Below are 55,955 nucleotides of genomic sequence, written 5' to 3'. Positions count from 1 at the left end.
ACAACCTGCGCCACCGCCGCGACATCCCCGAGGCCTACCTGGAGGCCATCGCCGCGGCGCGCAGCGAGGTGGTCATCGCCAACGCCTACTTCCTGCCCGGCCGGCGCCTGCGCCACGCCCTGGTGGAGGCGGCGCAGCGCGGGGTGAGCGTGATCGTGCTGCTCCAGGGGCGGGTCGAATACCGCCTCCAGCACTACGCCACCCAGGCCCTCTACGGCGCCCTGCTCGACGCCGGGGTGCGCATCTTCGAATACCGGGCGAGCTTCCTCCACGCCAAAGTGGGGGTGGTGGACAGCCAGTGGGCCACGGTGGGCTCGGCCAACATGGACCCCTTCAGCCTGCTGCTGGCCCGGGAGGCCAACGTGGCGGTGCTGGACCGGGGCTTTGCCCGGGAGCTGCGCGGCCACCTGGCCCAGGCCCTGGACGGGGATTCCCGGGAGGTGCGGGCCGGCGACTGGCGCCGCCTCGGCTGGGTCGGGCGCAGCCTGCGCTGGACCGCCTACTACCTGGTGCGGGTGGGGCTGTCCCTGGTCGGCCTGGGCGACCGCTACTGAGGCGTCGGTGCTTGCGTTCTCCCGCGGCCGTGGGCCGGGGATGCAGCGCCAAGCTTAAGCATCGGCCCGGTTTCACCCGGCTCTGTTGTGCCTTCGCCTGCTCTTGGTTGCTGGGCGCACTGCCTTGCCGGCACCGGGAAGGCTGGCTTATCCCCTATTTGAAACCCCGCGTCCCTATTGGCTTTCCGGGCAGTACCCCTGGAGATCGGCCAGGGGCGCGGACTTTCGCCGAGGGCTCAATCGTCGGCCAGCACGATGCTGCGCCGGGCCGGCACCCGGGCCAGGGACCAGTGTTCGTGGGCCCAGGCCCACAGCGCGTCCAGGGGGGCGGCGGCCAGTTCCGCCGGCGGCTGTTGGCCGAGAAAGGCCAGGGCCCGGGCCAACTCCTGGGCTAGTTCGCGTGACTGCGGCAGGGCCGGGGCCAGGGTCTGCTTGGAGAGCTTTTCCCCGGCGGCGTTGGCCGCCACCGGCAGGTGCAGGTAGGACGGCGTGGGCAGGCGCAGGGCCCGTTGCAGGGCCACCTGGCGCGGGGTCGAGTCGATCAGGTCGGCGCCGCGCACCACGTGGGTGACGCCCTGGTCGGCATCGTCCACCACCACCGCCAGCTGGTAGGTGTAGACCCCGTCGGCGCGCTTGAGCACGAAGTCGCCCACATCCTCGGCCAGGTGCTGGGCGATGGCGCCTTGCAGGCGGTCGGCCACCGAGATGGCATCGTCCGGGCTGCCCGCCGCGGGCAGGCGCAGCCGCCAGGCGAAGGGGCCGGGCCCCGCCGGCGGATGGTCGCGGCAGGTACCCGGATAGACCGGGGCGCCATCCACCGAGGCGTGGGGGGATGCGGCGGCGATGGCGCGGCGCGTGCAGGCGCAGGGGTAGGCCAGGCCGGCGGCGGTCAGCCGGTCCAGGGCGGCCTGGTAGGCGGAACGCCGCTCCGGATCGCTCTGGTTGCGCACCAGGCCGTCCCAGGCGAAACCGAAGGATTCCAGGGTGCGCAGGATGCCGTCCCTGGCGCCGGGCACCACCCGGGGCGTATCCACGTCCTCGATGCGCAGCAGCCATTGCCCGCCGTGGGCGCGGGCGTCCAGGTAGCTGCCCACGGCTGCCACCAGAGAGCCAAAGTGCAGCGGCCCGGTGGGGGAGGGGGCGAAGCGGCCGACGTAGTGAGCGGCGGAGCTGGGCGAGGTGGGGGGCATCGAGACGGGCATGGGGCGGATTTTACCGTGGGCCTTTACTGGCGCCCTGCTTGCCAGGCGGCGCCGGGGGCGGCAGTCTGGCACTTCCGCCCGTTATCTGAGATCGCCCGCGATGCGCCTTCCCCATTTTCGGCCGGCTTCTGCCGCCGCCATTGCCGCCATCCTGACCCTGGCGGGCTGCGCCGCCGAGCCCGGCGACGAGGATATCCGCCAGGCCTACGAAAAGAGCGTGCAGAGCAGCACGGGACGTTTCATCGGCGGCGACCTGGCCCAGACCGTCAAGGTGCTGTCCGCCAAGAAAGTGGCCTGCCAGAAGAGTCCCGAGGCGCCGGGCTACGTGTGCGACTTCAGCTATCGCACCGAGCTGCCGGTGGTGGGGGTGCAGGAGGGTCTGGGCAAGGGCCGCTTCGTCAAGGGCGACCAGGGCTGGGTGCTGGCCGAGTAGCGGGCATGAAAAAGCCGCCTGGCGGACCAGGCGGCTTCGGGATGGTAGGCCGTGCAGGGCTCGAACCTGCGACCAAGGGATTATGAGTTGTGCGGACAGCGATTTTACCATGCTTTACCCGCTTTTATGTACGCCTGCATTCCTATATAAATCAAGGACTTGGCGTTTTATTTAGTACCATGCGCTATTGCGTGCTTCTACCTGCGTCGCGTACATTGTGCGTACATGGCTCTTCCGAGAGCTTGTAACGAGTGCGCCCGGCGAGTGCTGCGAACACTCCCGGGCGCGTGACCGACGTTCCACTAGCAGGAGCACGCCGATATGAGCATTCTACAAACCAGATTCAAATTTACGAACCTCAAAGTGAAGGCGCTACCAGCGCCCACCGACAAGGATCAAGCCTTCTATTGGGATACCGAGACTCAAGGGCTGGGGCTGCGCATCACTGCCGCAGGTGCCAAGAGCTACATCGTTCGCGGGCGCGTGAATGGGTCAGGAAAGGACAGGCGCTTCACCCTCGGTTCCGCTGAGCTGCTGAGCTGTGACGAGGCGCGTAAGCGTGCCCAAGTGAAGCGGCTGGAAATGCTGGACGGGCTTGACCCGCAGGTTGAGAAAAAGAAGGTCGCCGCGCAGTCCGAAACGCTCCGCGAAGTGATGGAGGACTACATCGAGCACAAGCGCACGAAAAACGGCCCGCTACGACCCAGCAGCAAGGCCGACATTCGGCGCTGTGTGGAAGGCACCTTCTCCGACTGGGCAGATGAACCCGTGGCAAGTATCAGCCGAGATGCTTGCATCAAGCGCTTCCGCGAACTGTCCAAGACCGCACCCGTGCAGACCAATCAGGCATTCCGCAACCTTCGCGCCCTGCTCAATTGGGCACGCGAGAAGAACGCCACCGCTGACGGCTCTTATCCGATCCTGCCGATCAACCCTGTGTCGCAGATGTTCAAGCAAGGGGGCATGGCGCAGTGGAACAAGGAGAAGCCCCGCGCCACCCGCGTTCCGCGAGACAAGATAGGCGCGGTGTGGGTGCTGCTGGAGCAGCACAGCGACCCCGAGCGGAATATCACCACAACCTGTGTCAGCGCTGACCTTATCGCGTTCATGTTGCTGACCGGCACCCGTGTATCGGAAGCGCGCGAACTGACATGGGACAGGGTGAAGCTAGATGGCAAGGTGCCCACATTTCACCTCGCGGTGACCAAGAACCACAACCCTGTGACCCTGCCGCTCAGCGACGCACTGCACACGCTGCTGACCCGTCGCTATGAGAATCGCCTCAAGGGTAACAACTTCGTCTTCCCTGCCATGCGAGGCAAGAAGGGGTACATCTTCGACCCGCGAGCGATGTTTGAGACAGTGTCAGAGACGGCGGGAACGCACCTGCACCCGCACGCTATGCGTCGCACGTTCGAGGACATTGCGCAGATCGTCGGCGTTGATAGTGACCAGCGGCGGCAGTTGCTCAACCACCTTGCTAGCGACGTGCATGGCACCTCCTACGCGAACAACCCCGACCCCGCCGTGCTGCTGCCCGCTATGCAGAAGATCAGCGCGTGGATAGTGCAGCAGGGGCAGATAGCCAAGGACGCTGCCAAGGGTGAAAATGTGATCCCAATGCGGGCCTGAAAATCGGGCTAGCCCGATAAAAAAGTGTTTGCTATCAAGCACTAAGCGCCATAGCATATAAAAAAGCCTAGGGGGTGCAACGCCCCCTGGCTAGGCACTTCAGAAGCGCCTAGCACGCCCGAATTTCGTCAGTGGGCAGCGCGAACCAGACGACAAGCCATGCCTTGCCGTTGCGCCAACTAACTCCCCGCATGCGGTAAGGCAAGTCGATGAGGACTTGTCATGACTACTGCTACCTCCACAGCGATCAAGCTGCTCAACACCGCGCAGGCTGCCGAACTGCTCGGCGTGAAGAAGAACACCCTAGAGATTTGGCGCTACGAGAAGAAGGGGCCGAAGTTCCGCAAGGTGGGCGCACTGGTGCGCTATGCCGAGTCGGACTTGCTTGCCTACTTGGACGAGCGCACCCGCACTGGCACCAGCCACCAAGGCTTGCAATCGTACTGAACATGCAACGCCAGCAACCATGTTCAGCAGCGAATTTTTAGAAGCGTGCCAACCCTTTAGCGCCAGTCCCGGCGCGTCGAGTAACTGCACAGTACGCCACCAAAGAAAAAGCGGCAGGGTCTGCACACCGCTGCCGCTCAGGAGGTACTGCATATGAATCAACACGAAAAAAGCGTAGGGCAGCCGTCATGCGAAATGCAAGATGGAATGCAGCCCGCGCAAAACGGCGTACAGGCCGCACCGCCAGCGTGCCAGTACCCTAGCGGCGACCAGCATGCAAACGTGGCCCCAGCCGCCCCGCAGCCCGAGCGCTGGGGACACATACCGGCGGCGCTACGCGACCGCCCGCAATGGGTGCTGGCTGGTACTGACAAGCGCCCGCTGACCGCTGACGGTCGCGCCGCGAGCAGCACCGACCCCAGCACATGGACGGACTTTGACACGGCATGCCGAGCAGCCGCCGCCAAGGGTCTGTATGTCGGATACATGCTGCATGAGTCCGACCCGTTCGCTTGCATTGACCTTGACGTGAAGGACGGCACCGCGCCGCAGGTCGTCGAGGGATACCACAACGGCATCCGCGTCTTCGACAGCTACACCGAGCGCTCGCAGTCGGGCAGGGGCTTCCATATCTGGATCGAAGGGAACATAGGCAAGGGCAGGCGCAAAGACGGCGTAGAGGTTTATTCGCAGGAGCGTTTCATCATCTGTACCGGCGATGTCGTGCTTGACCGTCCCATTGCAGCCCGCCCGCAGCAGCTCGCCGCGCTCCTGGACTCCATCGGGCACGAGCAGCCCGCAGTGTCGGGAATGGTAGAGCTACCGGAAGACGCCGACGACTGGCATGTCTTGCTCCGCGCGGTCAGCGCCAGCAACGCGGAGAAGTTCTGCAAGCTGTGGCAGGGGCAGTGGCAAGAGGACTACACATCGCAGAGCGAAGCCGATTTGGCGCTGTTGAGCATCATTGCCTTCTACAGCGAGAGCAATGAGCAGGTGAGGCGGTGCTTCCGGGACTCAGCGCTGGGCAAGCGCGAAAAGGCAGTCAAGGATGATCGTTACATCAACCGCACGTTGAGCGTGATACGCGGAAGGCAGGCCATTGAGCAGCAGCGGGCCGACGCTATCAAGGCGCAGATGCCAGCGCTCAACGCTGCCATTGACGCGGCACTTGCGGAGAGCAGAGAGAAGCAGCGTTTTCGCTTCAAGCAGATTGGCGAAGGCGAAATTGACCTGAGCGCCACGCGCGCGCCGTCAATGAAGCTGGACATGATGCTTCAGTCGCTGGTGTTCGTGGCTGCGGAGAAGCCCCTTGTCACCTTCCGCGACATGCCCGCCATACGAGTGCCGCCGAATGTCATGGGCACCCTGCTAGCGCACAACAGGACGGAGATTGAGGACAAGAAGACGGGCGAAATGAAGTGGGTGCCGACGTTCAATATCTGGCAGCAGGATGAACGGCGCATCGTTGTCTATACGCTGACGTTCGACCCTCGCGCGGGTGAGTTTTGCGCCAGCCCTGACGGTCGGCCAGCCATGAACCTGTGGAAGCCGAAACCCCACAACCCGCCCGCCGACTGGCAGGCACGGGTGCAGCCGTTTGTCGATCATGTCCGCTATCTGGTGCCCGACGAGGCGGAGCGCGAGCGCTTCCTTGATTGGCTTGCACACATTGAGCAGAAGCCGGGCGAACTGCCGCACGCGCACTATCTGATGATCGCCACGTCGCAGGGCGTGGGCCGCAACTGGCTCGCGTCGCTGATGGCGTGCGTCTGGTCTGGGCATGTGGCGCTGGACTACGACCTGAAAGGCACTTTCCAGAACGGCTTCAACGGTCAGCTATCGCGCAAGCTGCTGGCGGTCGTCGATGAGATTAACGAGGGCGGCACGGGCGAGCGGTGGCAGCACTCCGAAAAGCTCAAGTCGATGGTGACGACCTCGGAGCGCTTCATCAATGCCAAGTACGGCATCCAGCATAGCGAAGTGAATTGCTGCCGCTGGCTGCTGTTCTCCAACTACGAGTCAGCGCTACCGCTGCACGCGGACGACCGCCGCTGGAACGTAATCCGCAACCCGAGCGAACCACGGGGAGCGGACTATTACTCGAAGCTCTACCGCGCGCTGGGAGATTCGGCGTTTGTCGCGTCGGTGCGCGAGCTTCTGCTGAGGCGTGACATATCGGCGTTCAACCCCGGCGAGCGCGCCGTGATGAACGAGGCCAAGCAATCGGTCGTCGCTACCAGCATGACGCACGAGGATGAGCGAGCCGCTGAACTGGTTGCGTCCTGCACCCGCGATCTTGTTCTGGCGGATCACTTATTCCAGTTCATCTACGGCGAGCCGCCTAGCTTGTCGCCCGAAGCTAGCAGGCGGTGGAAGCTGCTGGCACCTATTGCAGCGAAGGCGGGTATTGAGCGAATCGCTAAGCCGCTGACGCTGGGCGGTAGGCCAAAGCAGAAGGTCTGGGTACTGCGGAACCCACAGCGGTGGAAGCAGGCCAGCACGCTTGAGATTGAGCGCGAACTGTGCCGCACATGAACCGACGCGCTGCCCCCTTCGCACCCTTTAGCCCCCTCGCTATTTCTTATGCGAAAGCTAGTCCAGTAAGTGTATGTGGCCGTTTTGGGCAAGGGGTACGAAGGGGAGCAAGGGGGCAGCGCTGCCGCCACTTCGCTCGTGCTGACATGCCGACCCAATTACATGGAAGACCTTGTTCTCTGTTTTTTAATGAACTGTAAGACGTTGTTTTTGCGCTGCTTTTGCTTGCGGACCTGCGGCAGAGAGTCCTAGCGTGTATGCAATGCGTACCAGTTACGCGCCTTTTATCAAGGAGTTTGCACCATGACAGACAACGTGGATCACCGAATTTCGCCCTCGCTTCACCCCGAGAACGTGAAGAGCATTGACGGCTTTGACGAGCAGACCGCGCCGTATCTCGCGCCGACCATGACCGCGTTCAGCACCGCCTATGAAGGCGTGCGTGCTGTTTTGGCGGCGAAGGAGGCGGCTGCCGCGAATCCCACCTGGAACGAAGCGCAGCAGATCATCCACACGGATGACTTTGCACAGAAGCACCTCGCCCGCATCACCAAGAGCTTTGACGTGACCCGCTCGAACTTGGACAAGGCAATCGTGGCGCTGGAGCAGCAGCTCACTACGCCCATTGAATCGAAAGCAGCGGCCAGCATCGCCGGTGAGATTCGCGCCTTCGTGCGGGACATGCCGACCGAGAAGCGCCACGCTTTTATCCAGCAGGCGCTGGATGCTGCCGATCATGTCACGCTTGGCGCAGTGCTGGGGTCTCCGCCTTACCTGTCCGGCCTCGATGCGAATTTCCAAGCGGTCTATGTTCGTCACTACCACGAACGCAACTCGCCTGAACTGGCGCAGCGCCTCAAGGCTATGAAGGGCGCGAAGCAAATGATCGAAGAACGCGCGGGTCTGGTGTTTGAGTCAATGGCTCGTGCAGTTGGCGCGCCCCCGCACAAGGCCAAGGCTCTTCGTGAAGCGAAGACGGCAGCCGAGCAAGCCTTCGTCCTCAAGGACATTGGCCAGTGACCTTGTTGGCTCCTGCTATCAACAACATCAAGCGGAGGTAATCAAGGTGTCCGAAACCCAATCGCCTGAATGGCTCAAGACGTGGCAGGACTCCCCTGCTGCGCAGGAGCCGCCGCGCCGTGGCGGGTTCAAGCCCGGGGTGAGCGGCAACCCGGCTGGCCGTCCAAAAGGCGCGCGGAACAAAACCAACTTCGTGGCCCGCGCCTTCGATGAGAACAAGGCCGAGCTGCTGCAAGTCCTCGTTGATGCAGCGAAGGCGGGCGACATGACCGCGATGAACCTGTTGCTGCAACGCGCCCAGCCCCCATTGCGCTCGCGTGCGCCTACGGTGGAGTTTGAATTGTCGCAAGATCGTCCGCTATCGGAGCAGGCTGGGCAGATTCTGAAGGGTGTCAGCGAGGGTGCGATAGACCCTGACACGGGGAAACTCCTGATCGACTGCATCCAGTCGGTTGCGGGCATCCGTGCCGTTGATGAATTGGAAGCGCGCCTTATCGCGCTGGAGGAAAAGAACCAATGAGCATTTTCGACACCGACAGCATTCCGCAGCACGGTTGGCGAACGGTGCCCATGTGGGATACGCCCCAGCAGCGCAAAGCCAGCCTCAAGCTGATTGTGCAGACCTGCCTTGAGGTGATCCGCGACTGCCCTGACCCTGCGGTGCGCGTGGAAGCTGCCCAACTGCTCTCACTGGTAAGCGCGCGGGCATGCCGTAAGGGGGCGCTGCAATGAAGAACCTGCACACCGACCCGCGCGAGAACACGCCCGTGAAGCACACGGTAACGCCCAGCGACCTGCAACAGATTCAACAGCGCCGCATCGAGGCGCACGCAGACCGGCAAACCATGTCCGACTTGAACCTGCTCCGCGCTTTCAAGCTGGGCGAGGCGCTGCGCGAGTCGTGGGAGTAATCACGTGAGTATCAGCAGCGCCAAGGGCATGCTTGTCCGACTCAAGAAGCTGGAGCGCTCGCAAGGTGCCAGCGACGAGATGCGCGGCTGGGTCAGCGACACGCTCGGCGCTGCCATTGCGGACGGCCGCATGTGCCCGGTTGATGGCCCTGTGGTGTTGCACTGCCTGATGAACTGGATCGACGACGGCACCGCACGCGCCGGGACTGCTGGCTGGGGCTTGTTGCGCTGACCGAAAATCAACAGTCCGGCGCACCGGGCGCGGCTTGCTTACCCTCGCACACGGCAATGATTCGGTTCGCCAGTTCCTCGGCGGTCAGGCACCGATATGGAGTGTAGCGGTCAGCGCTACCTTCCGCCTTGCTGGGACGAATGACCCATTTCCCGGATATGTCCTTGCCCACCTCGGGCAGCAGCGCCATCGGTATGAACCATGTGGCTACAAAGTGAGTCAGCTCCTCGTTAAACAGAGCGGCGACAAGGTAGGCGCGCCGTGCCTCGTTGAACGTGGCTTGCCGGACTTGGAAATGGACGACGTTGCCGCGCTCCTCGGAGTTGCGCTTGCGGATGGACACGGTGCGGCACTTCAACTGGATGGCGACCGAGTTGCCCGTCACCTTGTCGAAGAAAAGCACGTCCAGCCCGTCATCGTCGGCAAGGGGTTGGAACGGCGACAAGCGCCCGTCGCTGGCCTTCATCACTGCATTGACCAGCAGGTTTTCGCCTATTGCTCCGATCTGGGTTGAGGACATCGGCATTTATCAGACTCGTTGTAGGGATGCCCGCCATTTTCGCGCGGAGCGCTGGCGCTGCCAATAACTGCGCCTTGCTGGCTGCCAGGTCGTGTGGCGTGTCCGACGTACTGGCTACTCGCTAATCTTGATGTCGAGTAGTCGCCAATCGTCAGTTCCTTTCTGGTTCTTCAGCTTGACGTAATACTTCGTCCTGATCTTGGCCCCAAAGCTGTTCTGCGAATCAACGTAGGCCAGAACTTCATGGGTGCAATCTCCGCGATAGCTGGTCTTTACGCCATCGTCTGTTACATAGGGGAAGTCCGCGCTAGCCGGTGCTTTCAGGCGCTGTTTGACAAACGATTGCGACATAACGAACGCCGTCGTCTGATTGCTGCACGCTTTTTCATCGTCGCGAGCCTTTTTCTCGGCTGCCTGTTTTGAGTCTTCCGCTTCTCGGGCTGCGCGTTCCTCAGCTCTGGCCGCCTTCTGTTCTGGCGTCATGTTTGAATCCACGTACGCGCCATAGGCTATGAAGGCGACGAATATCCCCGCACCCCATTTCAGAATCGACGATTTTCTTTTTGGCTTCGCGCCACAGGAGGGGCAAGCCTTCGCTTTCGAGCTTACCTCAGTCCCGCATTCATGACATTTGATCAGCGCCATAGCATCCTCTGCTGAAGCCTATAGGCACCGTGCCTATAGGCCGTGGACTATAGGCTACATGAAAACCATGCTCGTGGGCTATGACGAGCACGGAAATAACAGACATTGGCAAGATTTTTGGGGAGGTTCTACGACGATATAGATCGGATCGGAACATCTCTCAGGAAGAGCTTGCCCACCGTGCAGATGTTGATCGGACGTTCGTATCGCGCCTTGAGCGAGGCGTCAGGCAGCCTACCATCACGACATTGATCGGATTGGGGCAAGCGCTGGGGGTTTCTGCTGCGGATTTGGTGCAGGAGGCGGAAAAAGAGTACCTGCGGCAACGTGGGTAGGAATCCGTGGCGCTGTGGGGCGGCACAGGCCGCTAATGGCCCCGGCTCAATAGGGTGGCGGCGACCACATTCGCAGCGTGGCCTAAGGGCGGCATGTACGCGCCGTGTAACCGACCCTCGACTCTGGGTGGCAGGCAAAGAAAAAGCCCCGGAGCCTTGCGGCGCGGGGCTTTGGATGGTGGGCCCAGCAGGACTTGAACCTGCGACCAAGCGATTATGAGTCGCCTGCTCTGACCAACTGAGCTATAGGCCCGAAACTGTTTGCGCGGCGTACATTTTGGTTACACCGTCGATTCTCTGCGCTTTGCGTGCTCGCTGCAAGTGCTTGCTACTGCTACGTTTTTCGCAAGCTCTTGCAGTTTAGCCCGTTCTATTATGAGTCCCCTGCTCTAACCGACTGAGCTAACGGCCCGTCAAGCGGTTGGCGCCGTCAGTTGCTGTTGGAGTCGAGGAAGCTGCGCAGCTTGTCCGAACGGGACGGGTGGCGCAGCTTGCGCAGGGCCTTGGCTTCGATCTGGCGGATGCGCTCCCGGGTGACGTCGAACTGCTTGCCGACTTCTTCCAGGGTGTGGTCCGTGTTCATCTCGATGCCGAAGCGCATGCGCAGCACCTTGGCTTCCCTCGGGGTCAGGCTGTCCAGAATCTCGCCGGTGACTTCCTTGAGGCTGGCGTACATGGCCGCTTCCACCGGGGCGGTGGTGGCGGTGTCCTCGATGAAGTCGCCCAGGTGGGAGTCGTCGTCGTCGCCGATCGGCGTCTCCATGGAGATGGGCTCCTTGGCGATCTTGAGGATCTTGCGGATCTTCTCCTCGGGCATCTCCATCTTTTCCGCCAAGGTGGCCGGGTCCGGTTCCACGCCGGTTTCCTGGAGAATCTGGCGGGAGATCCGGTTCATCTTGTTGATCGTCTCGATCATGTGCACCGGGATGCGGATGGTGCGGGCCTGGTCGGCGATCGAGCGGGTGATGGCCTGGCGAATCCACCAGGTGGCATAGGTGGAGAACTTGTAGCCGCGCCGGTATTCGAACTTGTCCACCGCCTTCATCAGGCCGATGTTGCCTTCCTGGATCAGGTCGAGGAACTGCAGGCCCCGGTTGGTGTACTTCTTGGCGATGGAGATCACCAGGCGCAGGTTGGCCTCGGTCATCTCGCGCTTGGCCTTGCGCGCCTTGGCTTCGCCGGTGGACATCTGCTTGTTGATGTCCTTGAGTTCCTTGAGCGAGATGCCGATCTTGTTCTGGATGTCGATCAGCTTCTGCTGCTCTTCGTGGATTGCCGGGATGTTGCGGGCCAGCACGGCAGCGTAGGCGGCCTTGCCGGCGGCGGACACTTCAGCTTCGGCCCAGGCCAGGTTCACCTCGTTGCCCGGGAAGGACTTGATGAAGTGGCTGCGGGCCATGCCGGCGCGCTCGACGCAGATGTCGAGGATCTTGCGTTCGCGTTCGCGCACGCTTTCGACCATGGCGCGTACGCCATCGCACAGCCGCTCGATGGTGCGCGAGGTGAAGCGGATCAGCATCAGCTCGTCGGAGATCTGCTTCTGGTGCTTGAGGTAGATCTTGTCCTGGCTGCCCTTGCTGGCGAGGGCTTTGACCATCTTGGCGTTGGCGGCCTTGATGGTGGCGAAGCGCTCCAGGGCATCGGTCTTGAGTTGGAGCAGGGAGGCGGACACGGCGCCGCCTTCGCCGTCCTCGTCGTCGCCATCGTCGTCAATGTCTTCGTCATCGGCAGACGGCAGCTCGGCGGCGGGGGCGGCTTCTTCCTCGACGGCGTTGGGGTCGATCAGGCCATCGACCAGTTCGTCGATGCGCATCTCTTCCTTTTCCACCTTCTCGGCCATCTCCAGGATCTCGGTGATGGTGGAGGGGCAGGCAGAAATGGCCAGCACCATGTGCTTGAGGCCTTCCTCGATGCGTTTGGCGATCTCGATCTCGCCTTCCCGGGTGAGCAGCTCGACGGTGCCCATCTCGCGCATGTACATGCGCACCGGGTCGGTGGTGCGGCCGAATTCGGAATCGACGGTGGACAGGGCGGCTTCGGCCTGTTCTTCCACATCCTCGTCGTCGCTGGCAGCGGCGGCGGTGTCGGACATGAGCAGTTCTTCGGCGGCCGGAGCCTCGTCGAAGACCTTGATGCCCATGTCACTGAAGGTGGTGATGATGGATTCGATCTGCTCGGCGTCCACCACGTCGTCAGGCAGGTGGTCGTTGATTTCGGCGTAGGTCAGGTAGCCCCGTTCCTTGCCGAGCTTGATCAGGTTCTTGAGGCGCGTTCTGCGCGTTTCGGCATCCACGGCGGACGGAGAACCGGCTTCCGCGGGCTCGGCCGACGAAGCCTTCGCCTTGGCGGCTTTGGCCTTGAGGATTTCCTTGGCGGCGTCCTTTGCCTTTTCCTTTGCCATGACCCTTTATCCGATCGATTCGAAAAACTCTTAATTATACCACCGCTTAGCCGTCTTCCCCGCAGTCGGGGCAAGGGGCGCTAGCGGCGGCGGCTGATGCGCCCGAGGCGGTTCATTTCCACCACCAGGCGGGCGTATTCCTGCTTTTCGTCCGCATCCAGTCCGGCCTCCTGGGCCTTCTTGGTCAGACGCTGAAATTCCTGGTCGAGCTGGTCCCGGGTGAGTTGGTCCAGGTAGCCCCGCCATACTTCGTCGAGCACCGCGGTCTCGTCCGAGCCCTCGGCCGGCGCCTGTTGCAGCAGGCGCCCGGCCACCTCGCGGATCAGGGCTTCCTCGCTGCTGCCGCGCAGGCGCTCGATCAACGTAGCGTAGGGTAGCGGCGCCTCGGCGGCCAGGATGGCCTGGGCCAGGCGTAGCACCGCCCGGGCTTCCGGGTCACCGCCGGGCAGCAGGGTGAGGGGCAGGTCCCGCGCCAGCTCGGGTTTTTGCAGCAGCACCTCGATCAGCCCGCGCATCAGCGACGGCGCCTGGCGCGGCACCCGGGCCGGCGCCGGCGGGGCGATGTGGCGCAACTCGCACAGCCGCTCCACTTCCTGCTGGGAAAAGCCGGTGGTGTCGGCGAGCCGCTTGACCAGTTGCAGACGCAGCAGGGGGGCGGTGAGCTTGAGCAGCAGGGGCTTGGCCTCGGCCACCAGCTTGGCCCGTCCCTCGGCGGTGTGGGGGTCGGCCTCGGCCGACAGGTGCTGGATGAGAAAGTCCGACAACGGCGTGGCCTGGGCCACCGTGGCCTGGAAGGCGTCCTTGCCGCGCTCGCGCACGTAGCTGTCCGGATCGTGCTCCGGCGGGAGAAAGACGAAGGCCACCGTCTTCTGGTCCGAGAGCGAATCCAGGGCGTTCTCCAGGGCGCGCCACGCCGCCTTGCGGCCGGCGGCGTCGCCGTCGAAGCAGAAAACCACCCGCTCCACCTGGCGGAACAGTTTCTGGATGTGGGTGGCGGTGGTGGCGGTGCCCAGGGTGGCCACGGCGTTGCCCACGCCGTGCTGGGCCAGGGCGATCACGTCCATGTAGCCTTCGACCACGATTGCCGTGTCGGTTTCCCGCAGGCCGACCCGGGCCTGGGGCAGGCCGAACAATTCGCGCCCCTTTTCGAACACCGGGGTTTCCGGGGAGTTGAGGTACTTGGGTTCGCCGCTGCCCAACACCCGACCGCCGAAGCCGATCACCTCGTTCTTCTGGTTCACGATGGGGATCATGATCCGGTCGCGGAAGCGGTCGTAGAGGCGGCCCTGGTCGTTCTTGATGACCAGGCCGGCGGCCTGTAGCTGGGCGTCCTGGTAGTTGGGGAAAATCTCCTCCAGGTTTTGCCAGCCCTCGGGGGCGTAGCCGATGCCGAACTTGGCGGCGATTTCGCCGGACAGACCGCGCTGCTTGAGGTAGCCGATGGCCTTGTCGGAGCGCTTGAGCTGCTCGTAGTAGTAGCGCGCGGCCGAGGCCAGCAGATCGGTCAGGGCCCGGGTCTGGGCGGCGGGGCGGGGGGCGGATTCGAAGTCGCCGTGGCCGCCGCCGCGGCGCGGCTCCTGGGGCACTTGCAGGCCGACCCGGTCCGCCAGGGCCTTGATCGCATCGACGAAGGACAGCCCCTGGTATTCCATCAGGAAGCCGATGGCCGAGCCGTGGGCGCCGCAGCCGAAGCAGTGGTAGAACTGCTTCGATGGGCTGACGGTGAAGGAGGGGGATTTCTCGTTGTGGAAGGGGCAGCGTGCGGCGTAGTTGGACCCCGCCTTCTTCAGCGGTACCAGGGGATCGATGACATCGACGATGTCGATCCGCTGCAGCAAATCCTGGATGAAGGATTCGGGAATCACCGGCGCTCCGGGGCGGGCTGGGGTGGGGTCAACCGGCCAGGGCGGCCTTGACCTGCCGGGACACCTCGCCCATGTCGGCCTTGCCGGCCAGCTGGGGCTTGAGGATGGCCATCACCTTGCCCATGTCGGCCGGGCCGGCGGCGCCGCTGGCGGCCACGGCGGCAGCCACTGCCGCCTGGATCTCGGTTGCCGACAGCTGGGCCGGCAGGTAGGCGGTCAACACCTCGGCCTCGAAGCGCTCGGCGGCGGCCAGGTCCTCGCGGCCGGCGGCCTCGTACTGGGTGATGCTGTCGCGGCGCTGCTTGAGCAGCTTTTCCACCACGGCGGCCACGTCTGCGTCGGTCAGCTCGATGCGCTCGTCCACCTCCTTTTGCTTGATCGCCGCCAGGAGCAGGCGCAGGGCGCCCAGGCGGGGCGCGTCCTTGGCCTTCATGGCCGATTTCATGTCGTCGCTGATGCGGATCTTGAGGCTCATGGCGGAGACTTTCGCGGAGAGGGGCGGGGCGGCGAGCCCCAAAACGCCGAAAGCCGCCGATCGGGGATCGGCGGCTTCGCGGCGGATCGTGTCCGACGGGCCGGGGCGGGCACGGGGTGCCGGGCCCGGGGCGTCAGGAACGAGCGTCGATATCAGTAGAGCTTCGGCGGCAGCTGCTGGCTGCGGATGCGCTTGTGGTGACGCTTGACGGCGGCGGCGGCCTTGCGCTTGCGCTCGGCGGTGGGCTTTTCGTAGAACTCGCGGGCACGCAGTTCGGTCAGCAGACCGGTTTTTTCGACAGTGCGCTTGAAGCGGCGGATCGCCACCTCAAACGGCTCGTTTTCCTTGACGCGGATAGAAGGCATTGAAATCGGTCCCCGATTGGTTTTCGACAGAGAAAGTCGGCAAGTATAAAGGGAAAAGTCAATAAATTTCAAGTAGGTCAACATCTTGGCCCCATCTGGCGCTGCGCCCCGCCTGCCAGGGAACGCATGCCTGCGACGCCCGCGCCGCGCAAGGCGGCCCGTGCCTGCCCGCCCCGCTGGGGTAAAATCGCCGCCATGCTAGTGCTCGGCCTCGAATCCTCCTGCGACGAGACCGGCGTTGCCCTGGTGGAGGTCGGGTCCGGAAACGGGCCGGCGGCCTCGGGGACATCGGTCCCGGCATCGTCCCGTCTGCTCGCCCATACCCTCCATTCCCAGATCGCCCTGCACCGCGCCTATGGCGGCGTGGTGCCGGAACTGGCGTCCCGGGACCACATCCGCCGGGTGGTGCCCCTGTTGCGCGAGGCCCTGGCCCGCAGCGGCAAGGCCCTGGCCGAGGTCGACGCCGTCGCCTACACCCAGGGCCCCGGCCTGGCCGGCGCCCTGCTGGTGGGTTGCGCCTTCGCCGAAGCCCTCGCCACGGCCCTGGGCAAGCCGGTGGTGCCGGTGCACCACCTGGAGGGGCATTTGTTGTCGCCCCTGTTGTCCACCGATGCCCCCACCTTCCCCTTCGTCGCCCTGCTGGTGTCCGGGGGGCATACCCAGCTGATGCGGGTCGATGGCGTTGGCCGCTACACCCTTCTGGGGGAAACCCTGGACGACGCCGCCGGCGAGGCCTTCGACAAGACCGCCAAGCTGCTCGGCCTGCCCTACCCGGGCGGCCCGGCCCTGGCCCGGCTGGCGGAGGACGGGCGGCCGGACCAGGTGGCCCTGCCCCGGCCGATGCTCCATTCCGACGACCTGAATTTTTCCTTCGCCGGATTGAAGACCGCGGTGCTGACCCGGGTGCGCGACATGGGCGGCGAGCGCGGCGAACTGGACGACGCCCAGCGGGCCGATCTGGCCCGGGGCTTCCAAGACGCTATCGTCGAAGTGCTGGTCAAGAAATCCCTCAAGGCCCTCAAGCAGACCGGCTTGAACCGGCTGGTGGTGGCCGGCGGGGTGGGGGCCAACCGCCAGTTGCGTGCCATGCTCGACGAGGCGGCGCGGCGCCGCCGCCTGCGGGTCCATTACCCCGAGTTGGAATTCTGCACCGACAACGGGGCGATGATCGCCCTGGCCGGCGCCCTGCGCCTGGCCGCCGACGCCGGGGCGGCGCGCCCCGCCGGCACCTTCGCGGTGCGGCCGCGCTGGCCCCTGGCCGAACTGATGAGCCCGGCGGACTGAATTCCGGGGCCATCTTCCGCAACCATCGCTGTCGCGCAATCGCCATGAAAAAGGCCGCCCCCTCGGGCGGCCTTCGTTTTTTTGTTGGCGCTGGATCGGCGCCTGGGCGGAATCCGCGTCAGGCGGCCTTCTTCTTGGCGCCGATCTTCGGTTCCTGGCCAGCCATCAGGCGCTGGATGTTGGCCCAGTGCTTGGCGATCAGGCCCAGGGCCATGACGGCCACCACCAGCAGCTGGCCGCCGCCGCCACCGCTCAGGCCCACGGCCAGGGGCGCCGCCAGGGCGGCGAGCAGGGCGGCCAGGGACGAGTAGCGCGTCACTACGGCCGCGGCCAGCCAGGTGCCCAGGGCGGCCAGGCCCACCACCGGGTCCAGGGCGAGCAGCACGCCGGCGGCGGTGGCCACGCCCTTGCCGCCCTTGAACTTGAGGAAGAGGGGGAACAGGTGGCCGAGGAAGGCGGCCAGACCGGTCAGCGCCACCACCAGTTCAGGGGCGTTCAGGCTGCGCGCCAGCACCACCGCCGCCACACCCTTGAGGGCGTCGCCGAGCAGGGTGAACAGGGCCGCCTTCTTGTTGCCCGAGCGCAGCACGTTGGTCGCCCCCGGGTTGCCCGAGCCGTAGCTGCGCGGGTCGGCCAGGCCGAAGACCCGGGAGACGATCACGGCGAAGGGCAGGGAGCCGAGCAGGTAGCCGGCGGCCAGGAACAGCAGCAGGGCGGGGGCGGCAGCGGCGAGGGCGGTGGCAGGGGGCATAAAGATAGGTGGCCCGGAAGGGCGGCAGGTAAAATCCGCCGGATTCTACACTTCCCCACCGCAACATCGCGCCGCCGGCCCTGCCGGGCGGGTGGCCGACCCGGACCTTCCATGGACATCATCTTCATCGACGAGCTGCGCATCGACACCCTGATCGGCATCTATCCGCGGGAACGGGAGATGCGCCAGACCGTCGAGCTGTCGCTGAAGATCGGCCTGTCGACCGCATCGGCCGGGGCCAGCGACGACATCCACGACACCATCAACTACGCCGAGGTGGTGGGCCGCCTGCGCCAGGAGCTGGGCACCCGCCAGTTCGGCCTGATCGAAAAGCTGGCCGAATTCGTCGCCACCCTACTGCTGGAGGACTTCGGTGCCCAGTGGGTCCAGGTGTCCATCGCCAAGCTGGGCATGATGCCCGGGGTGCGGCGCGTCGGCGTGGTGATCGAGCGCTCCGCCTGATCGCACCGCAGTCCGGCCGCGTTACTTCTCCAGAGCGGCGGACACCGGCTTGGGGGTCAGCACCCGCAGCACGTCGTGGGGATGGACCCCCACCAGAAAGCCGCGCCGCCCGCCGTTGATGTAGATGAGGGCCAGGCCGAGGATGCTCTTCTCGATGTAGATCGGCATCGCCTTCTTGGTGCCGAAGGGGCTGGTGCCGCCCACCAGGTAGCCGGTGTGGCGGTTGGCCACCTCGGGCTTGCAGGGCTCCACGTGCTTGGCGCCGATCTGGCGCGCCAGTTCCTTGGCCGACACCTTGCGGTCGCCGTGCATCAGCACGATCAGGGGCTTCTTGTTCTCGTCCTCGAACACCAGGGTCTTCACCACCGCGTGCTCGTCCACGTTCAGCTCCCGGGCGGACACCTTGGTGCCGCCGTGCTCCTCGTAGGCGTACAGGTGGGCGGAATAGGGTACGTGCTGGCTCTTCAGGAAGCGGGTGGCCGGCGTTTCCGGGGCGTTCCCGTGGGTGGGGTCGTCGTGGCGTGACATGGTGCTTCTCCATCGGGGCGGGCTACTCGCCCGCGCCGGATTCCGGGTGGGAGGCCAGGCTGCGCAGCAGGGCGCGCAGGCGGGCCGGGCGCAGGGGGCGGTTGAGGACGTTGGGCAGGGCCGGGTGGGCATCCCGCTCCGGGGCGACGACGATCACCGTGGCCTGTAGCAGGGTGGCGGTCTCTTCGTCGGCGAAGGGACCGGGCTGGCGCTTGCAGTACAGGGTGACCGCGTAGGGGTCGTTGCGCCCCGGCAGGAGCCGGCCCGGCGGCAGGGGCAGTTCCTCGTGGCGGATAGCGTAGCCCCAGCCGGTCAGGGTTGCCAACAGGGCGCGCTCGTCCTCGTTGGGGGGGAAAGCCGACAGCACGGTGACGCCCGGCCCCCGGGGCGCGGCGCCGAGGCGCGGGCGCAGGGGACTGGGAATGACCACGCCGAAGACCGTGCCGACACCGGGGCGCGAGGCGAAGCGGATGCGGTGGCCGAGCAGGTCCGAGAGGCGGCGCACAATGGCCAGGCCCAGGCCCAGGCCCTTTTCCGCCTGGCGGGCGGCGTTGCCGACCTGGTAGAACTCTTCGAAGATGCCGTCCTGGTGCTCCAGGGGCACGCCGATACCGTTGTCCCGCACCTCGATGCGCAGGTGCTCGGGGCCGTGGCGCCGGGCGCAGACCATGACGTGGCCGCCCGGGGTGAACTTGATGGCGTTGTCGATCAGGTTGCCGAGCAGGCGCGACAGCAGGGCAGGGTCGGTCTCGATCAGCCCCAGGCCGCGGCGCGGTGCGTGGAAGCTCAACGCCACTGCGGCGGCCTCGGCCAGGGGGGCGTAGGTGGCGGCCAGGCTGGTGAACAGCTCGGATACCGGCAGGGTGTGGCGTTCCGGGTCGATGCGGGTCAGGTCGAGGCGGGAGATTTCCAGCAGGCTTTCCAGCTGGTCGCCCATGGCCCCGGTGGCCACCTCGATGCGCTTGAGCACCGCCTGCTGCTCCGGCGCCAGGTGCGTCTGGCGCAGGTCGGAAAGGAACATGCGCAGGGCGTGCAGGGGCTGGCGCAGATCGTGGCTGGCGGCGGCGAGGAAGCGGGTCTTGGCCCGGTTGGCCCGCTCCGCGTCGCGGCGGCGGGTCTCGATCTCACGGGTGGCCTGGCGCACCCGCTGGGCCAGGTTGTCCCGGTGGCCGGTCAGTTCCACGGTCAGCGCCCGCAGGCCGATGAACTGGCGGCGGACGAGCAGGCCGGCGATGAGCAGGGAGATGGCCGCCACCCCCACCAGGGCCATCACCTGGACCTGGCGGAGGGTGCTCTCGGTAGTGCGCACGGTGACGATGCGCAGGTCGTCGTAGCCCGGCACTTCCACCTGGGCGAGCAGGTGGCGCTCGCTGCGCAGGGTCTCGGCCAAAGGGCTGGCGTGGCGGAAATCCCGGTCGGCCATCACCTCGCGGAAGTCGCGGCCCAGGTATTCGTCCTGATCCTCGGCGTCCTGGCGGCACAGGGCCACCAGGATGCCGGCGCTGTTGACCAGGGCGGCCTGGAATGAATCCTCGGGCCGGGTGCTCCAGCAGAAATCCTCGAAATACTGGGGTTCCAGGGCGGCCATCAGCACCCCGGCGAAATTGCGGTTGGGCCGCTCCAGGCGGCGCGCCACGGCGTAGGTGTGGCGGTTGCTGTTGCGGCCGATGTAGGGACCGTAGCGAGTGCGGGCCTCGCCGGACTTGAGGCGCTCGAAATAGACCCGGTCGGCGATGTTGATCGGGTTGGCCGGGTAGAACGAGCCGGAGAAGCGCTGGGTGCCCTTGTCGTCGAAGACGATCAGGTGGCGGATCTGGGGCAGGGTGCGGGTCATGCGCACGCGCAGGAATTCGTGGCCCCGGGCGTCGGACCAGTCCCACCAGCGGTGGCCGCTGGAGAGGTCGCGGTTGAGTTCGTCGAGCAGCACCTCGACGCTGTCGAAGGAGCGGGCGGCGTGCTCGGCGAGCAGGCGGGCGTGCTGGGTCAGGGCCTGTTCGCCGGCCTTCAGCTCCTGGTCCCGGGCCACCAGGATGTCCACCACGAAGGCGATCAGCACCAGGAAGACGGTGAACAGCCCGTAGGCGTACAGCACCGGGTTGGGCGCGCGCGGGTCGTCCTGGCCTCCGGCGTAGCCGCTCAGGGTGGGGAAGAAGGGCGGCGTGCCCGTGCCCGGCTCGACCGCTTCGGAAGGCGGGGCCGGGGGCGGCGCTGCGGGATGGGTGGTCACGGCGAGGAGTTCGGGCAAGGCGCGGGCCGGGGGAAGAGGGCGCGATCCCCATAGCATACCAGCCGGCGGGCTGCCCGCCGGCGGCCGGGCCGGCGTCTCAGCCCCGGGGATGGTGCTGGGCGTGCAGGGTCTTCAGCCGTTCCCGGGCGACGTGGGTGTAGATCTGGGTGGTGGAGATGTCGGCGTGGCCGAGCAGCAGTTGCACCACCCGCAGGTCGGCGCCGTGGTTGAGCAGGTGGGTGGCGAAGGCGTGGCGCAGCACGTGGGGCGACAGGCGGGCCGGGTCGATGTCGGCCTGGGGGGCGTAGCGCTTGATTAGGGTCCAGAACATCTGCCGGGTCATGGCAGCGCCCCGGGCGGTGACGAACAGGTCGTCGCCGCTGCGCTGCCCCATCAGGCCGGGCCGGGCCTCGGCCAGGTAGCGCTCCAGCCATTCCAGGGCCAGTTCGCCCAGGGGCACCAGACGTTCCTTGGCGCCCTTGCCCAGCACCCGCACCACCCCCATGTCGAAGTTCACTTCGAAGAGGCGCAACCCCACCAGTTCCGAGACGCGCAGGCCGGTGGCGTAGAGGGTTTCCAGCATGGCCCGGTCGCGCAGGCCCAGGGGGGTGGTCACGTCCGGGGCGGCCAGCAGGGCCTCCACGTTCTCTTCCGAGAGCACCTTGGGCAGGCGCTCGGCCCGGCCGGGCATGGCCAGGGTGGCGGTGGGGTCGTCGGCGCGCCGGCCCCGCACGGCCAACCAGCGGTAGTAGCGGCGCAGGGTGGACAGGTGGCGCGACTGGGAAGTGGCCTTGTGCCCGGCGGCCAGGTGGGCCAGGTAGCGGCCCAGGTCGGTGGCGCCGGCGGCGGCCAGGGGCGCGCCGTCCCGTTCCGCCAGCCAGCGGGACAGGCCGGTCAGGTCGGCCCGGTAGCTCGACAGGGTGGCCTTGGCCAGGCCGTCCTCCAGCCACAGGGCGTCGCAGAACAGGTCGATCTCGGCCAGGTCTTCCGGGCGGGGCGGAACGGGCTCGGCCGCCGCCGGGGAGGCAGTGGCGGCGCTGGTACGGGCCGCGCTCATGCCGGCAGGATGCCCTCGTGGGTGAGCAGCCAGCGCTTGATGGCGAGCAGGAAGCCACCCCGTTCCCGGGCGAAGCCGCCCAGACCGTCGTTGAAGCCGGCGTTGGCGGCCACCACCCGGTGGCAGGGCACCACCAGGGGGTAGGGGTTGGCGCCGCAGGCACCGCCCACGGCCCGGGGGGCGCTGTGCACGGTCTTGGCCAGGGCGCCGTAGGTGACGGTTTCCCCCGGCGGGATGGCGGCGATGCCGTCCCACACCCGGCGCTGGAACGGCGTGCCGCAGGGGGCCAGGGGCAGGGTGAAGGGGGCGCCGGGGTCGGCAGCGTAGGCTTCCAGCTGCCGCACCGCCAGGGCAGCCAGGGGCGAGTCGATCCGGGGCGCCGCCGCGGCGGCTTCCGGCGGGAGGAAGTCGATCTCGGTGATGCAGTCCCGGTCGCAACGGATGCCCAGGGCGAACACCGGGTGGGCGGGGGGCATGGCGACGATGGCCTGGTAGGGCGTGGGGGAAGCGGTCATGGCGAAGCCGGGCAGGGGCGCAGTTCGATCACCGCATTATCGGGGATCGTACCGCCGCCGGCCAGCCAGCCGGGCAGGGGGCGGCAGTCGCCGGCCACGCACAGGGTGTAGGGGGGCACGTAGGGCGACTGGGTCAGGCGCACCGCCGGCAGGGGCGGCAGGCCGGGGCGGTAGTGCCAGACCCCGTCGCGCAGCACGGCGCCTTCGGGAATCTCCATGCCGGCGCCGCTGCCGCGGATGCGGGCCTCGGTGATCGTCACCCCGGGGGCGGCCGTGGGCGGGGCGGAGGCGGTGACAGTGGAAAGGGCTGCGGAAGTGGCCGGGTCCGCGACCGCCCAGTCCTCGTCCCAGCGAATCTTCTCGATGGAGTGGGTCCAGGCCAGGGTGGCGGTGGCGGCGGGCAGGACCGTCGTCCGGGCGGGGGCGGCCCTGGCGGGTTCCCCCGCCAGGGCCAGGCACAGGGCCAGCGCTGCGGCCATGGCCGGGATGGCTCGCCGGTCAGCCGGCGGTGGCGGCCGCCGCCTGGCCGCGCCGGCGCAGGGCCTGCCAGGCGAGGAAGGCCGCCGCCAGGACGAAGCCGATGTCGTCGGTGATCGGCGCGGCGGCCACCAGGAAGCCGGCGCCCAGGGCGGCCAGCAGCCGGGCCGGCCAGGACAGGGGCTGCCACAGGTAGCCCACCGCCGCCGCGCCCCACAGGCAGATGGCGAGCAGGGCCTTGGCGACGATGTAGCCCACCCCGAGCACGGTCCAGTCGCCTTGCAGCATCAGCAGCGGGTCGTAGACCGCCATGTAGGGCACGACGAAGCCGGCGATGGCGATCTGGGTGGCCTTGAAGCCGATCTTCATCGGCGAATCCTTGGCGATCGACGCCGCGGCGAAGGCGGCCAGGGCTACCGGCGGGGTCAGGTCGGCCATGATGCCGAAGTAGAAGACGAACATGTGGCTGACGATCAGCGGCACCCCGAGCTTGAGCAGGGCCGGGGCGGCGATCGAGCTGGTGATGATGTAGTTGGGGATGGTGGGGATGCCCATGCCCAGGATCAGGCAGACGATCATGGTCAGCACCAGGGAGAGGAACAGGCTCTGCTCGCCCACGTGCAGGATGAAGCCGGCGAAGCTGGAGGCGGCGCCGGTCAGGGTGAGAACGCCGATGATGACGCCGACGATGGCGCAGGCCACCCCCACCGGCAGGGCCTGGCGGGCCCCGTCGGCCAGGGACAGCTTGAGGGTGTGCAGGGTCTTGCCACCGCCCTTGAGGCCGATCACCACCGCCACCAGCAGGGCGATGGTCCCCAGCACCGGGACGATGCCCCATTCGATGAACGTGGCGGCGCCCAGGCCGCAGGCCAGCCAGAACACGTAGCGGAAGGCCTGGTGGCTGATGCGCGCGGCCACCGCGGCGCCCAGGATCAGGATGGCGGTCAGGGCCAGCCCCATCATGCCCGAGAACATCGGGGTGAAGCCGTGGAAGAGCATGTACACCAGCACCGCCAGGGGCAGCACCAGGTACCAGCTTTCCTTGAGGGCGCGCCAGGGGTTGGGGCACTGGTCCTTGGGCAGGCCGAACAGGCCCTTGCGTCCGGCTTCCAGGTGCACCATCCAGAAGGCGGTGAAGTAGTAGAGCAGGGCCGGGATCACCGCCGCCTTGACGATCTCGGCGTAGGGCACGTTGAGGGTTTCGGCCATGATGAAGGCCACCGCCCCCATCACCGGCGGCATGATCTGGCCGCCCATGGAGGACGTGGCCTCTACCGCCCCGGCGAACACCGACGAGTAGCCGAAGCGCTTCATCAGCGGAATGGTGAACTGGCCCACGGTGAGCACGTTGGCCACCCCGGAGCCGGAGATGGTGCCCATGAAGCCGGACGAGATCACCGCCACCTTGGCCGGGCCGCCCTTGGCGTGGCCGACCAGGCCCAGGGCCAGGGAGTTGAACAGGTGGATCATGCCGGCGTGTTCGAGGAAGGCGCCGAACAGGATGAACAAAAAGATGTAGGTGGCCGACACCAGGGTGGGGATGCCGAAGATGCCTTCGGTGCCCAGGGCTAGCTGGTTCACGATCTGGTCGAAGCCGTAGCCCCGGTGGGCCACCACTTCCGGCAGGTACTGGCCGAAGAAGCCGTAGGCGAGAAAGCTGGCGCAGACCAGGGGCAGGGCCAGGCCGAGGATGCGCCGGGCCGCTTCGAAGAGCAGCACCACCAGGGAGGCGCCCACCACCAGGTCGGTAGTGGACGGGTCGCCGGAGCGCTGGATCAGGTCGGCCTCGAACACCCAGTGGTAGGTGCCGAGAGTGAAGGACACCAGGGCCAGCACGGCGTCCAGGGGGGCGATGCGGTTCAGCTTGCCGTGCTTGCTCCAGGGGTAGAGGAGAAAGGTCAGGGCGAGCAGAAAACCCACGTGCAGCGAGCGGGTGGCCAGGCTGGACAGGGGGTGGAAGGCGGCCACCACCAGCTGGTAGGTGGAAAAGGCCAGGCAGATGGCGGTGAAGGTCTTCAGCGCCCAGCCGCCCAGCTTGCGCTGGGTGCCGTGCTCGTTGAATTCCTCGGCGGCGCCGTCGGCGTGATCGGTGCGGCCGGCACGATCGGAAGATTCCGGCGCCAGGCCGGGCAGGGCGTGGGGGGATGTCATGGTCAAACCTCTGCGGGGGTTTGTTGCTGCGAAACTGGCATGGCGGAAAGCCAGGCGGGGCGCGGTGTTCGGAGGTGGGTGGCCTGGAGGCCGCGCCAGTTCTCGATCTTCAGGGGTATGCCGTGGAGATCAAGGACTGGCGCGGGGTTTGGCGGGGCCGGAGAGTGGATCGCCGCTTACTTGAGCAGACCGGCTTCCCGGTAGTAGCGCTCGGCCCCCGGATGCAGCGGCACCGGTGGGTTCTTGGCCGCATCCGCCTTGCTGATCGCCTTGGCGGCGGCGTGGGCGGCGGTGAGCTGGTCCAGGTTGTCGAACATCGACTTGGTCATGGCATACACCGTGTCGGCGGGCACGCCCTCGTGAGTGACCAGGAAGTTCTGGATCTTCACCGTGGTCACGTCGGCGTTCTGGCCTTCGTAGGTCTTGGCCGGCACCACGCCGGGCTGGTAGGCGGCGTCGCCGATCTTGGCCACCACCTCGGCGGGCACCGGCACCACCACGATCTTCTGTGCCGTGGCCAGGTCGCGCAGGGCCGAGACGCCGAGGCCGGCGGATTGCAGGGTGACGTCGAGCTGGCGGTTCTTCATCAGCTCCACCGACTCGCCGAAGGGCAGGTACTCGACCTTGGCGAAGTCCTTGTAGGTCAGGCCGGCAGCCTTGAGCACGGCCCGGGCGTTGAGCTCGGTACCGGACTTGGGCGCCCCCACCGAGATGCGCTTGCCCTTGAGGTCGGCCAGGGTGCGGATGCCGGAATCGGCGCTGGCGACGATCTGAATGTAGTTGGGGTAGATGCCGGCCACGGTGCGCAGCTTCTTCAGGGGCGTCTTGAACCCCGCCTCCTCGTCGCCCTTCCAGGCGTCCGAGAGGGCGTCGCCCAGGGTGAAGCCGATTTCGCCGCGGCCGGCCTGGAGCAGGTTGAGGTTTTCGGCGCTGGCCTTGGTGGCCTGGACCGAGGCCTTGGCGTTGGGCAGGGCCTTGCCGTAGATCTGGGAGAGGGCCACGCCCATGGGGTAATACACCCCGCTGGTGCCGCCGGTCAGCACGTTGATGAATTCCGCGCCCCGGGCCGCAGTGGTGCCGAGCGTGCCGAGGGCGAGGGTGGTGGACAACAACAGGGTGTGAAGCAGTTTGCTCATGGTTTGTCTCCGTTGATTTTTTAGGTGGACCTGAACACTGCGGTTACGGAAGAGAGGGGTGGGACTGGGGTGGTGCCTTGCTCCGCGAAGGGGGTGAAGAAGAAAGGTGAATAAGAGGGGTGGCGTGGCGGCCCCGGCTCAGGCCTCAGACCTCACACGACGCCGCCGGCCCGCAGGGCGGCGATGTCCTGGGGACTATAGCCCATTGATGTCAGTACGGCGTCAGTGTGTTCCCCCAGGACCGGCGGCGCCTGCCGGTAGGCCACCGGGGTGGCCGACAGGTGCAGGGGATTGCCCACCCCGGGGGCGCGGCCGCCGGCGGCGTGGGGCAGGTCGAGCTTGAGGCCGCGGTGCTGCACCTGGGGGTCGGCGAAGACCCGGTCCAGGGTGTTGATCGGGCCGCAGGGCACGGCTTCGGCTTCCAGGGCGGCGATCCAGGCGTCGGTGGTGCGGGTCACGGTGACCTGGCGCATCAGGGGGATCAGCTCGGCGCGGTGGCGCACCCGGGCCGGATTGGTGGCGAAGCGCGGGTCGTGGGCCCACTCCGGGTGCCCGGCCACTGCGCACCAGCGGGCGAACTGGCCGTCGTTGCCGATGGCCAGGATCATGTCGCCGTCGGCGGTGGGGAAGTCCTGGTAAGGGACGATGTTGGGGTGGGCGTTGCCCATGCGCTTGGGCACGGCGCCCGACACCAGGTAGTTGAGGGCCTGGTTGGCCAGGCAGGCCACCTGCACGTCGAGCAGGGCCACGTCGATGTGCTGGCCCTCGCCGCTGGCGGCCCGGTGCAGCAGCGCCGCCTGGATGGCGTTGGCGGCGTAGAGGCCGGTGAGGATGTCGGTGAGGGCCACCCCCACCTTCTGTGGCCCTTCGCCCTCCTCCCCATCGGGGCGGCCGGTCAGGCTCATCAACCCGCCCATGCCCTGGATCAGGAAGTCGTAGCCGGCCCGGGGCGCGTAGGGCCCGTCCTGGCCGAAGCCGGTGATGCTGCAATAGACCAGTCTCGGGTTGAGCGCCGCGAGGCTGGCGTAGTCCAGGCCGTAGGGCGCCAGCCCGCCGACCTTGAAGTTCTCCACCACCACGTCGGCCCGGGCGGCCAGTTGCTTGACCAGGGCCTGGCCCTCGGGCCGGGTGAAATCCACCGTCACCGACTGCTTGTTGCGGTTGGTACACAGGAAGTAGGCCGCGTCCGTGGTCGGCTGGCCGTCGCCATCGGCCAGCCAGGGCGGTCCCCAGGCCCGGGTGTCGTCGCCGGCGCCGGGGCGTTCCACCTTGATCACGGTGGCGCCCAGGTCGGCGAGCAGCTGGGTGGCCCAGGGGCCGGCCAGCACCCGGGACAGGTCGAGGACGGTGATGCCGGCCAGGGCCCCGGCGGCGGCCGGAGCCTGGCTGGCGGTTGCGCTGGCGCCCATGGCGGTGCTCAGAAGAAGGCCTGGATGCCGGTCTGGGCGCGGCCGAGCACCAGGGCGTGCACGTCGTGGGTGCCCTCGTAGGTGTTCACCGCCTCCAGGTTGAGCACATGGCGGATCACGTGGTACTCGTCCGAGATGCCGTTGCCGCCGTGCATGTCCCGGGCCACCCGGGCGATGTCCAGGGACTTGCCGCAGGAGTTGCGCTTGATCAGCGACACCATTTCCGGGGTGGCGCGGCCCTCGTCCATCAGGCGGCCGACGCGCAGCACCGATTGCAGCCCCAGGGCGATCTCGGTCTGCATGTCGGCCAGCTTCTTCTGGATCAGCTGGTTGGCCGCCAGGGGGCGGTCGAACTGCTTGCGCTCCAGGGTGTAGCTGCGCGCCGCGTGCCAGCAGAACTCGGCGGCGCCCAGGGCGCCCCAGGCGATGCCGAAACGGGCCTTGGTCAGACAGCCCAGGGGCGACTTCAAGCCGCCGGTCTTGGGCAGCAGGTTCTCGGCCGGGACGAACACCTCGTCCATGACGATCTCGCCGGTGATCGAGGCGCGCAGGGAAAACTTGCCCTCGATCTTGGGCGCCGAGAGGCCCTTCATGCCCTTTTCCAGGATGAAGCCGCGCACGTCCTCGGCCCGGTCGCCGTCGAGCTTGGCCCACACCACGAAGACGTCGGCGATGGGCGAATTGGTGATCCACATCTTGGCGCCGTGCAGGACGAAGCCGCCATCCACGCTCTTGGCCCGGGTGAGCATGCCGCCCGGGTCGGAGCCGACGTTGGGCTCGGTCAGGCCGAAGCAGCCGACCCATTCGCCGCTGGCCAGCCTGGGCAGGTACTTCTCGCGCTGGGCTTCGGAGCCGTAGGCCCAGATCGGGTACATGACCAGGGACGACTGGACGCTCATGGCCGAGCGGTAGCCGGAATCGACCCGCTCCACCTCCCGGGCGATCAGGCCGTAGCCGACGTTGGACAGCCCGGCGCAGCCGTAGCCCTCGATGGTGCAGCCGAGAAAGCCCAGGGCGCCCATCTCGGTGAAGATGTCCCGGTCGAAGGTCTCGTGCCGGTGCGCCAGCAGCACCCGGGGCATCAGCTTGTCCTGGCAGTAGGCATGGGCGGTGTCGGCGATCAGGCGCTCCTCGTCGCTCAACTGGTCGCGGAACAGGAAGGGGTCTTCCCACTGGAAGCGGGCTTTTTCGGCCATGGATGTCTCCTCGTCTCGATTTTGGCCCGGGGCGCGGCGGCCTCGGGAAGCGGTTCGGTGCGGCGGCGGGTCGGGCGGTGCGCGGTCGGGGTGGGGCGCAGTGGCGTTACTTGTTCTGTCGGTTGTTCCGTTGTGCGGAACTGTGATTTAATAAAGTGGAATCATCTTGGCAAAAAACAAAACGAAATGGAAGTGGCGATGGGAAAAATTGCCAACAAGCTGGATGGCGATTCCGCTGTGCAGAATGACGAGCCCGGGGCGGCCGACCGCAACCGGGTCACCGCCCTGGAGCGGGGGCTGGCCATCCTGCGCTGCTTCACCGCCCGGGACCGGGGCGGCCTGAGCAACGGCGAGATCGCCGCCCGCACCGGCCTGGCCAAATCCACCGTGTCCCGGCTCACCTACACCCTCACCACCCTGGGCTACCTGCGCTGGGACGAGGCCGCGGGCACCGCCGGCCGCTACCGGGTCGGCCCCTCGGTGCTGGCCCTGGGCTACGTGGCCCTGGGCAACATCGGCGTGCGCGAGCAGGCCCGGCCGCTGATGCAGGATCTGGCCGACTACTCCAGCGCCCTGGTGTCCCTGGCCACCCGGGACCGGCTGGCCATGATCTACCTGGAAAACTGCCGGCCCCGTTCCCTGACTACCCTCAAGGTCAGCGTCGGCATGCAGATGCCCATGGCCACCACCTCCATCGGCCGCGCCTTCCTGGCCGCCCTGCCGGCGGCCGAGCGGGGCTTCCTGATGGACCAGCTGGCCCGCCGCGAGGGCGACGCCTGGGCCGAACAGCGGGCCGGGTTGGACAAGGCCTTCGCCGACGTGGCGGCCCGGGGCTACTGCGTGTCCATCGGCGAATGGCAGCGCGACACCAACGCCGTGGCCGCGCCCCTCACCTGTCCGGACGGCGAGGTGCTGGCCCTGTCCCTGTCCGGCCCGGCCTTCGCCCTGACGCCCCAGCGCATCGAGGAAGACCTAGGGCCGCGCCTGGTGTACCTGGCCCGCTCGATCGAGGCGGCGGCGGGGTAGGCGGCGTTCCGGTGCCACCTCGCACGTTGGCGGCGTTCGCCCGGGGCGGCAGTTCGGACGGCCGGGGCAGGCGAACAGCCAATCCTGAACGTCGGAAAAAGCAAACCCCGCGTCCCTATTGGCTTTCCGGCATGGTGCCTTGGAAATCCAATAGGGACGCGGGGTTTCACCATGGGGGCCTGAAGATGCCCGCCCAGCGCGGCGTTCCGGCCGGGTGTCCGCCGGAAAAAAAATGTGGTGCACAAAAAAACGGCGGCCCGAATCCACCGGGCCGCCGTTGCTGGAACACTGTTCGAGACAGCGCCTTACTTCTTGCCGAGCAGCCCCTCTTTCAGGTCGTCTTGAGCCGGCTTGGCGCCGAGCCAGATGCGCAGCAGGGCCCGGTTGAAGTCCTCGCCGGGGATCGGGGCGCCCTTGGCGCTGCCGTTGACCAGCAGCTGGGTGCCCTTCTCCGGGGTGTAGTCGAGGACCACGCTGGTGCCCTTCTTGGCCTCGCCCAGGGACAGCAGGGTGTCGGTGAACGCCTGCACCTTGGGCTTGAGGGCCGCCAGCTCGGCGTCCGCCGTGTTCTTGACGATGCCCTCGTTGAGGGCGTCGGCGAACTGCTGGGCCGACAGGTCGCGCAGCAGGCTGATGCCGATGCGCCGGGGGCCCTTGGCGGCCAGCACGGCGTCGGCCGTGGCGGCCTTTTCCGGCAGGTACAAGGCCATGGCGTACACCTTGAAGAACACCTTGGTGCGCAGGCCGCCGCCGTTGAGCTGGAGCTCGCTGGCGCCGACCTTGACGCGGTCGTCGAAGGCAACGCCGCCGAACTCGGCGGCCTGGACGGCGCCGGCGGCGAGGAAGAGGGATAGGGACAGGGCAAGGGTGGAGGCGGCGGGCGCAAAGCGGCGCCCCGCGCCCCGCGGCGTCCGGCGGGACGCCTCAGGCAGGGGATGGTTCATAGTCTCCTCAACGGTCATCGGGGTTGTTATGTGTTTTGCGCCGCCGCTTCACCCCGTGAGCGGTGGCGTCCCTCTGCCTTGCCGGTACTGCGCGCCGGCCCGCGGGAGGCGGGCCGGCGATGTTGCTCAAAACGATTTGCGGATGGCTGGGCTGCCGGCCTCAGCCGCGCACCTGGCCGGTGCCCAGCACCACCCACTTCTGGCTGGTCAGCCCTTCCAGGCCCACCGGGCCCCGGGCGTGGATCTTGTCGGTGGAGATGCCGATCTCGGCGCCCAGGCCGTATTCGAAGCCGTCGGCGAAACGGGTCGAGGCGTTGACCATGACCGAGGCCGAATCCACTTCGCGCAGGAAGGTCAGCGCCCGGGTGTAGTCCTCGGTGACGATGGCCTCGGTGTGGTTCGACGAGTAGCGGGCGATGTGGTCCATGGCCTCGTCCAGGCCGGCCACCACCTTGACGGCGATGATCGGGGCGAGGAATTCGGTGGCGTAGTCCTCGTCGCTGGCCGGCACGGTGTTCGGCACCAGGGCAGCGGTCTCGGCGCAGCCACGGATTTCCACCCCCTTGCCCTGAAGCATGGCGGCGATGCGCGGCAGCAGGGTCGGGGCGATGGCCCGGGCGATCAGCAGGGACTCGGCGGTGTTGCAGGTGCCGTAGCGCTGGGTCTTGGCGTTCTCGACGATCTTCAGGGCTTTTTCCGGATCGGCCTTGTCGTCCACATAGACATGGCAGTTGCCGTCCAGGTGCTGGATCATCGGCACCCGGGATTCGGCCAGCAGGCGGGCGATCAGGCCCTTGCCGCCGCGCGGCACGATCACATCCACGTACTCGCGCATGGTGATCAATTCGCCCACGGCGGCCCGGTCGGTGGTGTCCACCACCTGCACCGCGTCGGCGGGCAGACCGGCGGCGGCCAGGCCTTCCTGGACGCAGGCGGCGATGGCCCGGTTGCTGCGGATGGCTTCGGAACCGCCGCGCAGGATGCAGGCGTTGCCCGACTTGAGGCACAGGGCGGCGGCGTCCACCGTCACGTTGGGGCGGGCCTCGTAGATGATGCCGATGACCCCCAGGGGCACGCGCATCTTGCCCACCTGGATGCCGGAGGGGCGGAACTTCAGGTCGGAGATTTCGCCCACCGGATCGGGCAGGGCGGCGACTTGTTCGACGCCCTCGGCCATGGCGGCGATGGTCTTGGCCGACAGGGTCAGGCGGTCGACCATGGCCGGCTCCAGACCGTTGGCCTTGGCGGCGGCCACGTCCTCGGCGTTGGCGGCGAGCAGTTTTTCCGCGTCGCGGCGCAGGGCGGCGGCAATGGTGGCGAGGGCCTTGTTCTTGAGGCCGGTGTCGGCCCGGGCCACGGCCCGGGAGGCGGCCCGGGCGCGCTGGCCCAGGGTCTGCATGTACGCGTGAATGTCCATCGAAGGCTTCCGGCGCGGCCGCCTGGGGCGGCCGGCGCGACTGGTGGGGAAGCTTTCGATTATAGGGCGGGCGGCGGCTGGGGCAACCCCAGGGGGCGCCGAAATCGGGGATGGCCGGGCGGAAAGCGGCCGAAGGGGCGACGAACGGGCCGGAAAGACGAGGGAAGGGCCGGTAAACGTAATGGTCGCGGCGGGGTGTTGCCGGCGGCGCCAGGGCAGCGTACCTTTGCCGTCGGACGGCCGTATTGTCCGTTTTGCGTCAGATCAGAGAAAAACCGGGAACCTCTTTCGTCTCCCGGGTCTAACGGGATATTCTTGCAAGACCATGGTTGGCGTGTGGTTTCTTGCGCCGTAATTTTTTATTTTGCCCGTCATCACGACGTTTGCCGTCATGTCCAAGAAATTGATTCTCCCTGCTGAAATCAAAGTCTGTGCAACGTGCAGTTACTGGGATGGTGAGCGCAAGGTCAGCGACGATAACCATGTGGTCGTCGTGAGCGAATGCGCGTCCGGCGAATGCCTGGTGAAGTCCAACAGCCAGCCCGGCCTGGCCTCCTACCCGGAGGAAAGCGGCTGCCTGTGGGAGGACCTGGACCCGGACCCCATCGACGAAGAGGTCGACCTCTCCGACCAGACTGACGTGCGCAAGGTGTCGGGCGCTTAAGCCCGGCAGTCCTTCGAGTCCTTCGATTTCGCACAACGCGGGCCCGGCGCTTGCCGCCGGTGCCGCAGTTCAGCGCAGGCCCGGCCTGCCGCCAGCGTTACGGGCGTTCCGCCCGGCCGATCCTGCCCCCAGTCCCATCCCCAGGCGCAGCAGTTCCAGCCAGGCGTCGCCGTCCTCGATCCCCTTGGCGATACGGTCCACCCGGGCGACCTGTTTCAGCGCCCGCGCCGGGCGATCGTCCCGCAGCCGGCCCAGGGCCTGCTTGAGCGCCCCCTGGCGCGGTCCCCAGACCCGGGCCTCCTTCAGCAGTGCATCCAACGGCCGCCCCGCCGCCACGCCTTGGGCCAGGGTGGCCAGGGCGCGCACCTCTTCGGTCACCGCCCAGATCACCAGGGGCAGGGCCTCGCCACTCTGGCGCAGCGCATCCAGGATGCGCGCCATGCGCCCCGTGTCCCCCGCCAGCAGGGCCTCGCGCAGGCTGTCCAGGTCGTAGCGGGCCACGTCCAGCACTGCGTCCTTGACCTGTTCCAGGGTGAGTTCCGCCGCTTCCCGGCCCGTGGGGTAGAGCAGGGCCAGCTTCTGGATTTCCTGGTGGGCGGCGAGCAGGTTGCCCTCGACCCGTTCCGCCAGGAAGTGGAGTGCCTCGCGGCTGGCGCGCTGCTGCTGCCGGGCCAGCCGGCCGCCGATCCAGGCGGGCAGTTCGTCGAGGTGCGGGGCGTTGAGCTTGATCGCCACCCCGGCCTTTTCCAGGGCGCTGAACCAGGCCGATTTCTCGTCCTGCCAGTTGAGTTCCGGCAGGGTGACCAGCATCAGGCTGTCGTCGGAAAGCTGGCCGCAGTAGCGTTGCAAGGCCTCGGAGCCGTCCCGCCCGGGCTTGCCCGAGGGGATGCGCAGGTCAAGCAGGCTCTTGTCGCCGAACAGGGACAGGTTGCCGCCCCGGGTGAACAGTTCGCCCCAGTTGAAGCCGGGCAGCACCGTCAGCACGTCGCGCTCGGTGAAACCGCGCTGCCGGGCCGCGGCGCGGATGGCGTCGCCGGCCTCGATCACCAGCAGGGGTTCGTCCCCGTACAGCACGTAGAGGGACGCCAGGGGGCGGTTCCCGTCCAGGTGCGCGGCGAGGGCTTCCCCCTTGAGGATCATTGCTGGCCGTCGTCCGCCGGGGGCAGGGGCTTCACCGCGGCCAGGCGGCGCATCACCTGCTGAACCAGGTCGCGCTGCATGTCCTGGCGCAGCAGTTCCTCTTCCTGCTGCTTGGAGAGGACTTCCTGGGCCACCGCCGGGTTCACCGTCACCACCCGCTGTTGCAGCAGGCTGGCGGGGGAAATCAGGCTGCGGCCCTTGGCGTCGGTGAGGGTGAAGCCGAAGCGGTAGCGCAGCTCGTATTCCCGCGCCTGGCCGGCGTTGTTCACCGACAGGACGAACTTCTCCATTGCGTCCTGGCTGATGCTGAAGACCACATCGGCATCCTCGCGGCGCTCGGCCAGGGTGGTGGAGTTGCTGGCGCGCACGGCGCGCTTGAGCAGGGCGCCGAACTCGGAAGTGTCAGGCACCGCCACGTAAATCGACTTGAACGGCAGGGTCTGGGCGCCGCGCAGCTGGAAGCCGCAGGCCGCCAGCAGCAGGACGGCGGTCAGGGCGACCAGCCAGGTGCGGAAAGTCCTCATGGGGTTCCCCGGTTAGACCACGATGTTGACCAGGCGCCCCGGCACCACCACCACCTTCTTGGCCGGCTTGCCTTCCATGAACTTCTGGGCCGCTTCCGAGGCCAGGGCGGCGGCTTCGATGCTGCCCTTGTCGGCGTCGGCGGCCACTTTCAGGCTGCCGCGCAGCTTGCCGTTCACCTGGATCATCAGCTCGATCTCGTCCTGCTTGAGGGCGGCCGGATCGGCCTTGGGGAAGGGGGCGTGCACCGCGTCGGCGCCGGGCTTGAGTTCGGCGTAGAGGGCCTGGCCGATGTGGGGAGCGATGGGGAAGAGCATCAGCACCGCCGCCTCCAGCACCTCCTGCGCCAGGCTGCGGCCGGCGGCATCGTTCAGGTCGGTCTTGTCGTAGGCGTTGAGCAGCTCCATCACGGCGGCCACGGCGGTGTTGAACTGCTTGCGCCGGCCGTAGTCGTCGGCCACCTTGGCCATGGTCTGGTGCAGCTTGCGGCGCAGGTCCTGCTGGGCGCCGCCGAGCCCGTCGCTGCTGGTCGCGGCCGGGACGAGGCCGGCCTGGGTGTGGTCGTAGACCAGCTTCCACAGGCGGCGCAGGAAGCGGGCGGCCCCTTCGACCCCGGCGTCGGACCATTCCAGGGACTGGTCGGGTGGGGCGGCGAACATCATGAACAGGCGGGCCGTGTCGGCGCCGTACAGGTCCATCAGGGATTGCGGGTCCACGCCGTTGTTCTTCGACTTGGACATCTTCTCGGTGCCGCCGATGATCACCGGGGCGCCGTCGGCCTTGAGGGTGGCGCCGGTGGGGCGGCCGCGCTCGTCGGTGACCACGTCCACGTCGGCCGGGTTGAGCCACAGCCTCTTGCCGCCTTCACCTTCGCGGTAGAAGGTGGGGGCCACCACCATGCCCTGGGTGAGCAGGTTGGCGAAGGGCTCGTCGAGCTTGAGATCGCCGAACAGGCCCACGTCGCGCATCAGCTTGGTGAAGAAGCGGGAATAGAGCAGGTGCAGGATGGCGTGCTCGATGCCGCCGATGTACTGGTCGATGCCGCCCTTGCACCAGTAGGCGACGCGCTCGTCCACCATGGCTTGGTCGTTGTCCGGGCAGGCGTAGCGCAGGAAGTACCAGGAGGACTCGACGAAGGTGTCCATGGTGTCGGTTTCCCGGCGGGCCGGCTTGCCGCACTTGGGGCAGGTGCACTCGTAGAACTCGGGCATCTTGGCCAGGGGCGAGCCGGCGCCGGTGATTTCCACGTTCTCCGGCAGCACCACGGGCAGCTGGTCGTCGGGCACGGGCACGTCGCCGCAGGACTCGCAATGGATCACCGGGATCGGGCAGCCCCAGTAGCGCTGGCGGGAAATGCCCCAGTCGCGCAGGCGGAACTGCACCTTCTTCTCGCCCAGGCCCTTGGCGGCCAGATCGGCGGCGATGGCGTCCACGGCGGCCTCATAGGCCAGGCCGTCGTACTTGCCGGAATTGACGCAGGTGCCGCGGCTCTTGTCGCCGTACCATTCCTGCCAGCCGTCCAGGCTGAAGGTCTCGCCTGCAGCAGCGATGACCTGCTTGATGGCCAGGTTGTACTTCTTGGCGAAGGCAAAGTCCCGCTCGTCGTGGGCGGGCACCGCCATCACGGCGCCTTCGCCGTAGCCCATCAGCACGTAGTTGCCGACCCACACTTCCACCTTGTCGCCGGTTAGGGGGTGCTGGACGAAGATGCCCGTGGGCATGCCCTTCTTTTCCATGGTGGCGATGTCGGCCTCGGCCACGCCGCCCTGCTTGCATTCCTCGATGAAGGCGGCGAGCTCCGGGTTGTCCCGGGCGGCGCGGGTGGCCAGCGGGTGCTCGGCGGCCACGGCGCAGAAGGTCACGCCCATGATGGTGTCGGCCCGGGTGGTGAATACCCACAGCTTGTCCTGCTTGCCGTCCAGCTCGTAGGGAAAGGCGAAGCGCACGCCGGTGCTCTTGCCGATCCAGTTCTTCTGCATCAGGCGCACCTGCTCGGGCCAGCCCGGCAGTTGGTCCAGGTCGGCCAGCAGTTCGTCGGCGTAGGCGGTGATCTTCATGTAGTACATGGGGATCTCGCGCTTTTCCACCAGGGCGCCGGAGCGCCAGCCGCGGCCGTCGATGACCTGCTCGTTGGCCAGCACGGTGTGGTCCACCGGGTCCCAGTTCACGGTGCCCAGCTTCTTGTAGATCAGGCCCTTCTCGAACAGGCGGGTGAACAGCCATTGCTCCCAGCGGTAGTACTGGGGCGTGCAGGTGGCCAGTTCCCGGGACCAGTCGATGGCAAAGCCCAGGCGCTGGAGCTGGCTGCGCATGTAGTCGATGTTGGCGTAGGTCCACTTGGCCGGGGGCACGTTGTTGGCCAGGGCGGCGTTTTCCGCCGGCATGCCGAAGGCGTCCCAGCCCATGGGTTGCAGCACGTTGTAGCCCTGCATCTTGTAGAAGCGGGACAACACGTCGCCGATGGTGTAATTGCGCACGTGGCCCATGTGCAGCTTCCCGGAGGGGTAGGGGAACATGGACAGGCAGTAGTACTTGGGCTTGCTGGCGTCTTCGACGGCCCGGGCGGCCCCGGTCTGGTCCCAGTGGGCCTGGGCGGCGCGCTCGATCTCGGCGGCGTTGTATTTTTCCTGCATGGCTTCCTGCTTCGGCACGTGAGTGCGGCAAAAGGGATAAACCGCCGATTATAGCGGCCGGGACCCCGGTCCCCCAGCGCTACCGGGAAAACAGTGGGCAAAACGCAGCCGGCAAAAACGCCGATGCCCGCCGGAGGGCGGGCATCGGAAGGCGCGGGGCGGGCAGCGTGGAGCGCCATTGGGCGCTCCGGGCTGCGGCGTCAGCGGCCGTTGCTGCGCTTTTGTACCAGCATCCCGGTCACGGTGTCGTTCCAGGTGTTCTGCCAGAAGCGTGCGGCGTTTTCCGCTGCCATCAGGCCGAAGATGGCCATGCGGCCCTGATGGCGCCAGAACCAGGAAAGGCGGGCGGGGGTGTTGCTGTAGCCGTGGCGCACGGTGCCGAAGGCGGCGGCTTCCACGTTGTCGAGGAAGCGCTCCACCGACAGCTTGTGGAACGCCGGGCCTTCGCTACAGCCGGTGATGGTGGCGGCCTCGCGCACGGCGCGCTTCCACAGCTTGGTGGCGTGGTCGTCGGTGATCCCGGCTTTGCGGGCCACCCAGGGGAGGATTTTCGGGGTGTTCATGCTGGTTTCTCCTCGTCGGTTGGACGGAGGTGTAAAAGCCAGAATGCGTTGCCGACGGCAATGCGGGGTTCCGGCGATCCGGTCGTCCTTGTGGGGGCCGGATGGGTTATTGTGCGATGCAGCAGAATTATAACCCGTTTGTTTGAGCCGTGCTTTTGACTTTTGTTCAGTTTGGTAACGACGCCATGTTGCAATGCAAGAAGCATTGGCAGGGCAGCGATGGCCCCGGGCGCCGCCGGCCGGAAAGGGCGGGATGGCTATAATTCTCCCCTTGTCGATTCCCACCTATGCCCCCGGCCCCGCCGTTGCTCCCGGGCCGCCGCCTCCCATGACCCTTTCCGTTCCCGAATCCGGCTTGCTCGCCAACCTCAACCCGCCCCAGTACCAGGCCGTCACCCTGCCGGCCCAGTCGGCCCTGATCCTGGCCGGGGCCGGTTCGGGCAAGACCCGGGTGCTCACCACCCGCATCGCCTGGCTGATCGCCACCCACCAGGTCAGCCCCCACGGCATTTTGGCGGTGACTTTCACCAACAAGGCGGCCAAGGAAATGGTCACCCGCCTGGGGGCGATGATCCCGGTGAACCCGCGGGGGATGTGGATCGGCACCTTCCACGGCCTGTGCAACCGGCTGCTGCGCGCCCACTACAAGGACGCCAGCCTGCCTCAGCTGTTCCAGATCCTGGACACGGCGGACCAGCTTTCGGCGATCAAGCGGCTGTTGAAGAACCTCAACGTGGACGACGAGAAATTCCCGCCCCGGGAGCTGATGCACTTCATCAACGGCCACAAGGAACAAGGCATCCGCGCCGCCCAGGCCGAGGCCTGGGACGACTACACCCGGCGCCGCGTCGCCCTCTACGCCGAGTACGAAGCCCAGTGCCAGCGCGAGGGGGTGGTGGACTTCGCCGAGCTGCTGCTGCGCTGCTTCGAGCTGCTGTCGCGCAACGAGCCTTTACGCGCCCACTACCAGTCCCGCTTCCGCCACATCCTGGTGGACGAGTTCCAGGACACCAACCGGCTTCAATATGCCTGGCTGAAGCTGATGGCCGGCTTCGAGCAGCGGGCCACCGACGCCCCGCCGGCGGCGGTGTTCGCCGTGGGCGACGACGACCAGTCGATCTACGCCTTCCGCGGCGCCGAAGTGGGCAACATGCGCGAGTTCGAGCGCGACTTCGCCAAGGAGACGGTAATCCGCCTGGAGCAGAACTACCGCTCCCACGGCAACATCCTGGACGCCGCCAACGCCCTCATCGCCCGCAACCGGGAACGCCTGGGCAAGACCCTGTGGACCGACGCCGGTGCCGGCGAGCCGATCCGGGTGTACGAGGGCATGTCCGACCTGGACGAAGCCCGCTTCATCGTGGACGAGATCCGCGAACTGGTGCGGGACGGCACCGAGCGCAGCCAGGTCGCCCTGCTCTACCGTTCCAACGCCCAGTCCCGGGTGCTGGAGCATGAGCTGTTCAGCCACGGCGTGCCCTACCGGGTCTATGGCGGGCTGCGCTTCTTCGAGCGGCAGGAGGTGAAGCACGCCCTGGCCTATCTGCGCCTGATCGCCAACCCGGACGACGACACCGCCTTCATGCGGGTGGTGAACTTCCCCACCCGGGGCATCGGCGCCCGCTCCCTGGAAGCCCTCCAGGCCGCCGCCCATACCGCCAATTCCAGTCTGTACAACGCCGCCGCCAGCCTCACCGGCAAGGCCGGCACCGCGGTGGCCGCCTTCATCCGCCTGGTGGAGACCCTGCGCCAGGAAACCGCCAGCCTGCCCCTGCCCGAGGCGGTGGAGCACGTCATCGAACGGTCCACCCTGCGCCAGCACTACCTGGGCGAAAAGGAAGGCCAGGACCGGCTGGAGAACCTGGACGAACTGATCAACGCCGCCGCCAACTTCGCCCGGGAATTTGCCGGCGGTGAAATCACTCTGGACGGCACGCCGGTCAATGGCGACGACCTGGGGGCGGTGCTGGCCGCCTTCCTCCAGCACGCCAGCCTGGAAGCCGGCGACCATCAGGCCGGGGCGGAAGAAGAGGCGGTGCAACTGATGACGGTGCACGCCGCCAAGGGCCTGGAGTTCGACGTGGTGTTCATCTCCGGCCTGGAGCAGGGCCTGTTCCCCCACGAGAACGCGGTGATGGAAGAGGGCGGCCTGGAAGAAGAGCGTCGCCTGATGTACGTGGCCATCACCCGGGCGCGCAAGCGCCTCTACCTGGCCCACGCCCAGACCCGCATGCTGCACGGCCAGACCCGCTACTGCCTGCCCTCCAAGTTTCTGGAGGAACTGCCGGAAGAGCTGCTCGCCCGGGTCAACAGCGTCGCCTCCCGGGAAACCGCCTACCCGGGCTGGGGGGCCTCTTCCCAGTCCCGCTGGAACGCCAGCCTGCCCCGCAGCGAAGCCCGGGCCGCGGCAGCGCCGGCCGGCGATGCGGGCGTGGGCAAGGGCCTTCGCATCGGCCAGAGCGTCAAGCACGCCAAGTTCGGCACCGGGGTCATCGTCGCCGCCGAAGGCCGGGGCAGCGACGCCCGGGTCCAGGTCAATTTCAGCGGTGCCGGGGTGAAGTGGCTGGCCCTGGAATACGCCAAGCTCGATCCCGTCTAAGTCTCCCCGTTTCCCGTCCTTCTTCCCGGAATCCGCCATGCCCCTGCTCCTGCCCGACGACGCCCCGTCCAACCTGCCGCAGCGCTGGCTGAAGCTGCTTTCGGTGCAGCGCATCGGCACCGCCGGCGCCACCCACCGGGGCGAGCCGGATCGCACCGCCTTTCAGCAGGACTACGACCGCATCGTCTTTTCCGCCGCCTTCCGGCGCATGAAGGACAAGACCCAGGTCTTTCCCCTGGCCCAGAGCGACTACGTGCGCAACCGCCTGACCCACAGCCTGGAGGCGAGCTGCGTCGGGCGCAGCCTGGGCACGGCGGTGGGGCGCATCCTGGTGCAGCGCCACCAGTTGCAGGACCAGCTGCACGCCTCCGACTTCGGCGCCGTGGTGGCTTCGGCCTGCCTGGCCCACGACATCGGCAACCCGCCCTTCGGCCACGCCGGGGAGGACGCCATCCGCGACTGGTTCTGCGCTTCGGGCCTGTTCGAAAAGCACGGCCTGACCGGCGCCCAGCGCGCCGACTTCGAGCGCTACGAGGGCAATGCCCAGGGCTTCCGTCTGCTCGCCCAGTTGCAGAGCCCGTCCAATCCGGGGGGCTTGCAGCTCACCGCGGCGGTGGCGGCCTCCTTCGCCAAGTACCCCTGCCCGTCGTGGACCGAGCAGCCCCTGACCGGGCGCAGCGCCAAGAAGTTCGGCTACTTCCAGGCCGACGCCAGCTTCTTCGCCGAAGCCGCCGAAGCCGTCGGCCTGGTGGCCCGGGACGAGGCGCCCGGGGCGTGGCGGCGCCATCCCCTGGCCTTCCTGGTGGAGGCGGCAGACGACATCTGCTACCGGGTGGTGGATTTCGAGGACGCCGCCCGCCTCGGCGTGATCACCTACGACACCGCCGAATCCCTGCTGCTCACCGTGGCCGGTGGGCCGGACCGGGCCAGCCGCCTGGCCCACATCCGCGAGCCCAAGGAGCGCATCGAATACCTGCGCGCCAAGGCCATCGGCCGCCTGGTGGAAGAGGCCGGCGCCTGTTTCCTGGAGAACGAGGCGGCCATCGTGGATGGCGCTTGGGACGACGAGCTGCTCGCCCATTCCCGGGTCAAGGAGGCCCTGGACGAGATCGAGCGCATCTCCTACGAGAAGATCTACGTCTGCCGCGCCGCCATGGAAGTGGAAGCGGCCGGCTGCGAGGTGCTGGCCGGCCTGCTGGATTGCTTCGTCGCCGCCGTCGAGGAAAAGGCTGTCCAGCTGGCGGGCGGGCCCAAGCCCACTACCCGCAGCCGGGTGGTGCTGACCCTGCTGCCGGCCCAGTTCCTCGGCAAGGACGGCCAGCCGGACGAAGACCCCTACCTGCGCCTGCTCAAGGTGGTGGATTTCGTCTCGGGCATGACCGACTCCTACGCCGTCACCCTGTACCGCCGCCTCAAGGGCATCGAACTGCCCGGGGCCTGAGCCGGCAGCCGGTCAGGGCGCCGTGGGGCCATGGGGCCATGGGGCCTGCCGCCGGCCGGGCTTGGAGCGCCCCGGGGCTGGCGCTATAGTCGTAGCCCGCGCCGCCAACTCCTTCTGCCCGTCCCATGGAAATTTCCGTCAACGGCATCAAGCTGGCCTACGACCACCGCGGCGACGGCCCTCCGGTGGTCTTTCTCCATTCCCTGGGCGCCGACCACACCATCTGGGCGCCCCAGATCGAGATGCTGCGCGCCACCCACACCTGCGTCGCGGTGGACCTGCGCGGTCACGGCGGCAGCGAGGCGCCCCCGGGGCCCTATACCCTGGAGTGCCTGGCCGACGACGTGGCGGCCCTCATGCACGCCCTGTTCATCCCTTCCGCCACCATCGTCGGCATCTCCCTCGGCGGCATGGTGGCCATGACCCTGGCCCTGCGCCATCCCGCTAAGGCCGCCCGGCTGGTGCTGGCCGATACCACCGCCGCCTATCCGGACGAGGCCCAGGCGGCCTGGCCGGCGCGCATCCGGCAGGTGGAAGAGGGCGGCGTCGCCCCTCTGGTGGCGGCCACCCTGGAGCGCTGGTTCACTGCTGAAGTACGGCAGGAGCGCCCGGCCCTGGTGGAGCGGGTCGGTTCGATCATCGCCGCCACCCCGGTGGCCGGCTACGCCGGCTGCTGTCACGCCATCGCCGGCATGGCCGCCGAGCCCACCCTGAAGGGCCGCCTGCCCCTGATCCGCTGCCCCGCCCTGGTGGTGGTCGGCGACCGGGACGCGGGCACGCCGCCGGCCATGGCCGAGGCCATCGCCGCCGCCATCCCCGTGGCCCGGCTGGAAGTGATCGAAGGGGCGGCCCACCTGTCGAACCTGTGTCGTCCCGACCATTTCACCCAACTGCTGCACGCCTTTCTTGCCGAGCCGCCGGTCTAGCGGCCTGTCCCGGTTATAACAACAGCGCCGCCCGTCCGGCGGCCCCAACCCAGGAGCCTCCCCATGACTACCCACGCTATTCGCTTCCACCAGACCGGCGGCCCCGACGTCCTGCAATGGGAAACCGTCGATGTCGGCGCTCCGGCACCGGGCCAGGTGCGCCTGCGCCACCACGCCTGCGGCCTCAATTACATCGATACCTACCACCGCACCGGCCTCTACCCGGTGCCCCTGCCTTCCGGCATCGGCCTGGAGGGCGCCGGGGCGGTGGAGGCGGTGGGCGACGGTGTGCACCACCTCAAGATCGGCGACCGGGTAGCCTACGCCGGCGGCCCCCTGGGCGGCTATTCCGAGGTACGCCTGATCCCCGCCGACCGGCTGGTGCGCCTGCCGGACGCCCTTTCTTTCGAGACCGGGGCGGCGATGATGCTCCAGGGGCTGACCACCGCCTACCTGCTGCGCCGCACCTACCGGGTCAAGCCCGGGGATACCGTGCTGATCCACGCTGCCGCCGGCGGGGTAGGGCTGATCGCCTGCCAGTGGGCCAAGGCCCTGGGCGCCACGGTGATCGGCACCGTGTCCACCGACGAGAAGGCGGCCCTGGCCAAGGCCCACGGCGCCGATCACGTGATCCTGTATTCCAAGGAGGCGGTGGCACCCCGGGTGCGCGAGCTGACCGGCGGCGAAGGCGTGGCGGTGGTTTACGACGGGGTGGGCAAGGACACCTTCCAGGCCTCCCTGGACAGCCTGCGCCCCCTGGGCATGATGGTCAGCTTCGGCAACGCCTCCGGCTCGGTGCCGGCCTTTGAACCGATCGAGCTGACCAACCGGGGCTCCCTGTTCTTCACCCGGCCCAAGCTGGCCGACTACACCGGCAAGCGCGCCGACCTGGAACCCCTGGCCGCCGAGCTGTTCGACGTGGTGCTGTCGGGCAAGGTGAAGATCGAGGTCAAGCAGACCTATGCCTTGAAGGATGCCGCCCAGGCCCACCGCGACCTGGAGGCGCGCAAGACGGTCGGCTCCACCGTGCTGATCCCCTGACTCCCTGATCCTCCGATCCCCCGGGCCGCGCAGCGGCCTCGTTCGATCCGGGGGGATGTGCTGCCCTCATGCCCGGCGCCAAACCCCAGGCTGGGCGGGCTTCTCCGCGATGCACGCCCGCGCCGCCAGATTCCACGAGGCTTTCCAGAGGGCATGGTTGAAACCCCGCGCCAGTAGCGGCTTTCCGGCGCATGCCTTTTCCGTTCTGCTGACTCCCCATGACTCCGACGCCCACTCCCACGCCGGACCTGCCGCCGCCCGAGCCGCGCCGCCGCTTCGCCCTGATCGCCAGCGGGCGGGACCTGGTGGCCACCTTCTGGCCCTGGATCCTGCTGGTGCTGGCCGGCTTCGTCATCGCCTTCCACTACGTCAAGCCGGCGCCGCCGCGCCATGTGGTGTTCGCCGCCGGGGCCCAGAGCGGGGCCTACTACGGCTTTGCCAAGCGCTACGCGGCCATCCTGGCGCGCAACGGCATCGCCGTGGAGGTGCGCGAGACCGCCGGTTCCGCCGACAACCTGGCCCGGCTGCTGGACCCGGACGATCCGGCCAAGATCGGCTTCGTCCAGGGCGGCATCTTGCCGACGCCGGGCAGCGTTTCCGAGGATTCGTCGGAAAGCGAAGCGGCACCCCTGCTGTCCCTCGGCGCCATGTACTACGAGCCCTTGTGGGTGTTCTACCGGCCGGCGGCCTTTCCCGGCGGTCCCCTGACCCGGCTCACCCAGCTGGCCGGCAAGCGGGTCGCCATCGGTGGTGCGGGCAGCGGCGTGCGCCCCCCGGCCGAACAATTGCTCGACGCCAACCGGGTGGCGGCGCACCTGTCCGACCTGGGCGGGCTGAAAGCGGCCGAAGCCCTGGTGCAGGGGCGGCTGGACGTGGCCTTCCTGATCGCCGGGCCAGAGGCGCCCATGGTCCAGGACCTGCTGCGCACCCCAGGCGTGGCCCTGATGAGCTTCGTCCAGGCCGATGCCTACACCCGGCGCTTTCCCTTCCTGTCGCGCATCGTCCTGCCCCGGGGGGCGGTGGACCTAGTGCGCGACTACCCGGCCCAGGACGTGGTGCTGCTCGCCCCCACCGCCAACCTGGTAATCCACGAGAACCTCCATCCGGCCTTGGCCGGCCTGTTCCTCGAAGCCGCCAGCGAGGTGCACCGGGAATCGGGCTTCTTCCAGAAGCGCGGCGAATTCCCCGCTCCCCGGGAGCAGACCTTTCCCCTGGCGCCCCAGGCCGAGCGCTACTACAAATCCGGCCCGCCCCTGTTGCAGCGCTACCTGCCCTTCTGGGCGGCGGTGCTGGCCGACCGTCTGCTGGTGCTCTTGATCCCCTTCCTGGCCCTGCTGCTGCCGGTGTTCCGCCTGGCGCCGGCCCTCTACACGTGGCGGGTGCGCTCCCGGGTGTTCCGCCTCTACGGCGAACTGAAGTTCCTCGAAAGCGACATCCGCACCGGCTTCAATCCGGCCCGGCTGGCGAGCTACCGGGAGCGCCTGGCGCGCATCGAGGAACAGGCGTTCCGCCGCCGCCTGCCCCTGACCTTTCTCGACCTGCAATACACCCTGCGCACCCACATCGCCCTGGTACGCGCCGACCTGGACGCCCGCGCCCGGCAAGCCGCGCCCTGACAGGGGCCGTGCTATCCTCGCCGCCACATTCTTAAAACATAAATAGGGAGGAGCTTATGGTTCAGGTTGCGTCGTTTGCCGGCGTTTCCGTTTATCTGGTGGAGCCGTCGGCGACCCAGGCCCGCCTGGTGGAGCAGATGCTGCAACGGGCCGGCGCCAGCCGGGTCGATGTGTTCGCCTCGCAAGAGGCCACCCTGGCCGCCCTGCGTGAGGCGCGGCCCACGGTGGTGGTGAGCAGCCTCTATCTGCCGGATGGCACCGGCACCGCCCTGGTGGCGGCGATGCGGGCCGAGGAGGGGCTGGAGACGGTGCCCTTCGTGCTGATTTCCAGCGAAACCCGGCCCCAGGTGCTGGACCCGGTGCGTCAGTCGGGCGCCTGCTGCATCCTGGAAAAACCCTTCGACGACGAGCGCCTGGCCCGGGCCCTGCGCGCCGTGCTCAGTTTCGACTCCCACCACGAGGTGTTGAGCCTTGACGTGGAAACCCTGCGGGTGCTGCTGGTGGACGACAGCCCCATGGCCCGCCGCCACATCCGCCGCATGCTCGAAAGCCTGGGCATCGAGCGCATCCTGGAGGCCGAGAACGGCCGCGAGGCCATCGGCCTGTTGGCCGAGACCATGGTGGACCTGGTGGTCACCGACTACAACATGCCGGAAATGGACGGCAAGGCCCTCACCGAGTACATCCGCACCCAGAGCTGGCAGAACGCGGTGCCGGTGCTGATGGTCACCAGCGAGCAGGACCAGGGCCGGCTCGCGGCGGTGGAGCGGGCCGGCGTCTCGGCGGTGTGCGACAAGCCCTTCGAGCCGGCCACCGTGCGCCGCCTGATCGAACAGGTGATGGCCGCCTGACGCGGTGTACTCGCGCGGCGGCGGGCGTTCCGTCCCGCTGCCAGCCTTCTCCGACGCCCCGCCTGTGCGGGGCGTTTTCGTTGGGCAAAAGAAAAATGATGCCGGGTGCTTGCAGCGGGGAATAATCTTCCCTATGATTTAAACGAACGTTTGAATCATAGCCAGGACACGCAGCAACCCATGAGCGCCGTAGCCAAGATGACCACCCCGAATTCCGCCGATGCCAAATCCGCCGCCCAGAGCAGCGATACCGCCGAGCGCATCCTCGACGTGGCGGAACGCCTGTTCATGGCCCACGGCTACGACGGCACCTCGATGCGCATGATCACCGGCGAGGCCCAGGTGAACCTGGCGGCGGTCAATTACCACTTCGGCTCCAAGGAAGACCTGCTGCGCGAAGTGTTCCGCCGCCGCCTCTCCTGGCTCAACGCCGAGCGCCTGCAAGTCCTCGACGCCCTGGAGGCGGAAGCCGGCGGCAAGCCGCTCAAGCCCTCCCTGATCGTCGAAGCCTTCTTCGGCACCCTGCTCAAGATGGGCGAGGAGCCGGCCCTGGGCGGCATGACCTTCCTGCGCCTGCTCGGCCGCACCATGACCGAGCCGGCCGCCTTCATCCGCACCTTCTTTGCCGGCGAGTACGCCGAGGTGATGGGCCGCTTCAAGGATGCACTCTTCCGCGCCCTGCCCGACGTGCCCAGGGAAGAGATCGCCTGGCGCTTCCACTTCATGCTCGGCGCCATGTCCTACGCCATCGCCGAGACCGACGTGCTTTCCCTGATCGATGGCTTCGAGGTGTCCGAATCCGACGTGGAGGCCGAGGCGGCCCGCCAGCTCAAGGCGCGGCTGATGCCCTTCCTCCTCGGCGGCCTGCGCGCCCCGCTGCCCCAGCTACCCCTCGGAATGGTGCCGCCTTCGGCGGCCGCCTGACCGGCCCGCTTCCGCCTGACCCCCACCTTCACCTAACAGAGCCGGACACCGGCCAAGACCACGAATTGGAGACAGCCATGACGAATTCGGTCATCCCTCTGCCAGCGGTAACACTGGTACTCCTCGGAGTACTGCTGGCTTTTGTCGCGCTGATCAGCATCCGTCCCCTGCGGCGGGCGCTGATCAGCCGGCCTCTTTTTGGGATCTACAAGCGCATCCTCCCCTCCATGTCCGACACCGAGCGGGAGGCCCTGGAGGCGGGCACCGTGTGGTGGGAAGGCGATCTGTTCCGCGGCAAGCCCGACTGGAAGAAGATGCACGCCTACCCCAAGCCGGTGCTGACGGCCGAAGAGCGCTCCTTCCTCGACAACGAGGTGGAGACCGCCTGCCGCATGACCAACGACTGGGATGTGTCGCACCATCGTTATGACCTGGACGCCGAGACCTGGCAGTACATCAAGGACAAGGGCTTCCTCGGCCTGATCATTCCCAAGAAGTACGGTGGCCTGGGCTATTCGGCCTACGCCCACTCCCAGGTGATGACCAAGCTGTCCACCCGCTCCTCGGCCCTGGCCGTGTCGGTGATGGTGCCCAACTCCCTGGGCCCGGCCGAGCTGCTGCTGCACTACGGTACCGAAGAGCAGAAGAACCACTACCTGCCGCGCCTGGCCAAGGGCCTGGAAGTGCCGGCCTTCGCCCTGACCTCCCCCTGGGCCGGCTCCGACGCCGCCTCGATCCCCGACTTCGGCGTGGTCTGCAAGGGCACCTGGCAGGGCAAGGAAGTGCTCGGCATGCGCGTCACCTGGGACAAGCGCTACATCACCCTGGCCCCGGTGTGCACCATCCTCGGCCTGGCCTTCCGTCTCTACGATCCGGACGGCCTGCTCGGCGACAAGAAAGACATCGGCATCACCTGCGCCCTGGTTCCCCATGACCACCCGGGTGTGGACGTGGGCCGCCGCCACTTCCCGCTCAACGCCGTGTTCATGAACGGCCCGACCCGGGGCAAGGACGTGTTCATGCCCCTGGACTTCATCATCGGTGGCCCGGCCATGGTCGGCCAGGGCTGGCGCATGCTGATGGAGTGCCTGGCCGCCGGCCGCTCCATCTCCCTGCCGTCCTCCAACACCGGCATGGCCAAGATGACGGCCCGCGCCGTGGGCGGTTACGCCCGGGTGCGCAGCCAGTTCAAAATGGCCGTGGGCAAGTTCGAGGGCGTCGAAGAGGCCCTGACCCGCATCGGCGCCTACACCTATCTGGTGGACGCCACCCGCACCATGACCGCCGGGGCTGTGGATCTGGGCGAGAAACCCTCCGTGGTCTCCGCCATCGCCAAGTACCACGTCACCGAACGGGCCCGCAAAGTGGTCAACGACGGCATGGACGTGATCGGCGGCAAGGGCATCTGCCTCGGGCCCTCCAACTTCCTCGGCCGCGCCTATCAGCAGATTCCCATCGGCATCACCGTGGAAGGCGCCAACATCCTCACCCGTAGCCTGATCCTGTTCGGCCAGGGCGCCATCCGCTGCCATCCCTACGTGCTCGCCGAAATGCGTGCCGCCCAGAACCCGAATGCGGCGGCCGGCCTGCTGGACTTCGACAAGGCCTTGTTCGGCCACGTCGGCTACACCATCAAGAACGGCCTGCGCGCCCTGGGCATGGGCCTGACCGGCAGCCACTTCGTCGGCGTGAATGCGGACGTGGCGCCGGAAGTGAAGCGCTACTACCAGCAGCTCACCCGCTTCTCCTCGGCTTTCGCTTTCCTCGCCGACGTGTCGATGCTGGTGCTGGGCGGCGGCCTGAAGCGGCGCGAGAAGCTGTCGGCCCGCCTCGGCGACATCCTCTCCCAGATGTACCTGATCTCCGCCACCCTCAAGCGCTTCCAGGACGAAGGCCGCCAGAAGGACGACCTGCCCCTGGTGCATTGGGCGGTGTGGGACGCCATGTACCAGGCCCAGGAAGCCTTCGACGGCGTCATCGCCAACTACCCGAACAAGCTGGTGGCCTGGTTCCTCAACCGCATCATCTTCCCCCTGGGCCACCCCTACGTGGTGCCGTCCGACGACGTCGGCCACCAGGTCGCCAAGCTGCTGATCAACCCCTCGGCCGCCCGGGAGCGCCTGGCCTCCGACACCTTCGTCGATCGCCGCGAGGAAGACCCGGTGGGCGCCATCGAATTGGCTCTGGAGGCGACCCTTGCCGCCGAGGCGGTGGAAGCCAAGATCCGCGAGGCCGAGAAAGCCGGGCGCTTCGATAACAACCCGCTGGCTAACGTGCGCGACATCGCCCACGCCGCCTTCGAGGCCAAGGTCATCAGTGCCGCCGAGTACGACGTGGTCAAGCGCCGCAACCACCTGCGCGACATCGTCATCCGGGTGGACGACTTCCCCTTCGATCTGGGCGTGGCCGGTGCCGCCCAGCCGGCGGAAAAGAAGGCCGCCTAAACAGTAAGCGACGCAACCGCAGAATCCGCCGCACCTCACCGGACCGGGCCGTGCCAAGAGCCCGGCCGGCGAGGGCGCCCAGCACCTGGGTGCACGGCGGCCCCGACAGAATGCAGCAGGAGGAGACAGCGTGATCGAGCAAGCCCAGCAATCCCGGACCTTCCAGCCCGTCTACGTGGTGGACGGGGCCCGCACCCCCTTCCTCAAGGCGCGCAACGCCCCCGGCCCCTTCTGGGCCTCGGACCTGGCCACCCAGGCCGGCCGCACCCTGCTGGCTCGCCAGCCCTTTCTGCCCTCCGACCTGTCGGAAGTGGTGCTGGGCTGCGCCGCCCCGTCGGCGGATGAGGCCAACATCGGCCGCATGGTGGCGCTGCGCCTCGGCTGCGGCGACCGGGTGCCGGGCTGGACGGTGATGCGCAACTGCGCCTCGGGCATGCAGGCCCTGGATTCGGCCATCGCCAACATCCAGTCGGGCCGTTCCGAGCTGGTCCTGGCCGGCGGCGTCGATGCCCTGTCCCGGGCGCCCCTGCTCTTTTCCGAACAGATGGTGGTGTGGCTGTCGCGCTGGTATGCCACCAAGACCGCCGGGCAGAAGCTGGCCGCCCTGCGCAACTTCAAACTCGGCTACCTGGCGCCGGTGATCGGCCTGTTGAAGGGCCTCACCGACCCGGTGCTGGGCCTGACCATGGGCCAGACCGCCGAGAACCTGGCCTTCCGTTTCGGCATCACCCGCGCCGACATGGACGCCTTCGCGGTGGAATCCCACCGCCGCGCCGTGGCCGCCCGGGCCGCCGGCCATATGGGCGAGATCGTTCCCCTGGTGGACGGCGAGGGCAATCTCTACCCCGAGGACGACGGCGTGCGCCCCGACTCGTCGGTGGACAACCTGAAGAAGCTGCGCCCGGTGTTCGACCGCAAGTACGGCAACGTCACCGCCGGCAACAGCTCCCAGGTCACCGACGGCGCCGCCTGGCTGCTGCTCGCCTCCGAGGCGGCGGTAGAGCGCTGGAAGCTCGACCCCCTGGGCAAGATCAGCGACAGCCAGTGGGCCGGTCTCGACCCCGCCCAGATGGGCCTGGGCCCGGTCCATGCCGCCACGCCGATCCTGCAACGCCACGGCCTGGGCCTCAACGACCTGGATGCCTGGGAAATCAACGAAGCCTTCGCCGCCCAGGTGCTGGCCTGCCAGCGCGCCTGGGCCGACCCCGCCTATTGCCGCGACGAGCTGGGGCTGGATGAGCCCCTGGGCACGCTCGATGCCGCCCGCCTCAACGTGGACGGCGGCGCCGTGGCCCTGGGGCACCCGGTGGGGGCCTCCGGGGCGCGCATCGTCCTGCACCTGCTGCACGTGTTGCGCCGCCAGGGCAAGCGGCGCGGCATCGCCTCGATCTGCATCGGCGGCGGCCAGGGCGGCGCCATGCTGGTGGAAACTCTCTGAGCCCCATCCCGGGACGACGGCCATGGCCAAGCTCAGGATCGGCATCGTGGTGGATTCCTGCTGCGACCTGCCCCGGGACTTTCTCGACGCCCACAGCATCGTGGTGCTGCCCATCGCCCTGCGCGTGGGCGGGCGCATCGTCGAGGACAAGCGGGACCCCCAGGCGACCCAGGAGTTCTACCGCAAGTACCTGGACAAGCGCGACGAGGATTTCGCCGAGTCCATCCCTTACACCGTCGAGCAGATCGAGCGCCTGTTCTTGGAACGGCTCGCCCTCGACTTCGATTTCGTCTACTGCCTGACCATCACCGCCAAGCGCAGCCCCATCTTCGACAACGCCACCCGGGCCTCCCGCACCATCCTGGCCAAGTACAAGGACGTACGCCGCGCCGCCGGCCTGCCGGAGCGCTTCGGCCTGGCGGTGGCCTCGTCGCGCAACATGTTCACCGGCCAGGCGGTGCAGGTGGCCGAGCTGGCCCGCCTGGTGGCCGCCGGCAAGACCCCCAGCGAGATCGGCGACCGCTTGCAGAAGCTGGTGGCGGGCACCCACACCTACCTGGTGCCCACCGACCTGTTCCACATCTTCAAGCGCGCCCAGAAGAAGGGCGACAAGAGCGTCACCTGGGGGGCCTACGCCCTGGGCTCGATGCTCGACGTCAAGCCGATCCTGCACTGTCACATGGACGAGACCGGGCCGGTGGCCAAGGTGCGCGGCTTTGAGAGCGGCGTGGAGCGGATGTTCGACAACGCCATCCACCAGATCCGCACCGGCCTCGAAGCCCCCTTCGTCTGCCTGAGCTACGGCGGCGACCTGGATGCGGTGCCCGACCTGCCCGGCTACGGCGAGCTGGCTAAGGCCGCCCGGGACAAGGACGTGCAGTTGCTGGTGGCGCCGATGAGCGCCACGGCGGCGATCAACGTCGGCCCCGGCGCCGTGTCCCTGGCCTTCGTCAGCAGCGCTGCTCCGGCTGCCCAGACCGGCGCCGTGCATTGAGCGCGCCATTCACAGACTTCCAGAATTCCTCCGCGACCATGAACATGAACGACCTGAACACGCACCAGCTGACCCACTGGCAACTGCGCACCGACGACGCCGGCATCGCCTGGGCCACCCTGGACCGGGCCGGCGAATCCGCCAACACCCTGTCCAAGGCCGTGCTTGAAGAGCTCGACCGCTTGCTCACCCACCTCGACGGCCAGCGCCCCAAGGCCCTGATCATCGCCTCGGGCAAGAGTGCCGGCTTCGTCGCCGGCGCCGACATCGGCGAATTCACCGCTCTGGCCTCCCTGGAAGCCACCAAGGGCTTCGTCGCCCTGGGCTGGAACGTCTTCGAGCGCCTCGCCGCCGTGCCCTATCCGACCTTGGCCCTGGTGCGCGGCCACTGCCTGGGCGGCGGCCTGGAACTGGCCATGGCCTGCCGCTACCGGGTGGCGGTGGATGAGCCGGGCACCAAGTTCGCCCTGCCCGAGGTCATGCTTGGCATCTTCCCCGGCTGGGGCGGCATGAAGCGCCTGCCGGCCCTGGTGGGCCCCCAGGTGGCCCTGGACATGATGCTCACCGGCCGCAATGTGGATGCCAAGAAGGCCAAGCGCCTGGGCCTGGCCGACGAGTGCGTCGCCCCCCGGGTGATGCACAACGCCGCCCGGGGCCTGGTGCTGTCCGGCAAGCCGGCCCGGTGCCTGCCCTTCATGGCCCGCCTGCTCAACGGCCCGCTGAAGAGCGTGGTGGCCAACGGCGCACGCAAGCAGGTGGCGAAGAAGGCCCGCCCCGAACACTACCCGGCCCCCTACGCCATCATCGATTTCTGGCAGCACCACAACGGCAACGCCCTGGCCGCCCCCGAGGTCATGGCGCGCATCACCGGCAACGACACGGCCAAGAACCTGGTGCGGGTGTTCCACCTCCAGGAGCGCCTCAAGGGCTTCGGCAAGGATGGCGCCTTCAAGGCCCAGCGCCTGCACGTGGTCGGCGCCGGGGTGATGGGCGGCGACATCGCCGCCGTGGCTGCCCTGAAGGGCATCACCGTCACCTTGCAGGACCAGGAGCTGTCCCGTATCGCCCCGGCCATCGCCCGGGCGAAGAAACTGTTCCAGCGCCGCCTCAAGGACAAGCTGCTGGTGCGCTCCGCCATGGACCGCCTGATTCCCGATCCGACTGGCGCCGGGGCCGCCCACGCCGACGTGGTGATCGAGGCCATCTTCGAAAACCTGGATGCCAAGCACGCCCTGCTGAAGAGCCAGGAAGCGCGCATGAAGCCAGAGGCCGTGCTCGCCACCAACACCTCCAGCCTGAAGATCGAGGACCTGCGCACGGTGCTGAAGCAGCCCGAGCGGCTGGTGGGCATCCACTTCTTCAACCCGGTGCCGATGATGCCCCTGGTGGAGGTGGTGGAGGCCGGCGGCACCGAAGGCACGGCCTTCCGCAACGCCTGCGCCTTCGTCAAGCAGATCGACAAGTTGCCCTTGCCGGTGAAGAGCGCCCCGGGCTTCCTGGTGAACGCGGTGCTGGCCCCCTACATGCTCGAAGCCATGCGCTGCGTCGATGAAGGTATCGCCCCGGAAACCGTGGATGCGGCCATGGAAGCCTTCGGCATGCCGATGGGCCCCATCGAGTTGGCCGACACCGTGGGTCTGGACATCGCCATGGCGGCGGGCAAGACCTTGGCCGCCGGTGCCGGCGGCAACGTGGAACCGCCGCGTTGCCTGGCCGACAAGGTGGCCGCCGGCAACCTGGGCAAGAAGAGTGGCCGCGGCTTCTACGATTTTTCTAGTGGCAAGCCGGCCAAGGGCACGGCCGGCGCCATTCCGGCCGCCCTGGCCGAGCGGCTGGTAGCGCCTTTGTTGGCGAAAACGCAACAACTGGTCGATGACGGCATCGTGGCCGATGCGGACTTGGCTGACGCCGGCGTTATATTTGGCACGGGGTTCGCGCCTTTCACCGGCGGGCCCCTCAATTACGCCAACCAGGGCGCCGCAAACCAGTCCGCGACTTCCATCCGTTCCGCGGCCCGGAGCTGACGGCGCCAGCCCAACGGAGCCCCAAATGTCCAACGATCCCGTCCTCCTGCCTAACCGCCAGCCCGCCCTGCGGGTGGTGCCCATGCCCGCCGACCTGAACCAGAACGGCGACATTTTCGGCGGCTGGGTAATGGCTCGCGTCGACATGGCCGGCGGCATCGTCGCCATGCGCCGCGCCAAGGGACGGGTCGCCACTGTGTCGGTGAACGCCTTTCAGTTCAAGCAGCCCATTTCGGTAGGGGACGTGGTCAGTTTCTACACCCGCATCGTGCGCGAAGGCACCACCTCGATCACGGTGGATGTGGAGGTCTATGCCGAGCGCAACCCGTCCGCCCCGGTCACGGTGAAGGTCACCGAGGCCACCCTGACCTACGTCGCCATCGACATCGATGGCAACAAGCGGCCCCTGCCGCCAGTCCAGGAGGCATGACCGCGGCCAGCCTGTCGTAACCCGTTTCATCCCGCCGGCACCCGCCGGCGGGCGAAAGCCCGGGGGGCCCGCTCCCCGCCCATAAGCACCAAAACCAATCATCATCAAAAGAGGAGACTTTACTTATGAAAAGAGGGACTGCTTTGCGCGCCATCCCGGCCGCCATTCTCGCCCTGTCCTCCGGCTATGCCGGTGCTTCGGGTTTCCAACTTCTGGAGCAGAACGCCAGCGGCCTGGGCAACGCCTACGCCGGCTCTGCGGCCAATGCGGAAAACGCCTCGGTGCAGTATTACAACCCGGCGGCCATGAGTGCCCTGGGCCAGGGGGTGTCGGTTTCGGTGGGCTTCAACGCGATCACGCCGAGCTACAAGTTCAGCAACGAGGGCTCCAAAGGTTTGGGTGGTCAGCCCGCTCAGGGCTCGAACGGTGGCGACGCTGGTGATACCGGCTGGGTGCCCAACGCCTACATGGCCTACGGTGTCACCAAGGATATTTCCGTCGGCCTCGGCCTGGGTGCCCCCTTTGGCCTGAAGACTGAGTACAGCCCGGATTGGATGGGCTCGGCCCAATCCATCAAGTTCGACGTCAAGACCATCAACATCAACCCGTCGATCTCCTGGAAGGTCAACGAGTTGGTTTCGCTTGGCGCGGGTGTGAGCTACCAGAAGTTGGATGTTGAGTACGTCCGCCGAGTGGTCCCCCAGAATAATATTGCGTTTGGGGGACTTTCCTATCTGGGCACACAATTCGTGACTCTGAAGGCCGACGACTGGGCCTGGGGCTGGAACGTGGGGGCCCTGTTCACCCTGTCGCCGAGCACTAAGGTTGGGGTGTCCTATCGTTCCCAGGTCAAGCATGAGGTGGAAGGTAATCTGAGCAGCGGCGTTGCTGCCGCCAACGGTAGCGCCAAGGTCAGTGTGACCCTGCCGGATACCTTCATCGTCTCCGTCACCCAGGCCCTGTCCGACCGCTGGGAGATGCTTGGCGATATCTCCCTGACCCGCTGGTCGTCCATCAAGCAGCTCAATGTGCTGTCGAATTCTTTAGCGGCCCAGCCTAGCGGTGTCGCTCAAGTGCTGCACACCGAGTTCAAGGACGCCTGGCGCGTTGCTCTCGGCGCTAACTACAAGGTCAACGACGCCTGGAAGCTGAAGTTCGGCATCGCCTACGACCAGACCCCGGTCAAGGGGGCGGATACCCGCCTGGCCTCCCTGCCGGACAACGACCGCACCTGGTTCTCGATCGGCGCCCAGTGGAAGCCGGCCAAGGACCAGGCGGTGGACGTGGGCTTTGCCTACCTGTTGGTGCCGGACGCCAAGATCAACAACAACCAGTCCTCCGACAACCGGGGGAATGTCGTTGGCACCTACAAGGACAGCGCCTACATCTTCGGGGCTCAGTACTCGATCAAGTTCTAAGCCGTCCTCCTGCAACACACCGCGACCTGCCCGGGACGTTTCCGGGCCGGTCGCGGCCTCGATACCGACAAGAAGACAAGACCATGAGCGAGACCAGCAAACTAGTAGTACGCAAGGCGGCGGTTCTGGGGGCGG

Annotated in this window: 52 protein-coding genes and 1 tRNA gene (1 of these 53 running past the window's edge); 28 read left to right on the top strand and 25 right to left on the bottom strand. The window is 67.4% G+C overall.

Annotated features, from left to right (window positions below):
* Nucleotides 1–554, top strand: the 3' portion of a protein-coding gene (clsB, locus tag LWW89_RS10415; protein WP_293263921.1) for a cardiolipin synthase ClsB. The gene continues 634 nt to the left of window position 1, outside the view; the window shows 554 of its 1,188 coding nt (coding positions 635–1,188); its start codon lies off the left edge, out of view; its stop codon occupies nt 552–554.
* Between the two features lie 236 nt (nt 555–790).
* On the opposite strand, the gene gluQRS is transcribed toward clsB, so the two are convergent.
* Nucleotides 791–1,756, bottom strand: coding sequence for a tRNA glutamyl-Q(34) synthetase GluQRS (gluQRS, locus tag LWW89_RS10410; RefSeq protein ID WP_293263920.1), 966 nt, complete (start codon nt 1,754–1,756; stop codon nt 791–793).
* A 100-nt stretch (nt 1,757–1,856) separates the two neighbouring features.
* Between gluQRS and LWW89_RS10405 the strand changes: the two genes are divergently transcribed.
* From LWW89_RS10405 to LWW89_RS10365, 9 genes are all read left to right on the top strand, one after another.
* Nucleotides 1,857–2,189 (top strand): hypothetical protein, encoded by a 333-nt coding sequence (locus tag LWW89_RS10405; protein ID WP_293263919.1) that lies wholly within the window; start codon nt 1,857–1,859, stop codon nt 2,187–2,189.
* 321 nt (nt 2,190–2,510) lie between these two features.
* Nucleotides 2,511–3,821 (top strand): tyrosine-type recombinase/integrase, encoded by a 1,311-nt coding sequence (locus LWW89_RS10400; protein ID WP_293263918.1) that lies wholly within the window; start codon nt 2,511–2,513, stop codon nt 3,819–3,821.
* Between the two features lie 222 nt (nt 3,822–4,043).
* Nucleotides 4,044–4,268: a helix-turn-helix domain-containing protein gene (locus tag LWW89_RS10395; protein WP_168989641.1), complete on the top strand. Its 225-nt coding sequence runs from the start codon at nt 4,044–4,046 to the stop codon at nt 4,266–4,268.
* Between the two features lie 153 nt (nt 4,269–4,421).
* Nucleotides 4,422–6,803, top strand: a complete 2,382-nt coding sequence (locus LWW89_RS10390) for a DUF5906 domain-containing protein (protein WP_293263917.1) — start codon at nt 4,422–4,424, stop codon at nt 6,801–6,803.
* 303 nt (nt 6,804–7,106) lie between these two features.
* On the top strand, nt 7,107–7,823 hold the full coding sequence (locus tag LWW89_RS10385; RefSeq protein WP_293263916.1) for a hypothetical protein: 717 nt from the start codon (nt 7,107–7,109) through the stop codon (nt 7,821–7,823).
* 46 nt (nt 7,824–7,869) lie between these two features.
* Nucleotides 7,870–8,343 carry a DUF5681 domain-containing protein gene (locus LWW89_RS10380; RefSeq protein ID WP_293263915.1) on the top strand — a complete coding sequence of 158 codons (474 nt, stop codon included), beginning with the start codon at nt 7,870–7,872 and terminating at the stop codon, nt 8,341–8,343.
* Complete coding sequence (locus tag LWW89_RS10375; RefSeq protein ID WP_293263914.1) at nt 8,340–8,555, top strand: hypothetical protein; 216 nt, start codon at nt 8,340–8,342, stop codon at nt 8,553–8,555. The genes LWW89_RS10380 and LWW89_RS10375 overlap by 4 nt, the downstream gene beginning before the upstream one ends.
* Entirely contained in the window at nt 8,552–8,734 is a 183-nt protein-coding gene (locus tag LWW89_RS10370; RefSeq protein WP_293263913.1) for a hypothetical protein, read from the top strand. The genes LWW89_RS10375 and LWW89_RS10370 overlap by 4 nt, the downstream gene beginning before the upstream one ends.
* A gap of 4 nt (nt 8,735–8,738) precedes the next feature.
* A complete protein-coding gene (locus LWW89_RS10365; RefSeq protein ID WP_293263912.1) occupies nt 8,739–8,966 on the top strand; it encodes a hypothetical protein in 228 nt (75 codons plus the stop codon).
* A gap of 7 nt (nt 8,967–8,973) precedes the next feature.
* Here LWW89_RS10365 and LWW89_RS10360 read toward each other — a convergent pair whose 3' ends face one another.
* Together LWW89_RS10360 and LWW89_RS10355 are read right to left on the bottom strand one after the other, a co-directional pair.
* Complete coding sequence (locus LWW89_RS10360) at nt 8,974–9,492, bottom strand: hypothetical protein (protein ID WP_293263911.1); 519 nt, start codon at nt 9,490–9,492, stop codon at nt 8,974–8,976.
* A gap of 108 nt (nt 9,493–9,600) precedes the next feature.
* Nucleotides 9,601–10,131: a zinc ribbon domain-containing protein gene (locus LWW89_RS10355; protein ID WP_293263910.1), complete on the bottom strand. Its 531-nt coding sequence runs from the start codon at nt 10,129–10,131 to the stop codon at nt 9,601–9,603.
* An 80-nt stretch (nt 10,132–10,211) separates the two neighbouring features.
* Here LWW89_RS10355 and LWW89_RS10350 point away from each other — a divergent pair, with 80 nt between their 5' ends.
* Nucleotides 10,212–10,466 carry a helix-turn-helix transcriptional regulator gene (locus tag LWW89_RS10350; protein WP_293263909.1) on the top strand — a complete coding sequence of 85 codons (255 nt, stop codon included), beginning with the start codon at nt 10,212–10,214 and terminating at the stop codon, nt 10,464–10,466.
* Nucleotides 10,467–10,642: 176 nt separating this feature from the next.
* On the opposite strand, the gene LWW89_RS10345 is transcribed toward LWW89_RS10350, so the two are convergent.
* The 5 genes from LWW89_RS10345 to rpsU form a co-directional block, all read right to left on the bottom strand.
* Nucleotides 10,643–10,719 (bottom strand) — tRNA-Ile (locus LWW89_RS10345).
* A gap of 177 nt (nt 10,720–10,896) precedes the next feature.
* Nucleotides 10,897–12,867 (bottom strand): RNA polymerase sigma factor RpoD, encoded by a 1,971-nt coding sequence (rpoD, locus tag LWW89_RS10340; protein ID WP_293263908.1) that lies wholly within the window; start codon nt 12,865–12,867, stop codon nt 10,897–10,899.
* Between the two features lie 80 nt (nt 12,868–12,947).
* The gene (dnaG, locus tag LWW89_RS10335; protein WP_293263907.1) at nt 12,948–14,732 is read right to left on the bottom strand and encodes a DNA primase; all 1,785 of its coding nucleotides are present in this window, start codon (nt 14,730–14,732) and stop codon (nt 12,948–12,950) included.
* A 28-nt stretch (nt 14,733–14,760) separates the two neighbouring features.
* Nucleotides 14,761–15,207 (bottom strand): GatB/YqeY domain-containing protein, encoded by a 447-nt coding sequence (locus tag LWW89_RS10330; RefSeq protein ID WP_293263906.1) that lies wholly within the window; start codon nt 15,205–15,207, stop codon nt 14,761–14,763.
* 152 nt (nt 15,208–15,359) lie between these two features.
* Nucleotides 15,360–15,572 carry a 30S ribosomal protein S21 gene (gene rpsU, locus LWW89_RS10325; RefSeq protein ID WP_293263905.1) on the bottom strand — a complete coding sequence of 71 codons (213 nt, stop codon included), beginning with the start codon at nt 15,570–15,572 and terminating at the stop codon, nt 15,360–15,362.
* Nucleotides 15,573–15,767: 195 nt separating this feature from the next.
* Between rpsU and tsaD the strand changes: the two genes are divergently transcribed.
* On the top strand, nt 15,768–16,856 hold the full coding sequence (tsaD, locus tag LWW89_RS10320) for a tRNA (adenosine(37)-N6)-threonylcarbamoyltransferase complex transferase subunit TsaD (protein ID WP_293264147.1): 1,089 nt from the start codon (nt 15,768–15,770) through the stop codon (nt 16,854–16,856).
* Between the two features lie 118 nt (nt 16,857–16,974).
* Here the strand turns inward: tsaD and plsY are convergent, their stop codons facing one another.
* Nucleotides 16,975–17,607 carry a glycerol-3-phosphate 1-O-acyltransferase PlsY gene (gene plsY / locus LWW89_RS10315; RefSeq protein ID WP_293263904.1) on the bottom strand — a complete coding sequence of 211 codons (633 nt, stop codon included), beginning with the start codon at nt 17,605–17,607 and terminating at the stop codon, nt 16,975–16,977.
* Nucleotides 17,608–17,718: 111 nt separating this feature from the next.
* On the opposite strand from plsY, the gene LWW89_RS10310 reads away from it, so the two are divergent.
* Nucleotides 17,719–18,069: a dihydroneopterin aldolase gene (locus tag LWW89_RS10310; protein WP_293263903.1), complete on the top strand. Its 351-nt coding sequence runs from the start codon at nt 17,719–17,721 to the stop codon at nt 18,067–18,069.
* A 21-nt stretch (nt 18,070–18,090) separates the two neighbouring features.
* On the opposite strand, the gene ybaK is transcribed toward LWW89_RS10310, so the two are convergent.
* The 9 genes from ybaK to LWW89_RS10265 all read right to left on the bottom strand — a co-directional run bounded on the left by ybaK (nt 18,091) and on the right by LWW89_RS10265 (nt 28,765).
* Nucleotides 18,091–18,597 carry a Cys-tRNA(Pro) deacylase gene (ybaK, locus tag LWW89_RS10305; protein ID WP_293263902.1) on the bottom strand — a complete coding sequence of 169 codons (507 nt, stop codon included), beginning with the start codon at nt 18,595–18,597 and terminating at the stop codon, nt 18,091–18,093.
* A gap of 22 nt (nt 18,598–18,619) precedes the next feature.
* Nucleotides 18,620–20,842: an ATP-binding protein gene (locus LWW89_RS10300; RefSeq protein ID WP_293263901.1), complete on the bottom strand. Its 2,223-nt coding sequence runs from the start codon at nt 20,840–20,842 to the stop codon at nt 18,620–18,622.
* Between the two features lie 79 nt (nt 20,843–20,921).
* Nucleotides 20,922–21,881 (bottom strand): site-specific tyrosine recombinase XerD, encoded by a 960-nt coding sequence (xerD, locus tag LWW89_RS10295; RefSeq protein WP_293263900.1) that lies wholly within the window; start codon nt 21,879–21,881, stop codon nt 20,922–20,924.
* A complete protein-coding gene (locus LWW89_RS10290) occupies nt 21,878–22,396 on the bottom strand; it encodes a methylated-DNA--[protein]-cysteine S-methyltransferase (protein WP_293263899.1) in 519 nt (172 codons plus the stop codon). The genes xerD and LWW89_RS10290 overlap by 4 nt, the downstream gene beginning before the upstream one ends.
* Nucleotides 22,393–22,875, bottom strand: coding sequence for a DUF1850 domain-containing protein (locus LWW89_RS10285; RefSeq protein WP_293263898.1), 483 nt, complete (start codon nt 22,873–22,875; stop codon nt 22,393–22,395). The genes LWW89_RS10290 and LWW89_RS10285 overlap by 4 nt, the downstream gene beginning before the upstream one ends.
* Nucleotides 22,876–22,894: 19 nt before the next feature.
* Nucleotides 22,895–25,024 carry a TRAP transporter permease gene (locus tag LWW89_RS10280; protein ID WP_293263897.1) on the bottom strand — a complete coding sequence of 710 codons (2,130 nt, stop codon included), beginning with the start codon at nt 25,022–25,024 and terminating at the stop codon, nt 22,895–22,897.
* Between the two features lie 176 nt (nt 25,025–25,200).
* Nucleotides 25,201–26,160 (bottom strand): TAXI family TRAP transporter solute-binding subunit, encoded by a 960-nt coding sequence (locus LWW89_RS10275; protein ID WP_293263896.1) that lies wholly within the window; start codon nt 26,158–26,160, stop codon nt 25,201–25,203.
* A gap of 152 nt (nt 26,161–26,312) precedes the next feature.
* Complete coding sequence (locus tag LWW89_RS10270; protein WP_293263895.1) at nt 26,313–27,569, bottom strand: CaiB/BaiF CoA-transferase family protein; 1,257 nt, start codon at nt 27,567–27,569, stop codon at nt 26,313–26,315.
* Between the two features lie 8 nt (nt 27,570–27,577).
* On the bottom strand, nt 27,578–28,765 hold the full coding sequence (locus tag LWW89_RS10265; protein WP_293263894.1) for an acyl-CoA dehydrogenase: 1,188 nt from the start codon (nt 28,763–28,765) through the stop codon (nt 27,578–27,580).
* A 198-nt stretch (nt 28,766–28,963) separates the two neighbouring features.
* Between LWW89_RS10265 and LWW89_RS10260 the strand changes: the two genes are divergently transcribed.
* Nucleotides 28,964–29,791, top strand: a complete 828-nt coding sequence (locus LWW89_RS10260; RefSeq protein ID WP_293263893.1) for an IclR family transcriptional regulator — start codon at nt 28,964–28,966, stop codon at nt 29,789–29,791.
* A 305-nt stretch (nt 29,792–30,096) separates the two neighbouring features.
* Here LWW89_RS10260 and LWW89_RS10255 read toward each other — a convergent pair whose 3' ends face one another.
* From LWW89_RS10255 to LWW89_RS10245, 3 genes are all read right to left on the bottom strand, one after another.
* Nucleotides 30,097–30,735 carry a chalcone isomerase family protein gene (locus LWW89_RS10255; protein ID WP_293263892.1) on the bottom strand — a complete coding sequence of 213 codons (639 nt, stop codon included), beginning with the start codon at nt 30,733–30,735 and terminating at the stop codon, nt 30,097–30,099.
* Nucleotides 30,736–30,895: 160 nt separating this feature from the next.
* Entirely contained in the window at nt 30,896–32,152 is a 1,257-nt protein-coding gene (locus LWW89_RS10250) for a glutamate-5-semialdehyde dehydrogenase (RefSeq protein ID WP_293263891.1), read from the bottom strand.
* A 301-nt stretch (nt 32,153–32,453) separates the two neighbouring features.
* Nucleotides 32,454–32,636, bottom strand: a complete 183-nt coding sequence (locus LWW89_RS10245) for a hypothetical protein (RefSeq protein WP_293263890.1) — start codon at nt 32,634–32,636, stop codon at nt 32,454–32,456.
* A 9-nt stretch (nt 32,637–32,645) separates the two neighbouring features.
* Here LWW89_RS10245 and LWW89_RS10240 point away from each other — a divergent pair, with 9 nt between their 5' ends.
* Complete coding sequence (locus LWW89_RS10240; RefSeq protein WP_293263889.1) at nt 32,646–32,816, top strand: hypothetical protein; 171 nt, start codon at nt 32,646–32,648, stop codon at nt 32,814–32,816.
* A gap of 69 nt (nt 32,817–32,885) precedes the next feature.
* Here the strand turns inward: LWW89_RS10240 and holA are convergent, their stop codons facing one another.
* From holA to LWW89_RS10220, 4 genes are all read right to left on the bottom strand, one after another.
* Nucleotides 32,886–33,956, bottom strand: a complete 1,071-nt coding sequence (gene holA, locus LWW89_RS10235) for a DNA polymerase III subunit delta (RefSeq protein ID WP_293263888.1) — start codon at nt 33,954–33,956, stop codon at nt 32,886–32,888.
* Nucleotides 33,953–34,480 carry an LPS assembly lipoprotein LptE gene (gene lptE, locus LWW89_RS10230; protein WP_293263887.1) on the bottom strand — a complete coding sequence of 176 codons (528 nt, stop codon included), beginning with the start codon at nt 34,478–34,480 and terminating at the stop codon, nt 33,953–33,955. The genes holA and lptE overlap by 4 nt, the downstream gene beginning before the upstream one ends.
* A 12-nt stretch (nt 34,481–34,492) precedes the next feature.
* Nucleotides 34,493–37,111: a leucine--tRNA ligase gene (gene leuS / locus LWW89_RS10225; RefSeq protein WP_293263886.1), complete on the bottom strand. Its 2,619-nt coding sequence runs from the start codon at nt 37,109–37,111 to the stop codon at nt 34,493–34,495.
* Between the two features lie 200 nt (nt 37,112–37,311).
* Nucleotides 37,312–37,674 carry a hypothetical protein gene (locus LWW89_RS10220; protein WP_293263885.1) on the bottom strand — a complete coding sequence of 121 codons (363 nt, stop codon included), beginning with the start codon at nt 37,672–37,674 and terminating at the stop codon, nt 37,312–37,314.
* Between the two features lie 328 nt (nt 37,675–38,002).
* Here LWW89_RS10220 and LWW89_RS10215 point away from each other — a divergent pair, with 328 nt between their 5' ends.
* The 13 genes from LWW89_RS10215 to LWW89_RS10155 all read left to right on the top strand — a co-directional run bounded on the left by LWW89_RS10215 (nt 38,003) and on the right by LWW89_RS10155 (nt 55,820).
* On the top strand, nt 38,003–40,273 hold the full coding sequence (locus LWW89_RS10215; RefSeq protein WP_293263884.1) for a UvrD-helicase domain-containing protein: 2,271 nt from the start codon (nt 38,003–38,005) through the stop codon (nt 40,271–40,273).
* A gap of 37 nt (nt 40,274–40,310) precedes the next feature.
* Complete coding sequence (locus LWW89_RS10210) at nt 40,311–41,714, top strand: deoxyguanosinetriphosphate triphosphohydrolase (protein WP_293263883.1); 1,404 nt, start codon at nt 40,311–40,313, stop codon at nt 41,712–41,714.
* A 125-nt stretch (nt 41,715–41,839) separates the two neighbouring features.
* Nucleotides 41,840–42,640 carry an alpha/beta fold hydrolase gene (locus LWW89_RS10205; protein WP_293263882.1) on the top strand — a complete coding sequence of 267 codons (801 nt, stop codon included), beginning with the start codon at nt 41,840–41,842 and terminating at the stop codon, nt 42,638–42,640.
* Nucleotides 42,641–42,703: 63 nt separating this feature from the next.
* Nucleotides 42,704–43,681 carry a quinone oxidoreductase gene (locus LWW89_RS10200; protein WP_293263881.1) on the top strand — a complete coding sequence of 326 codons (978 nt, stop codon included), beginning with the start codon at nt 42,704–42,706 and terminating at the stop codon, nt 43,679–43,681.
* 218 nt (nt 43,682–43,899) lie between these two features.
* Nucleotides 43,900–45,297 (top strand): TAXI family TRAP transporter solute-binding subunit, encoded by a 1,398-nt coding sequence (locus LWW89_RS10195; RefSeq protein WP_293263880.1) that lies wholly within the window; start codon nt 43,900–43,902, stop codon nt 45,295–45,297.
* Between the two features lie 56 nt (nt 45,298–45,353).
* A complete protein-coding gene (locus LWW89_RS10190) occupies nt 45,354–46,148 on the top strand; it encodes a response regulator (protein WP_293263879.1) in 795 nt (264 codons plus the stop codon).
* 180 nt (nt 46,149–46,328) lie between these two features.
* A complete protein-coding gene (locus tag LWW89_RS10185) occupies nt 46,329–47,072 on the top strand; it encodes a TetR/AcrR family transcriptional regulator (RefSeq protein ID WP_293263878.1) in 744 nt (247 codons plus the stop codon).
* Nucleotides 47,073–47,149: 77 nt separating this feature from the next.
* Nucleotides 47,150–49,516 carry an acyl-CoA dehydrogenase gene (locus tag LWW89_RS10180; protein ID WP_293263877.1) on the top strand — a complete coding sequence of 789 codons (2,367 nt, stop codon included), beginning with the start codon at nt 47,150–47,152 and terminating at the stop codon, nt 49,514–49,516.
* Between the two features lie 130 nt (nt 49,517–49,646).
* Nucleotides 49,647–50,954: an acetyl-CoA C-acetyltransferase gene (locus LWW89_RS10175; protein WP_293263876.1), complete on the top strand. Its 1,308-nt coding sequence runs from the start codon at nt 49,647–49,649 to the stop codon at nt 50,952–50,954.
* 22 nt (nt 50,955–50,976) lie between these two features.
* Entirely contained in the window at nt 50,977–51,948 is a 972-nt protein-coding gene (locus tag LWW89_RS10170; RefSeq protein WP_293263875.1) for a DegV family protein, read from the top strand.
* Between the two features lie 44 nt (nt 51,949–51,992).
* On the top strand, nt 51,993–53,972 hold the full coding sequence (locus LWW89_RS10165) for a 3-hydroxyacyl-CoA dehydrogenase NAD-binding domain-containing protein (protein WP_293263874.1): 1,980 nt from the start codon (nt 51,993–51,995) through the stop codon (nt 53,970–53,972).
* A gap of 25 nt (nt 53,973–53,997) precedes the next feature.
* Nucleotides 53,998–54,402: an acyl-CoA thioesterase gene (locus LWW89_RS10160; RefSeq protein ID WP_293263873.1), complete on the top strand. Its 405-nt coding sequence runs from the start codon at nt 53,998–54,000 to the stop codon at nt 54,400–54,402.
* A 125-nt stretch (nt 54,403–54,527) separates the two neighbouring features.
* Nucleotides 54,528–55,820 (top strand): outer membrane protein transport protein, encoded by a 1,293-nt coding sequence (locus tag LWW89_RS10155; RefSeq protein WP_293263872.1) that lies wholly within the window; start codon nt 54,528–54,530, stop codon nt 55,818–55,820.
* The last annotated feature ends 135 nt before the right edge of the window (nt 55,821–55,955 follow it).

Source organism: Oryzomicrobium sp. (genome assembly GCF_021287045.1).
Taxonomy (GTDB): domain Bacteria; phylum Pseudomonadota; class Gammaproteobacteria; order Burkholderiales; family Rhodocyclaceae; genus Oryzomicrobium.
The sequence above is the reverse complement of the archived record's forward strand: the minus strand, read 5'-3'. Positions and strand labels throughout refer to the sequence as shown.

Coding starts and splice junctions, on each gene's coding strand:
- gluQRS (WP_293263920.1), bottom strand. CDS start 1,756: ATGCCCGTCTCGATGCCCCCCACCTCGCCCAGCTCCGCCGCTCACTAC.
- LWW89_RS10405 (WP_293263919.1), top strand. CDS start 1,857: ATGCGCCTTCCCCATTTTCGGCCGGCTTCTGCCGCCGCCATTGCCGCC.
- LWW89_RS10400 (WP_293263918.1), top strand. CDS start 2,511: ATGAGCATTCTACAAACCAGATTCAAATTTACGAACCTCAAAGTGAAG.
- LWW89_RS10395 (WP_168989641.1), top strand. CDS start 4,044: ATGACTACTGCTACCTCCACAGCGATCAAGCTGCTCAACACCGCGCAG.
- LWW89_RS10390 (WP_293263917.1), top strand. CDS start 4,422: ATGAATCAACACGAAAAAAGCGTAGGGCAGCCGTCATGCGAAATGCAA.
- LWW89_RS10385 (WP_293263916.1), top strand. CDS start 7,107: ATGACAGACAACGTGGATCACCGAATTTCGCCCTCGCTTCACCCCGAG.
- LWW89_RS10375 (WP_293263914.1), top strand. CDS start 8,340: ATGAGCATTTTCGACACCGACAGCATTCCGCAGCACGGTTGGCGAACG.
- LWW89_RS10370 (WP_293263913.1), top strand. CDS start 8,552: ATGAAGAACCTGCACACCGACCCGCGCGAGAACACGCCCGTGAAGCAC.
- LWW89_RS10360 (WP_293263911.1), bottom strand. CDS start 9,492: ATGCCGATGTCCTCAACCCAGATCGGAGCAATAGGCGAAAACCTGCTG.
- LWW89_RS10355 (WP_293263910.1), bottom strand. CDS start 10,131: ATGGCGCTGATCAAATGTCATGAATGCGGGACTGAGGTAAGCTCGAAA.
- LWW89_RS10350 (WP_293263909.1), top strand. CDS start 10,212: ATGACGAGCACGGAAATAACAGACATTGGCAAGATTTTTGGGGAGGTT.
- rpoD (WP_293263908.1), bottom strand. CDS start 12,867: ATGGCAAAGGAAAAGGCAAAGGACGCCGCCAAGGAAATCCTCAAGGCC.
- LWW89_RS10330 (WP_293263906.1), bottom strand. CDS start 15,207: ATGAGCCTCAAGATCCGCATCAGCGACGACATGAAATCGGCCATGAAG.
- rpsU (WP_293263905.1), bottom strand. CDS start 15,572: ATGCCTTCTATCCGCGTCAAGGAAAACGAGCCGTTTGAGGTGGCGATC.
- tsaD (WP_293264147.1), top strand. CDS start 15,768: ATGCTAGTGCTCGGCCTCGAATCCTCCTGCGACGAGACCGGCGTTGCC.
- plsY (WP_293263904.1), bottom strand. CDS start 17,607: ATGCCCCCTGCCACCGCCCTCGCCGCTGCCGCCCCCGCCCTGCTGCTG.
- LWW89_RS10310 (WP_293263903.1), top strand. CDS start 17,719: ATGGACATCATCTTCATCGACGAGCTGCGCATCGACACCCTGATCGGC.
- ybaK (WP_293263902.1), bottom strand. CDS start 18,597: ATGTCACGCCACGACGACCCCACCCACGGGAACGCCCCGGAAACGCCG.
- xerD (WP_293263900.1), bottom strand. CDS start 21,881: ATGAGCGCGGCCCGTACCAGCGCCGCCACTGCCTCCCCGGCGGCGGCC.
- LWW89_RS10290 (WP_293263899.1), bottom strand. CDS start 22,396: ATGACCGCTTCCCCCACGCCCTACCAGGCCATCGTCGCCATGCCCCCC.
- LWW89_RS10285 (WP_293263898.1), bottom strand. CDS start 22,875: ATGGCCGCAGCGCTGGCCCTGTGCCTGGCCCTGGCGGGGGAACCCGCC.
- LWW89_RS10280 (WP_293263897.1), bottom strand. CDS start 25,024: ATGACATCCCCCCACGCCCTGCCCGGCCTGGCGCCGGAATCTTCCGAT.
- LWW89_RS10275 (WP_293263896.1), bottom strand. CDS start 26,160: ATGAGCAAACTGCTTCACACCCTGTTGTTGTCCACCACCCTCGCCCTC.
- LWW89_RS10270 (WP_293263895.1), bottom strand. CDS start 27,569: ATGGGCGCCAGCGCAACCGCCAGCCAGGCTCCGGCCGCCGCCGGGGCC.
- LWW89_RS10265 (WP_293263894.1), bottom strand. CDS start 28,765: ATGGCCGAAAAAGCCCGCTTCCAGTGGGAAGACCCCTTCCTGTTCCGC.
- LWW89_RS10260 (WP_293263893.1), top strand. CDS start 28,964: ATGGGAAAAATTGCCAACAAGCTGGATGGCGATTCCGCTGTGCAGAAT.
- LWW89_RS10255 (WP_293263892.1), bottom strand. CDS start 30,735: ATGAACCATCCCCTGCCTGAGGCGTCCCGCCGGACGCCGCGGGGCGCG.
- LWW89_RS10250 (WP_293263891.1), bottom strand. CDS start 32,152: ATGGACATTCACGCGTACATGCAGACCCTGGGCCAGCGCGCCCGGGCC.
- LWW89_RS10245 (WP_293263890.1), bottom strand. CDS start 32,636: ATGGTTATCGTCGCTGACCTTGCGCTCACCATCCCAGTAACTGCACGT.
- holA (WP_293263888.1), bottom strand. CDS start 33,956: ATGATCCTCAAGGGGGAAGCCCTCGCCGCGCACCTGGACGGGAACCGC.
- lptE (WP_293263887.1), bottom strand. CDS start 34,480: ATGAGGACTTTCCGCACCTGGCTGGTCGCCCTGACCGCCGTCCTGCTG.
- leuS (WP_293263886.1), bottom strand. CDS start 37,111: ATGCAGGAAAAATACAACGCCGCCGAGATCGAGCGCGCCGCCCAGGCC.
- LWW89_RS10220 (WP_293263885.1), bottom strand. CDS start 37,674: ATGAACACCCCGAAAATCCTCCCCTGGGTGGCCCGCAAAGCCGGGATC.
- LWW89_RS10215 (WP_293263884.1), top strand. CDS start 38,003: ATGACCCTTTCCGTTCCCGAATCCGGCTTGCTCGCCAACCTCAACCCG.
- LWW89_RS10210 (WP_293263883.1), top strand. CDS start 40,311: ATGCCCCTGCTCCTGCCCGACGACGCCCCGTCCAACCTGCCGCAGCGC.
- LWW89_RS10205 (WP_293263882.1), top strand. CDS start 41,840: ATGGAAATTTCCGTCAACGGCATCAAGCTGGCCTACGACCACCGCGGC.
- LWW89_RS10200 (WP_293263881.1), top strand. CDS start 42,704: ATGACTACCCACGCTATTCGCTTCCACCAGACCGGCGGCCCCGACGTC.
- LWW89_RS10195 (WP_293263880.1), top strand. CDS start 43,900: ATGACTCCGACGCCCACTCCCACGCCGGACCTGCCGCCGCCCGAGCCG.
- LWW89_RS10190 (WP_293263879.1), top strand. CDS start 45,354: ATGGTTCAGGTTGCGTCGTTTGCCGGCGTTTCCGTTTATCTGGTGGAG.
- LWW89_RS10185 (WP_293263878.1), top strand. CDS start 46,329: ATGAGCGCCGTAGCCAAGATGACCACCCCGAATTCCGCCGATGCCAAA.
- LWW89_RS10180 (WP_293263877.1), top strand. CDS start 47,150: ATGACGAATTCGGTCATCCCTCTGCCAGCGGTAACACTGGTACTCCTC.
- LWW89_RS10170 (WP_293263875.1), top strand. CDS start 50,977: ATGGCCAAGCTCAGGATCGGCATCGTGGTGGATTCCTGCTGCGACCTG.
- LWW89_RS10165 (WP_293263874.1), top strand. CDS start 51,993: ATGAACGACCTGAACACGCACCAGCTGACCCACTGGCAACTGCGCACC.
- LWW89_RS10160 (WP_293263873.1), top strand. CDS start 53,998: ATGTCCAACGATCCCGTCCTCCTGCCTAACCGCCAGCCCGCCCTGCGG.
- LWW89_RS10155 (WP_293263872.1), top strand. CDS start 54,528: ATGAAAAGAGGGACTGCTTTGCGCGCCATCCCGGCCGCCATTCTCGCC.